The sequence below is a fragment of the Mycobacterium sp. IDUB_28 genome (genome assembly GCF_055419285.1).
Genome location: NZ_JBVAXK010000002.1, coordinates 593759 through 648593 on the forward strand (window position 1 = coordinate 593759; position 54835 = coordinate 648593).

Here is a 54835-nt window from a genome sequence, read left to right on the forward strand (position 1 = left end):
TGTTGGTCTCGTCCCAGTCGATGTCCAGGAAGATGACTAAAGCGAAAGGCGGCGTGGGTGTTTGACACTGTCGCCAGCCCAGCCCGAGGGTGTGCACCTTCCCGGACTGGATGTCGGCCTGGGCCGCATCGGCGAGGAAAAGACTGACCTTCATGCGGTGGCCGACATTCCGTACGACCCTGCGGTTGCCACCGCGATCACTGCCTGATCCACGTCATGTTCCCAATCCGTCTCGCGACTGCCCTGCCATGGCGTCCGGGCGCGCCCCCTCGACCAGAGTCCGGGCCGATGATACGCCGCCGCTGCGGCATCCATCCGACCCGAAGGCACTACGGCCCGCTATTTGCCCGGCGGCAGCTGACGTGGACCCTCGGGCGCGCGCAGCTCGCGTGGCCCTTGCCGTTGGGCCAGTTCGTACTGGCTGTCCTCGCCGGCCCGGGCGCCGACCGACAGGCCCGCCAGGTCGGGCCGGGGTGGGTGCGTCAGGGACGCGTACTGCGGGTCCGCGCCGACCTGGCGGTAGTCCGCGGCCCGATGCTGCCCGGCCGCGCTGCCCCGCGAGGATTCGATCCGGTGGGACCCGGCCGGGTCCTCGTGAGAACCTCCGGGGCCAGGATCCTGGTGCGCCGGACGGTGGCTGCCGCCGTCGGAACTCTGCGAATCGACCGTGACCTTACGGGTGCGCTTCAGCGAGAACGCGATCTCCTCGACTTCTTCGAACACCTGACGCGCGCTGCGTAACGGCTGGGTGGTGTTGTCGATGACCCGGGCGACGAACGGTGGCACCAGCGGGCGGATCCAACGGGCAGCAGCTCGGGTGGCGTCCGGAAGGGACGGAATCATCGGGGCTCCCCGTTCCTGTTCGGTCGGTTGCGGCTCTTCGTAGTGCTCGACGACGTGCTGGACGGGTTCGGGCACGGCCGGCAGCTGCTGCGGCGCGTCGACGTGGGCATCTGTTGGCGCAGCATCGCCGGCGGGCAGCTGCGCCACCGCCCGACTGGCCGCCTCCGCTTCGGCGGCGATCGGCAAGTACATGTCATCCTCCACTGGCTCGAAGGTACGTTCCGACGACGCGTGCACCGGGGCCTCGATCGCTTCGATGACTCGACGGCGTTGGTGCTCCCGGTCGATCTCGGCCTGGGCTTCGATGGCCAGCCGCGTCTGGGTGAGTTGGTGCTCGGCCCACATGATTTCGGCGGCACGGCGCACCTCGGCACGCTTGATCGCGATTGCGGTGTCCGCGTCCAGCTCGGCGCGTTCACGCTCCGCGCGCGCCGTCGTGTGGCGGTCGTGGGTTGTCTCGCCGCGCCACAGCCGCAGAATCAGCGGCAGCAGATACAGCAGGACGAAGAACGCGACCGCCAGTAACCGCAGCACCGGCGCACCGACGCCGGCCTCCGGTCCGAATGTCACCTCGTTCATGGCCACCCATCGCGCACTCAGCCCGCGGCCCGCGTCGGCCACCACACCGTGCCGCGCGGCCAAGACCGCCTGCTCATCGCGTGCCAGCCGAGCGTCCAGGTCGGGTGCTCGTCGGTCCCGAGTTGCCGTCGCGGTGTCCAGCGCACGTTGTGCATCCGCGAGCAGTTCGTTGGCGGTCCGCGTCTCCGGTCCCTGGCCGGGGTCGCCGGTGATGCGGGTCTGCGGGCAACCCGGGCTGGGATGGTATTCGCAACGAGCCACCACCAGAGCCCGGTCCAGATCGCCGCGCGCCTGTTCCACCGGCGCGTCCAGCGCCGACCGTGCCGCCCGGCTCTGCTGCCAGGCCGCGGTCGCTTGCGCGACGGCCGGCGTCGAGTCCGCGGTGCGCAGGGCACGTTCGTCCAGCCGGCGGTCGATCGCTGCCGAGAAAATCACCAGCGCGGCCAATTCGCCGACCAGCACGCCGAGGGCCACGGCGACCGCCGCGCGACCGGCAACACCGCTACGGCCGCGGGACGGGCCGCCGGCCACACCGCGGCTCACGGCGCCCACCAGCAGGCCGAAAGCGAGTGTGCCGGCGGCGATCGCCCACCAAGGGGCGGCCTGGATCGACGACCGCATGGCCAGGGCCGCAACCAGCCAGGCCAGGATCGCCCCCAGTGCCACCACCGCGCCCGCTACGGCGTGGGTTGATCGTTCGTGGCGTTCGGCGAGTTCTCGCCAGTGGCCGCCGCCGAGCCAGGTCAGCAGTCCTTCGATCCGGGTGACGGCGGGGCGCTGCTCAGATGATTCGTGCGCGCGCATGGGACTCAACACCTCCAATCACTCCAGGGTGGCAGGCCCGCAGTCGACACACCGAATCGAACAGCCCGCTTGTGGCGTTGTTCACAAATTCGATAGAAGTGGCCCAGATCACACAAATTGGGCGACGCGACCGGATCAACGTCTGTCCGGGCAGCTGACATGAGACGGTAGGAATCTATGCAAAACCACGACTTCCTCAGTTACGAAGAGTTCGGCCGCAGATTCTTCGAGGTCGCGGTCACGCCCGACCGGGTGGCCGCCGCCTTCGCCGAAATTGCAGGCAGTGAGTTCGCCATGGACCCGATCGCCCAGGGCCCCGGCGGTATTGCCAAGGTCAGTGCGAACGTCAAGATCCAGGAGCCACGGGTCACCCGCAAGCTCGGCGACCTGATCACGTTCGTCATCCACATCCCGCTGACCATCGACCTGCTGCTGGACTTGCGCCTGGACAAGCAGCGTTTCGTGGTCACCGGCGATATCGCGCTGCGGGCCACGGCGCGCGCGGCCGAACCGCTGCTGCTCATCGTCGACGTGTCCAAACCGCGGCCCTCCGACATCACCGTCAACGTGTCATCGAATTCATTCCGCGGCGAAGTGCTGCGCATTCTGGCCGGTGTGGACGGCGAGATCCGGCGCTTCATCGCCCAGTACGTCAAAGAAGAGATCGACAAGCCGGAGTCCCAGGCCGCCCAGATCATCGATGTCGCCACCCAGGTGGCCACCGCCTGGACCGGTATCTGACCAATCCCGTTGTCCGGCAAGCCCGTTCATGCCGACGAAGATGCCGGTGTTTTCTCCCTGCCGCGCTCGGGTATGTAACCGCGGGACTGTTCACAGCGGGAGGAGCACAACCAGGTGGCCAAGGTAGATGTCTCGACGACTTCGGACGTGGACCCCGAGGCAGCCTGGAAGCTCGCTTCCGATCTGCAGCGCTTCGACGAGTGGATGACGATTTTCGCCGGCTGGCGCGGCAAGGTGCCCGACAACATCGAGAAGGGCACCTGTGTCTCGTCGTGTGTCAAGGTCAAGGGCTTCCGCAATGTCATCCACTGGGAAGTCACCGAGTATGACGAGCCGAAATCCATTGAACTGCAAGGCCGCGGCCGCGGCGGGATCCGCATCACCGTCGCGATGAAGGTGACCCCGCAGGATCCGGGTTCGACCTTCGACCTCACCGCCGACCTCAGCGGCGGCGTACTCAGCGGGCCGGTCGGCAAAGTCGTGGCGCGAGTGCTGCGCTCCGATGTGCGCAAGTCGGTGCAGAACCTCGCCGACCTGCGTTAGCCCGCCCGCCGCGGCGCTTCGTCGAATCGCATCTCGCGTTCCGCGGCGCGTACCCGCCGCCGTTCCATACTGAGCCAGGACAACCCAGCGCTCAGGATCAGCATTCCGCTGCTGGCGGCGCCGATTCCGATACCGATCTTGCCCAGCGCGAACGCCGCCACCGACCCCACGAACGCCAGAACCGCGCCGGTCATCACCACCAGTCCGGGTGCGCGTTCCACGTTGTCTTCGAAGTCATCCAGCGCCCGCATCGAGTCGTGCGGTTGCCCGCCCACGGCGTAGCGTGCGGCGTCGTCCATGAGCATCTCCTCTGCAGCAACTTGCAGCGGTCGTCCCGATCGACCGAGTTGGAGCCCGTCGGGAATTTACCCGGAATGCCGCTGGCACAAACGGTTCGGCCTACCGTCGGGGCAGTAACCGGCGTACCGGGCGGGTCTCGATGGCGTTGATCGTCAGAGCTCGACTACTGATCCGCCAACCGGTGTCAGTGAGTTCGTATTCGTCGTCGTAGCGCAGATGCCATACGGCGTCGATCACCTCCTCAGCCCGCCGGCTCCAGTGGTGCGCCACGCACGCGATCCGGCCACGCGCGGCTCCGCTGCGTGGGCCCGGGTCGTAGACCTCACCGACGATGGCGTGCTCGGTGCGGGCCACGTGCGCAACGGCAGCCACCGCGTCCGCGATCGCGCTGTGGCCCCGATGCGAGCGGACCGGCCGCAGATTGCCCGGCGGGTCCGGCACCGTCAGTTCGGCATTCTCGGTGAAAAGCATTGTCACAGAATCGAATTCACGATCGTCGACATAGGCTGCATAGCGGTGCACCAGGTCGCTGAGGGCCGCGCGGTCGGTGGACACAGCACTCACGGCCCGATCTCGGCGCGCACCGCATCGAGCAGTGCCGCGGCGCGTTCGTCGGTGAAGACGTCCTCCAACAGCATCGGCCGGCCGTCCGGGCCGGTCAACGGAATCCGCCAGTTCGGGTACTCGTCGGTGGTGCCCGGCTGGTTCTGCGTACGCCGGTCACCGACCGCGTCGGTCAGGGCCACCCCGAGCAGCCGTGACGGAGTGCGGCACAGGTAGCGGTACAAGGCCAGGATCAACTGCTCGGGCCGATCCTCAGCGTCGGCGAGGACACCGACGCGGCGCAGTTCGGCCAGCCAGGCCGCCCGCTCCGTCGCCGCGTGCTCCAACTCGGCCGCCACCGGCCGGGTCAGCAATCCCAGGTCCTCCCGCAGCCGCACGTGGTCGCCGGCCAGGTAACCGGCGGTCGGCGGCAGGTCATGGGTGGTGACCGCGGACAGGCAGTATTCCCGCCAGCGTTCGGCGGGCAGCGGGCCGCCGGAAGCATTTCCCTGCTCGAAGTCCTGCTCGAACCACAGGATCGAGGTGCCCAGCAGGCCGCGCAGTAATAAGTAGTCGCGCACCCAGGGCTCGACGGTGCCCAGATCCTCGCCGACCACGACCGCGCCGGCCCGGACAGCTTCCAGCGCGACGATGCCGATCATCGCCTCGTGGTCGTATCGCACGTAGGTCCCGCCGGTGGGCAGCGCACCGTCGGGGATCCACCACAACCGGAACAGCCCGATGATGTGGTCGATCCGGACGCCACCGGCGTGCCGCAACACCGCTCGGATCAGCGCACGGAACGGCCGGTACTCAGCCTGCTCGAGCCGGTCGGGGCGCCACGGCGGCTGCGACCAGTCCTGGCCGAGTTGATTGAACTCATCCGGCGGCGCGCCCGCGGTGACGCCCAGCGCCAGCACATCCTGCAGAGCCCAGGCGTCGGCACCGGTGGGGTGCACGCCGACCGCCAGGTCATGCATGACGCCCAGCGCCATCCCCGCACGCACGGCCTGCGACTGGGCGGCCGCGAGTTGCTCGTCCAATTGCCACTGCAGCCACCGGTGGAAGTCGACCGCTCGCTGGTTCTTCCTGACGAACTTGGCAACACCGCCGGCGTCGGGATGCTGCAGCGACTTCGGCCACCGACGCCAGTCCCCGCCGTGCACCTCCGCCAGCGCACACCAGGTCGCGAAGTCGTCCAGGGCCTGGCCTTCCCGGGCGCGAAACGCCGCGTAGGACAACTCGCGGCCCGCCGACCTCGGCACCGCATGCAGCAGTCGCAGCACCTCACACTTGGCGGCCCACGCTGTGTCGCGGTCGATGCGGTCGAGCTGATCGGCGCGCTGCTGCACGCGGTCGCGCAATTGGCGCACCCGGCGGCGCTTGGGCAGGTCGACGAACTCCGGGACGGCTTCGAGGCGCAGATAGAGCGGGTTGACGAAGCGCCGCGACGTGGGCAGGTAGGGGGAGGGCTCCATGGGTTCGGCGGTGGATCGTGGCGGCGCCGCCGCGTGCATGGGGTTGACCAGCACGTAGTCGGCGCCGTGCACGGTAGCCGACCAGAGCGCCAGGTCGGCCAGGTCGGTGAGGTCGCCCACACCCCACGACCGTCCGGACCGCACGCTGTACAGCTGAACGGCCAGCCCCCAGGCCCGCCGGCCGCCGAGGGCGTCGGGCAGCCCCACCCAGTCCGGTGTCACGATCAGGGCGGTGTCGGCCGATTCGTCGCCGGAACGCAGCTGCAACCGGTGGTAGCCCAGCGGAATGTCGCCCGGCAGCAGGAAACTGGCCTCACCGACCCAGCGGCCGTCCAGCTCGAACGGCGGCGTGAAGTTGTCGATCTGCACGATGCCGCTGTCCGCACCGGTGCGTCGGGTGCCGTCCTCGAGCTCCAACCACACGTCGGCGGGCGCGCCATGGGTCACATGCGCCCAGAATCGCGTCTGCGCCCCGGCGCGGGACACCACCGTCGGCGGCAGCGGCCGTTGCCAGTACGCCCGACGTTCGGAGATGAGGGACTGGTTGCGCTGCTGCTCGGTCCCGGCCGCGACGCCGAGCGCGGCAAGAACGGACACCACTGTGGTCTCGGAGACCAGCACCTGCCGGCCGGTCCAATCCTGATAACTCGTGGCGATGCCGTACCGCCGGGCGAGTTCGACGAGAGACGGCGCAAGCTCGGTCATGCCGGCAATCTTGCTACCCGCAGCTCGGACCGGGGAATCCGGCGGTGTGTGACTTAGCGCGCCGACTGGGCCATTCGCGGCTACCATGCCCAGAGAAGACACGATGAAACCGTGGGGGATCCAGCGCGGCCGCCGACGGCTCCCGCCGCCTGGCGAGGTCTCTACGGGTGCCCTACGGTTATCGATGTACTTGACCGCAAGGGCTCATATCCAGGGATTTTGACAACCGGAAGGTGATCGAACGTGGCTGAACATAGCCGCGGACAGCGGGGATCGGGATACGGTCTCGGATTGTCGACGCGGACCCAGGTAACGGGCTACCAATTCCTGGCGCGCCGCACCGCCATGGCGTTGACCCGGTGGCGGGTGCGCATGGAGATCGAGCCCGGTCGGCGTCAGACCCTGGCCGTCGTCGCGTCGGTCTCCGCGGCACTGGTCATCTGCCTGGGCGCCCTGCTGTACTCCTTCATCAGCCCGGCGGGCCAGATCAACGATGCCCCGATCATCGCCGACCGGGACTCCGGGGCGCTGTACGTCAAAGTGGGGGACCGGCTCTACCCGGCGCTGAACCTGGCGTCGGCACGACTGATCACCGGGCGCCCGGACAACCCGCACCTGGTCCGCAGCAGCCAGATCGCCAGCATGCCGCACGGACCGCTGGTCGGTATTCCCGGCGCTCCCACCGAGTTCGCGCCGAAGAACCCTCCCGCGTCGTCGTGGTTGGTGTGCGACACCGTGGGCGGCACGTCGGGTGGGATGGCTTCGCCGGGCGGGGTGACCGTGACGGTGATCGACGGAACGCCGGACATGAGCGGCCACCGTCGCATCCTCAGCGGATCGGACGCGGTGGTGCTCAGTTATGGCGGCAGCACCTGGGTGATCCGGGAAGGCCGCCGGTCCAAGATCGACGCCACCGACCGGTCGGTGCTGCTGCCACTCGGACTGACCCCGGAACAGGTGACGCAGGCGCGGCCGATGAGCCACGCGCTCTACGACGCGCTGCCGGTCGGACCGGAACTGCTGGTCCCCGAGGTGCCCAACGCGGGCGCCCAGCCGACCTTCCCCGGAGCGCCCGGTCCGGTCGGAACGATCCTCGTCACCCCGCAAATCAGTGGGCCACAACAGTATTCGCTGGTGCTGACCGACGGGGTGCAAACCCTGCCGCCGCTGGTGGCCCAGATCCTGCAGAACGCCGAGCGGCCGGGCAACACCAAGCCGGTGACGGTCGAACCGTCCGCGCTGGCCAAGATGCCGGTGGTGAACCGGTTGGACCTGTCCTCCTACCCGAACGATCCGCTGAACGTGCAGGACATCCGGGAGAACCCGTCCACCTGCTGGTGGTGGGAACGAACCACCGGTGAGAACCGCGCGCGGGTCCAGGTGGTCTCGGGGCCGACGCTGCCGATCAAGCCCAGCGAGATGAACCGGGTGGTCAACCTGGTGAAGGCGGACATGACCGGACGCGTGGCCGACCAGGTCTATTTCGGACCCAACTACGCGAACTTCGTGGCGGTCACCGGCAACAATCCCGGCGCCCAGACCACCGAGTCGTTGTGGTGGCTGACCAACGCGGGTGCGCGCTTCGGGGTGGACGACACCAAGGAAGCGCGCGAAGCGCTGGGTCTGACCCTGCAGCCGAGCCTGGCGCCGTGGGTGGCGCTGCGGCTGATGCCGCAAGGCCCGACATTGTCGCGCGCGGATGCTCTGGTGGAGCACGACACGCTACCGATGGATATGACCCCTGCAGAGTTGGTGGTACCGAAGTGAAACGTGGTTTTGCCCGACCGACACCGGAGAGACCGCCGGTCATCAAGCCGGAGAACATTGTTCTACCGACCCCGCTGAGCATTCCGCCGCCCGAGGGCAAGCCCTGGTGGCTGATCGTGGTCGGCGTGGTGGTGATCGGTCTGCTCGGCGGCATGGTCGCCATGACTTTCGCCAGCGGCTCACACGTGTTCGGCGGTGTCGGCTCGATCTTCCCGATCTTCATGGTCGGTGGAATGATGATGATGATGTTCGGCGGCCGGTTCGGCGGCCAGCAGCAGATGAGCCGGCCGAAACTGGACGCGATGCGCGCCCAGTTCATGCTGATGCTGGACATGCTGCGGGAGACCGCGCAGGAGTCGGCGGACAGCATGGACGCCAACTACCGCTGGTTCCACCCGGCACCCAACACGTTGTCCGCCGCGGTGGGGACGTCGCGCATGTGGGAGCGCAAGCCGGACGGTAAAGACCTCAACTTCGGGGTGGTCCGCGTCGGCGTCGGTATGACGCGACCCGAGGTCACCTGGGGTGAGCCGCAGAACATGCCCACCGACATCGAGCTGGAGCCGGTGACCGGTAAGGCGCTGCAGGAGTTCGGGCGCTACCAGAGCGTGGTCTACAACCTGCCGAAGATGATCTCGGTGCTGGTGGAACCCTGGTATGCGTTGGTCGGGGACCGCGAGCAGGTGCTCGGGCTGATGCGCTCGATCATCTGTCAACTGACCTTCTCGCACGGCCCCGACCACATGCAGTTCATCGTGGTCAGCTCGGACCTCGAGGAGTGGGACTGGGTCAAGTGGCTGCCGCACTTCGGCGACTCCCGGCGCCACGACGCCGCCGGCAACGCCCGGATGGTGTACAGCTCGGTGCGCGAGTTCGCCGCCGAGCAGGCCGAATTGTTCGCCGGGCGTGGGTCTTTCACACCTCGGCACGCCAGTTCCTCGGCGCAGACGCCGACCCCGCACCACGTGATCATCGCCGACGTCGACGACCCGCAGTGGGAGTACGTGATCAGCGCCGAGGGTGTCGACGGCGTGACGTTCTTCGACCTGACCGGCTCGTCGATGTGGACCGGGGTTCCTGAGCGCAAGCTGCAGTTCGACGAAATCGGCGTGATCGAGGCGCTGCCCCGCGACCGTGACACCTGGATGGTGATCGACGACAAGCCGTGGTTCTTCGCGCTGACCGACCAGATCAGCACCGCCGAAGCCGAAGAGTTCAGTCAGAAGCTGGCCCAGTGGCGACTCGCCGAGGCCTACGAGGAGATCGGCCAGCGGGTCGCCCACATCGGCGCCCGGGACATCTTGTCCTACTACGGGATCAACGATCCTTCCGCGATCGACTTCGAGGATCTGTGGGGCAGCCGCACGGACACGATGGGCCGCTCCAGGTTGCGGGCGCCGTTCGGCAACCGCTCCGACAACGGCGAGCTGCTGTTCCTGGACATGAAGTCGCTGGACGAAGGCGGCGACGGCCCGCACGGCGTCATGTCGGGTACGACGGGTTCGGGTAAGTCGACGCTGGTGCGCACGGTGATCGAGTCGCTGATGCTCGGTCACCCGCCGGAGGAACTGCAGTTCGTGCTGGCCGACCTCAAGGGTGGATCGGCCGTGAAGCCGTTCGCCGGGGTGCCGCACGTGTCGCGCATCATCACCGACCTGGAAGAAGACCAGGCGCTGATGGAGCGCTTCCTGGACGCGCTGTGGGGCGAGATCGCGCGTCGCAAGGCGATCTGTGACAGCGCCGGAGTGGACGACGCCAAGGAATACAACTCCGTGCGGACCAGGATGCGGGCACGCGGCCAGGACATGGCGCCGCTGCCGATGCTGGTGGTCGTCATCGACGAGTTCTACGAGTGGTTCCGGATCATGCCGACCGCCGTCGACGTGCTCGACTCGATCGGCCGACAGGGCCGCGCCTACTGGATCCACCTGATGATGGCGTCCCAGACGATCGAGAGCCGCGCCGAGAAGCTGATGGAGAACATGGGCTACCGGCTGGTGCTGAAAGCCCGTACCGCCGGCGCCGCGCAGGCGGCAGGTGTGCCCAACGCGGTGAACCTGCCGGCGCAGGCCGGGCTGGGCTACTTCCGTAAGAGCCTGGAAGACATCATCCGGTTCCAGGCCGAGTTCCTGTGGCGCGACTACTTCCGCATCTCCAGCGTCGACGGCGAGGAAGCTCCGGTGCTGGTGCACAGCATCGACTACGTGCGCCCGCAACTGTTCACCAACTCGTTCACGCCGATGGAAGTCAGCGTCGGCGGTCCGACCGTCGAGCCTGACCTGCCCGCCCTGACCAACGGTGAGGTCGTCGAGGAGGAGGAAGAGGCGATCCGTACGCCGAAGGTCGGCACGGTGATCATCGATCAGCTGCGCAAGATCAAGTTCGAGCCGTACCGGTTGTGGCAGCCGCCGCTGACCCAGCCGATCGCCATCGACGAACTGGTCAACCGCTTCCTCGGGCACCCGTGGAACAAGGACTACGGCTCGGCCAGGAATTTGGTGTTCCCGATCGGGATCATCGACCGGCCGTTCAAGCACGACCAGCCGCCGTGGACGGTCGACACCTCCGGGCCGGGCTCCAACGTCCTGATCCTGGGCGCCGGCGGTTCCGGCAAGACCACCGCGTTGCAGACGTTGATCTGCTCGGCGGCGCTGACCCACACACCCGAGCAGGTGCAGTTCTACTGCCTGGCCTACAGCAGCACCGCGTTGACCACGGTGGCCCAGCTGCCGCACGTGGGCGAGGTCGCCGGTCCCACCGATCCCTACGGTGTCCGCCGTACGGTCGCTGAGCTGTTGGCGTTGGTGCGCGAACGCAAGCGCAGCTTCCTGGAGTACGGCATCGCGTCGATGGAGATGTTCCGGCGCCGCAAGTTCGGCGGGGAAGCCGGTCCGGTGCCCAACGACGGGTTCGGTGACGTCTACCTGGTCATCGACAACTACCGTGCCCTGGCCGAGGAAAACGAGGTGTTGATCGACCAGGTCAACGTGATCATCAACCAGGGTCCCTCGTTCGGTGTGCACGTGATCGTCACCGCCGACCGCGAATCGGAGCTGCGGCCCCCGGTGCGCAGTGGTTTCGGCTCGCGTGTCGAACTGCGGTTGGCCGCCGTCGAGGACGCCAAGCTGGTGCGTTCCCGGTTCGCCAAGGACGTCCCGGTCAAGCCGGGGCGCGGCATGGTTGCGGTCAACTACGTGCGACTCGACAGCGACCCGCAGGCCGGCCTGCACACCCTGGTGGCCCGCCCGTCGTTGTCCAGCACCGCCGACAATGTGTTCGAGAGCGACAGTGTGGTCGCCGCGGTCAGCCGGCTCACCACGGCGGTGGCACCCCCGGTACGGCGACTGCCGGCGCGGTTCGGTGTGGAACAGGTCCGCGAGCTTGCGGCGCGGGACACCCGTCAGGGCGTCGGTGCCGGCGGAATCGCCTGGGCCATTTCCGAATTGGACCTGCAGCCGGTCTACCTCAACTTCGCCGAGAACTCGCACCTCATGGTGACCGGTCGACGCGAATGTGGGCGGACCACGACGCTGGCCACCATCATGTCCGAAATCGGCCGGTTGTACGCGCCCGGTGCCACCAGCGCACCGCCCCCGCCGCCCGGACGCAAATCCGCGCAGGTGTGGTTGATCGACCCGCGCCGGCAACTGCTGACCACGCTGGGATCGGACTACGTGGAGAAATTCGCCTACAACCTCGACGGCGTGGTCGCGATGATGGGTGAGCTGTCGGCGGCATTGGCGGGGCGGGAACCACCGCCGGGTCTGTCCGCCGAGGAGCTGCTGTCGCGGTCATGGTGGAGCGGTCCGGAGATTTTCCTGATCGTCGACGACATCCAGCAGCTGCCCCCCGGCTTCGACTCGCCGCTGCACAAGGTGGTGCCGTTCGTGAACCGGGCCGCCGACGTCGGTCTGCACGTGATCGTCACCCGCACCTTCGGCGGTTGGTCGTCGGCAGGCAGCGACCCGATGCTCCGAGGTCTGCATCAGGCCAATGCGCCGCTGCTGGTGATGGACGCCGACCCGGACGAAGGCTTCATCCGGGGCAAGATGAAGGGTGGTCCGTTGCCCCGCGGTCGAGGCCTGCTGATGGCCGAGGACACCGGCACCTTCGTGCAGGTCGCAGCCACCGAGGTGCGCAAGTAACACGGGCCCTGCCGCTGCGGTGGCGCCGGTTGACGGCCGGCGCCACGCAGCGGCATTGTCCTTTCTGGCCCTGTCATCTGTTGAATGCGAAGAGCGACGAGCGCGCTGCACACAGCTCGTCGAGCACCGGGACGGTCACGGCTACTGCGAAACTGTGCAGCGAACGGCGAAGTGCCGCAGAGGTCTTCGCGAAAAGGTCACGCCACGTTGGGGACAACGTGGCGTGACGTCGACAACCAGGTTAACTAGCCGGCTGCCGGTGGTCTGGTCATGAATTTGAGTCGGTGTCCGTAGGCGGGGGTCTTACGGCCGTTGCCGGCGTTGACGAACTGGCCGACGGGGCCGGTCCCGGGCACGTTGCCGGCACTGCCTTCGGCCGCAGCGGGAATCGCGGTGGCCTTGCTGATCGCTGTCGCGCCGGCGGTGCTCGGTGCGGTTGCCGTGGTCCAGCCGGCCGGGGCCGATAACTTGCCGATCGGGACCGCTTTACCCAGACTCGCGGCCACGCCGCCGACGCCGCTGCGCGCGGCCGCTCCGGCGGCCTGGGTAGCTTTTGCGGCTTCCTTGGCGGCGTCGGCAGACAGCGTATTCGCAACAGTGGCGACCTTCGCGAAGCCCGCTGCGTCGTCTCCGAACCACAGCGTGCTCTGGTTCAACAATGCCCACGAATTGATGTAGGGCGACAGGTATTTCGTGTAGAGCGGGACGATGTCGTCGAGGGGAGTGTTGGCGGCGATCCAGCTGTCGATCGCGGCGCCCTGGCCGTTGAGTGGGGACGACAGTGTCTGCAGCACATCGCCGAGACGCGGCGCTATGTGCGATCCCAGGTTGTTGAGTTGGCTTTCCACCGCCTGGCCCGCGCTCTTGAGGGCCGCAACGGCCTGGTCGGCCAGTCCGGTGGGATCGGTGACCTCGGCGGGCTGGGGCAACTCGGTCAACTCGGTGGCGGCCGCGGAACTCCCCGCATAGCTGTACATCGCCCCGGCGTCCTGGGCCCAGAACTCCGCGTACGCCGCCTCGGTGGCCATGATGGCCGGAGTATTGATCCCCAGGAAGTTGGTGGCCACCAACGCCCCCAGCAACGCCCGGTTGGCCGCTATGACCGGCGGCGGGATCGTGGCGGTGAACGCCGCTTCGTAGGCCGCCGCAGCGGTGAATGCCTGACCGGCGGCCTGCTCGGCTTCCGCCGCGCCGCTGTCCAGCCAGGCGATGAACGGTGTCACCGCCGCGACCAGCGATTCCGCGGCCGGCCCGACCCACGGCCCACCGGTCAGTTCCACGATCACCGACCGGTGGCCGTGCGCGACGGAGGCCATCTCAGCTGCCAGGACGCTCCACGCTGCCGCGGCGGCCAGCATGGGCCCCGAACCGGCCCCGGTATACATCCGCCCGGAATTGATCTCGGGCGGCAACAAGCCGAAGTCGAACATCGGTGTCTGTTCCCCCTGATGCCCGATGACCGCTAGCCGGCGGCCGGGGGCTTGGCCATCACCGAGGGCTTGAACCCATATGTCGGCTGATTGCGCCCGTAGCCACCGTTGACGAACTGCCCGAACGGCGGAGCCATCGGGAAGCTGTTGGCGCCCTGAGCACCCGCCGGAACTGCCGAGGCCACCCCCGGATTCAGCGTGGCATGCCACGGCGTCCAACTCGCCGGCGCCGACAACCCGCCCAGCGGCACCGCCTTGCCCAGGCCCGCAGCCACCCCGCCCAGCTTGCCCGCAGCACCGGCCGCAGCCTGTCCAGCACCTGCCGCAGCCTGCCCCGCGCCGGTCGCAGCCTCGGCAGCCTTGCTAGCCGCGGAGGCGGCGTCCTTGCTGAGGGTGTTGCCGAAACTGAGGAGGCCCGAAAGACCACTGCTGTTCTGGCCGACGGATTGGACCACCTGAATCGAAGCCGCTACCGAGTTGATGTACGGCGACAGGTACTTCTGGTACAGCGGCACAATGTCATCCAGCGGCGTGTTGGCCATCAGCCAGGCATCGATGGCCGGGCCGTTACCGTTGAGCGGCGACGACAACGTCTTGAGCACATCGCCGACCCGGGGATTCACGTAAGCACCCACATTGTTGAGCTGGGTCTGGATGGCCGAACCCTGGGCCTTGACCGCGGCGATCGCCTGATCGACGGGCCCGGTCAGCGGATCAGTCACCTCTGCCGGCGCCACCGGTTCGGCGAGCTGGGTAGCCGCCGCGGTGCTGCCGGCATAGGTGTACATCGCCCCGGCGTCCTGGGCCCAGAACTCGCCGTACTGGGCCTCCAACTGCGCAATAGCGGCGCTGTTCTGCCCGAAAATGTTCGTCGCGGTCAACGCCTGCACCAACGCCCGGTTCGCCGCGATCATGGGTGGCGGCACCGACGCCGTCAATGCCGTCTCGTAGGCGTTAGCCGCCGCACCGGCCTGACCTGCCGTCTGTCCCGCCTGCTCGGCACTGTTGGTCAACCACATGATGAACGGCGAAACCGCCGCCGCCACCTGTGCTGAGGCTGGACCGGTCCACGGACCACTGGTCAACGTCTCGATCACCGATCGATGACCCGTCGCCGCCGCTGCCAAGTCCGCCGCCAAACCCTGCCACGCCGTCGCCGCGGCAATCAGCGAAGCCGGACCCGGACCTGCAAAAATTCGCGCCGAATTGATCTCCGGCGGCAACAATCCATAATCCACCACGATGCCCCTGCCCCTGGTCTCTGATACCCGTCTACAGCCCCGCTGCGACGTTGGCCGCCTCGGTGTCCGCGTACGACACCCCATTGGTGGCCAGCGTCGCCGCCAACTGCGCCTGAATCCGCGATGCCTGTGCACTCAACTCCGCAAACCGCTGACCGTGCGTGGCGAACTGCGCTGCCGTCAGCACCGACACCTCGTCGATTGCAGCGGGCAACACCGTCGTGATGGGCCCGGCAGCCGCCGCAGTCCCGGCGTTGAACGCCGCACCCAGCGACTGCAAATTGCTGGCTGCAGCGACCAGGTGCTCGGGATAGGTACGAACAAAAGACATCAGATTCCTCCGGCGTGGCTTGATTTTCGGATTGAGCGCAACACCCCGATGTGCTGCGACTGCCTCGGTCGGCGTCCCACCGCTTTAACAAAAGTCGCGAATTTTATCAGGTCATCTGAAGATCTGGTAGCTATCTCAGTTGACTCACATGAACCACATTAGATTGGCAGCTGCTCTGCAGGAACCGAAGACGCCGACTGTTCACTAGGTGCCGAGTTATGTTCAGCGTGCGTTCAACCCGTGGTTGCCCGTGCCGGTCTGTGAACTGGGCAAATACCATGCAGGGGCAGGCGCTGCCCGATGACCCGAGGATCGGTCCGCAATCTATGTATTCGCTATGTTTCAGGCTGCTCTCCAGTATTTCTATGAACGCTCATAGAAAGGAGCGTCGCTGGGGGAGACGCCGGATACCGGGATAACCACCCCGCTCAGTCCCACTGCAACGGCAGCGACATGAGCGCGAACGTCTTCGATGGAAATGCGATCTGCGGCGAATAATCAGCCGGTAGGCCGAAGTCCGGGATCCTCCTGAGCCACTCTGCGACGACGACCGTCAGTTCCATCCGCGCGAGGTGGGAGCCCAGACAGCGATGTGGTCCGCCGCCGAAACCCCAGTGCCGGTGCAGCTTGCCGTCCATGACCAGCTCGTCGGTGGACGTCACATCGCTGCCGTCGCGGTTGACCGCGGCCATACACAGCCGGACCTGCGCACCTGGTGGCAGGGTCATGCCACCGACGTGGACGAATGTGGTGGTGATCCGGGGCGCCACCGGTGCCGCAGGCTCGAGCCGGACGATCTCCTCGACGAAATGTCGGGTCTGCCGCGGATCGTCACGGATCTGGGCACGCAACAGCGGCCTGCGGGCGAGTTCGAGCAGAGCGAAACCAATGGCCGCCGTCACTGTGTCCAGACCGGCGAGGATCAGCAGGTGACTCATGCCCAGCAGTTCGAGGTCGGTGAGGCCGGCCGGGTCGGTCATGATGTGGGACAACATGTCGGAGCCAGGATGTTGCCGGCGCTGTTGAATCGCGTCGCTGAGATAGCCGAACAGGTTGATCTGCCCCTTTTCCATCTCGGCCAGGGACAGGTAGGCCTGGTCGCCGGTGATGGCGTCTTTCCAGTTGATCAGCCGGTCCCGGTCCTCGAGGGGCAGCCCATAGAGGTCGAGAAACACCTGGAATGGGTAGAGACGTGCCAGCTCGGCCATCGCGTCGCAGCCACCGCGGTCGGCGAGCGCGCCGATCATGTCGGCTGCATGGCGGGCCAGCACGGGTAAGGATTTGCCCAGCGCGTGCGGGCTGAAATAGGGCTGCAGGATCTTGCGGTAGTGGGTGTGTTGCGGCGGGTCGAACGCGAGCGGGAGTACCGGGAGGGGATTGGTCGGCGGCTGCAGCACCCGCGACGAAAAGACCTCGGGATTGCGTAGCGCGGCCAGCACATCCTCGCGTCGAGTCAGGTAATAGTGGCCGTTCATGAAGACCACCGGGCCCGCCCCCCGCAGGACCCGCCAGCCCACCCCGCGATCCGCGGCCAGTGGCAGTGACGAGTATTCGAGCCTGGGCAGGTGGAAATCACCGGCGTGGTAGGCGTCCGGGGGGCTCACGCCGGGAAACCTACCAACGTGGTCGCGTGCGGGGGCGTCCGGCGAGCCGATGGCTAGGCTGACTTCCGATGAGGATTCGTCTCGAACAGTCGAAATGTGCCGGGCACGCACAGTGCTACGCGGTGGACCCCGGGCTGTTCCCGATCGACGGGGCCGGCTACTCGATCCTGCAGGAGCACCAGGTCGCCGCACGAGACGAGCAAGTCGCCAGGGAAGGTGTCGACTCCTGCCCGGAAATGGCACTTGTGCTCGAGTCGGACTGAAACGCTCGCTACCCCTTTCGCCATTTTCCTGAACTGCGGTTTAACAACTAATTCGCGAAAATGAATATCTGGTGGACTGAACCGGGTGCCGCGGCGGTTGCCTCTATGTTTTCAGAGGGTTGCCGCAGCGTGGCCGCGACTGTGCAGAAACGACCCCCATTGTGTGCTGGCTAGGAGGGTGGTGTTCGACTTCGCGGCGTTGCCGCCTGAGATCAACTCGGGCCGGATCTACACCGGTCCAGGGTCAGGACCCCTGCTCGCCGCGGCCTCCGCGTGGGACAGTCTGGCCGTCGAATTGAGTTTGACTGCAACGGGTTACACATCTGTGGTGGCCGAACTGACCACCTCGCTGTGGATCGGACCGGCCGCGGAGTCGATGGTTGCGGCAGTGGGACCGTACGTGAGTTGGCTGAGTGCGTCAGCCGTCCGCGCCGAGGAAGCCGCCAACCATGCCCGCGCCGCCGCGGCCGCCTACGAAACCGCATTCTCGATGACGGTGCCGCCGCCGGTAATCGCGGCTAACCGGGTCCTATTGATGACGCTGGTCGCCACCAATGTATTCGGACAGAATTTCCCCGCCATCGCGGCCGCCGAAGCCGATTATCTGGAAATGTGGGCTCAGGACGCCACGGCAATGTACGGATATGCGGCCTCCGCAGCGCTTGCCACCGAATTGAGCCGGTTCGCCGCGCCTCCCCACACCACCGACGCGCACGACGGCGACACCGCCCCCGAGGCGGCGCACACGATTCCGCAGTTGCTGTCCCGCGCCGCAGTCCGGGATCTCGCGGTGGCACCGGCGGGCGCCTCTCCCTCGGACATCGTGCACATCGTCGACACACCGATCGGGTGGGCACCGATGCTGGGGTGGCTGCCCACGCCCGACAACAACTGGGCGGGGCTCTATCCCGGCATGTACAACGTGCTGCGGCAAACACTGCAGGCGTACTTCGGGGTGGGGTTGGGGAACTTCGGTTGGTCTATCGGGCAACAACTGTTCCCGGGCCTGGGCACCACCGCCGGAGCCGGGGGCGCCTGGTATCCGACACCGCAATTCGCCGCCCTGGGCGCCGGCGGGTGGCATTTTCACAGCGGCATAGGCGTCACGGCGGGCACCGCGTCCGCCGCGCACGTGGGCGGACTGTCGGTGCCGGCGAGCTGGGGCGCCGCGACCGGGAGTGCGCAGCAGACCGTGCCGAAGCTGACGAGCGCACACTTTGCCACCCCGGCGGCCCAGGTAAGCCCCGACAACGTGATGAACGCCGCGCTGCGCGGTGTTCCGCCGGGTGCGCGCAACGGCGAACGCGCAGGCCACCTCGGTGTCCGGTACGGGTTGCGGCACACCGTGTTGACCCGCCCACCCTCGGCCGGGTGACACCGGTCAACGCCACACGGACAAGTGAGGAGTCAGTACATGACAACGGATTTGGCTGCCCTGCCGCCCGAGATCACCTCGGCGATGATGTACTCCGGGCCGGGCGCGGCCTCCTGGTTGGCCGCCGCCTCGGCCTGGAACGCCCTGGCCGCCGAGTTGGCGTCGACGGCCCAGGGCTATGAGGCCGTGCTGGCCCTGCTTGCCGGCGAAGAGTGGCTGGGACCGGCCTCGGCGACCATGGTGCAAGCCGTACAACCCTTTGTGGATTGGACGACGGCTACCGCCGCCCGAGCCGAGCATGCCGCCGTCCAATCGCAGGCGGTGGCGGCAGCCTTCGAAGCCGCGTTCGCCGCGATCGTGCCACCGCCGCTGGTTGCGGCCAACCGCGCCGAGATTGCGCAGGCACTGCAGACCAACATCTTCGGCATCAACAGCGGCGTCATCGCACAGTTGGAGGCCGGCTACGCACAGATGTGGGCCCAGAACGCTTCGACCATGTACACCTACGCCGGATCCGCGGCGGCGGCCAGCGACCTGTCGCCGTTCGACACGGCTCCCGCCATCGCCGACCCGATCGGAACCAACTCTCAGGTGGCCGCGGTCGCCGCCGCACAGGCAACACCGGTGGCCTCGATCCAGGAGTCGCTGCAGAGCTTCTTCCATCAGATCACCAGCCGGTTGGGGTTGCTGTCCACGCCCAGTGGAGCGTCACAACTGGCCCAGGCGGCCGCGACCGACTATCCGATCCTCACCGAAATCTGGTTCCTGCTGACCGGGCAGACCACGCTGCCCAACAACCTGGGCACCTTCATGCAGGGTTATTCCAATTACGCGAGCTTCTTCTACAACACCGAGGGTCTGCCGTACTTCAGCGTGGGTATGGGCAACTTCGGCGTCCAGATCGCCAAATCAGCGGGTTGGCTGAACCCTCCCGCCGCGGCCGCGGCCGCACCAGCTGTCGCGGCGCCGCCGATCAGCGGGGCGTTGGGAACGGCCGGCGGCCAGGTGGCCGCCGGGTTGGGACAGGGCGCCCACATCGGGCACCTGGCGGTTCCGTCCTCGTGGCCCGGCGCATCGGCCGCCCCCACCGTGCGTCCGGCCGTACAGATGATCAGCGAGCCGATCATCGCGGGCGAAAGCGCGCAGAGCGGCAACGTGCTCAGCGGCATGCCCGTCGGCGGGGGCGGCAGCACGCGCGGGGCGGGCGCGGGGCCCCGTTACGGGTTCAAACCCACCGTGATGGCGCGCCCGATGCCCGCCGGATAGCCGCAGCCTTCGCGACGAGCTCGCGAGAATCGACCCCAGGATGCCGGAGCCGGCATGGTTCGCGGTCCGGCTCAACCACTTGATCTGCAGGAGCATCAGAATGTATCGGCGGCTTATCGCGGTGGCGCTGCTGGCGTTGCTCGGCGCGGGCGCGCCCGCACACGCTGACACCGTCGACGACAAATTCCTCGCCGAGTTGCGGTCCGAAGGCATCACCGACCACATTTCCAACTCACATGCGATCGAGGCCGCACACTTCGTCTGCGACAGGCTCGACAGCGGCATGTCGCCCAATGAGGTGGCCAGCGACGTGCTGAACAGCAGCAGCATGCCGGCTTTTCATGCCGGCTTCTTCGTCGGGGCGAGCATCGACGCATACTGCCCTCGGCACAAGGCCGAGTTGCCGGTGTCGTAGCCGTCGCGGCGGAGCAGCCCGGCACAACCCGGCGGTCCGAAGCTGGGAGGTTGCCATGGACTGGTGCGAGGTCAAGCCAAATCGGGTTAACCGCTGTTACTGTGTCGTTACACCAGGTGAATAAGGTTTACCGTCCAGTGAACAACTGCCAACGGGTAGCTTTTGAGGCGACCGGTGGCCGACGCAGTCATCTACTCTCTTGCAGAGAGCGGTTACTGAGAAGATTTGAGAGGAAAAAGCATGTCTTTCGTGACCACACAGCCGGAGGCGCTGACCTCCGCGGCCGGAAACCTGCAGGGTATCGGTACCGCGATGAGCGCGCAGAACGCGGCAGCGGCCGCCCCGACCACCGGGGTGGTTCCGGCGGCCGCCGACGAGGTATCGGCGTTGACCGCCGCCCAGTTCGCCGCGCACGCGCAGATGTACCAAGCCGTGAGCGCCCAGGCCGCAGCGATTCACGAGATGTTCGTGAACACTCTGGCCACCAGTTCGGGTTCGTATGCGGCCACCGAGGCCGCCAACGCAGCCGCCGCAGGCTGATCGAACTGGCAGACAGGCGGTGATTTCGGGGTTGAGCGGCTTGGTCGGAGGCCGTCACTTCGGATCACCTGCATTCGCCGTCGACTCGAACAGCGTGGTTCGGGTTCGACACCTTTCCGGCCGTGACGCAGCCCGGTGGCCGCCGGCTGACGGAAGAGGGGGTTCTCCGTAGTTTTTCCCGGTCGGCGGTTACGCCTGTAGCGCTGATCGGCCATCGCGTTGTAAATCCAGATCATTCACTAACAAGGAGACATCAAGTGGCAACTCGCTTCATGACCGACCCGCACGCAATGCGGGCCATGGCTGGCCGTTTCGAGACCCACGCCCAGACCGTCGAGGACGAGGCCCGTCGCATGTACGCGTCCTCGCAGAACATCGCGGGTGCGGGCTGGAGCGGTCTGGCCTCGGCCACCTCGCTGGACACCATGGGTCAGATGAACACCGCTTTCCGCAACATCGTGAACATGCTGCACGGGGTGCGCGACGGGTTGGTTCGCGACGCGAACAACTACGAGCAGCAAGAGCAGGCCTCCCAGCAGATCCTCAGCAGCTAGCCCGACCGACCCGACACAGAAGGAACACAGATATGACCATCAATTACCAGTTCGGCGACGTCGACGCCCACGGCGCGCTCATTCGCGCCCAGGCCGCCAACCTGGAGGCCGAGCACCAGGCCATCGTTCGCGATGTGTTGGCTGCCGGTGACTTCTGGGGCGGCGCCGGTTCGGTGGCTTGCCAGGAGTTCATCGCCCAGTTGGGCCGCAACTTCCAGGTGATCTACGAGCAGGCCAACACCCACGGCCAGAAGGTTCAGTCCGCCGGCAACAACATGGCGCAGACTGACAGCGCCGTCGGCTCCAGCTGGGCCTGATAACCAAAACTGCGGACGCGGCAGCACACCAGGTAAGTCGGTGTGCTGCCGTGTCCTGTAGTCATCACACAGAGTCAACGAGGTAGGGGATGGATCAACAGAGCACCCGCACGGACATCACTGTCAATGTCGACGGTTTCTGGATGCTGCAGGCACTGCTGGACATCCGGCACGTAGCACCGGAGTTGCGGTGCCGGCCGTATGTCTCCACCGACAACAACGATTGGCTCAACGAACATCCGGGCATGGCGGTCATGCGCGAGCAGGGCATCGTGGTGGGCGACACCGTCAACGAACAGGTGGCCGCGCGCATGAAGGTGCTTGCCGCGCCCGACCTCGAGGTCGTTGCGCTGCTGTCGCGGGGCAAGTTGCTCTACGGCGTCGTCGACGACGAGAATCAGCCCCCGGGCTCGCGTGAGATCCCCGACAACGAATTCCGGGTGGTACTGGCCCGCCGCGCCCAACACTGGGTGTCCGCGGTGCGGGTGGGCAACGACATCACCGTCGATGACGTCGTCGTCTCTGACAGCGCCTCGATTGCCGCGCTGGTGCTGGACGGGCTCGAATCCATCCACCACGCCGACCCGGCGGCGATCAATGCCGTCAACGTGCCCCTCGAGGAGATGCTCGAAGCCACCAAGTCGTGGCAGGAGTCGGGCTTCAACGTGTTCTCCGGCGGTGATTTGCGGCGCATGGGTATCAGCGCCTCCACCGTCGCCGCGCTAGGTCAGGCGCTGTCCGATCCCGCTGCTGAGGTCGCTGTGTATGCGCGCCAGTACCGGGACGACGCAAAAGGACCGAGCTCGTCGGTGCTGTCTTTGAAGGACGGTTCGGGCGGCCGCATCGCCCTCTACCAACAGGCCAGGACGGCCGGCTCCGGCGAGGCATGGCTGGCTATCTGCCCGGCCACCCCCCAGTTGGTGCAGGTGGGAGTCAAGACCGTGCTGGACACGCTGCCGTACGGCGAATGGAAATCGCACAGCAGGGTTTAACAACGCCGTTACGAAACACGCAGTCAGACAACATTTTTCAACATAAAATGCGAGCGGGATGTCAACACGGCATACTGCTCTGGACGGGTTGCACCAGGAAAAGCAGCACGTCACCACAACTATCAGCGCGAGGCGAGGCACATGAACTTGGAGTCAGTCCAGCCGCAGCTCCATGGGAGCAGCGGAGCCACCGGCGCCTCGGTGACCACACCGAGCAAGCCCACCACGCAGCAACAACCAGAAGCTAACTCATTCGCCACGGCGGGAGGTGCAGGACGATGACCGCAGTAGCTGACGCGCCACAGACTGACATCGAGGGTATTTCGTCGCCCAGGGCCGTCGTCGTCGGCATCATGGCCGGCGAGGGGGTGCAGATCGGGGTGTTGCTGGACGCCAACGCGCCGGTCTCGGTGATGACCGACCCGCTGCTCAAGGTGGTCAACAGCCGTCTGCGTGAACTCGGGGAGACCCCGCTGGAGGCGACCGGACGCGGCCGCTGGGCGCTGTGCCTGGTGGACGGCACGCCACTGCGCGCCACCCAGTCGCTGACCGAGCAGGACGTCTTCGACGGCGACCGGTTGTGGATCCGGTTCGTCGCGGACACCGAACACCGCTCGCAGGTCATCGAGCACATCTCCACCGCGGTCTCGTCCAACCTCAGCAAGCGCTTCGCCGCGATCGACCCGGTGATGGCCCTTCAGGTCGGCGCGTCCATGGTGGCCACCGGCGTGGTGCTGGCCTCCGGCGTGCTGGGCTGGTGGCGGTGGCACCACAACAGCTGGCTGACCACGATCTTCGCCGCAATCGTCGGCGTCCTGGTGCTGGTAGTGGCCGGCATGCTGCTGATGCGCGCCAAGACCGACGCCGACCGCCGCGTCGCGGACATCCTGCTGATGAGCGGACTTGTCCCGGTCACGGTGGCGGCTGCCGCGGCACCACCCGGACCGGTCGGTTCGCCGCACGCCGTGCTGGGCTTCGGCGTCCTCGCCGTCGGTGCGGCGCTGGCATTGCGGTTCACCGGTCGCCGGCTGGCGATCTACACCGCGATCGTGACCATCAGCGCGCTCGCCACCCTGGCCAGCCTGTCCCGGATGGTCGCCAACACCAGCGCGGTCACCCTGCTGGCCTGCCTGCTGCTGGCCAGCGTCCTGCTGTACCACGCCGCCCCGGCACTGTCCCGGCGACTGGCCGGCATCCGGCTGCCGGTGTTCCCGTCGGCGACCAGCCGGTGGGTGTTCGAGGCCCGGCCCGACCTGCCCACGACCGTGGTGCGCTCGGAGGGCGGCCCGCCCACCCTGGAAGGACCGGCCTCGGTACGCGATGTGTTGCTGCAGGCCGAGCGGGCTCGGTCGTTCCTGAGCGGTCTGCTGATCGGGCTGGGCGTCCTGGTAGTCGTCACTCTCTCCGCGCTGTGCAACCCGCACACCCACGAGCGGTGGCTGCCGCTGATCCTCGCGGGATTCACCGCCGGGTTCCTGGTGCTGCGTGGCCGCTCGTACGTCGACCGCTGGCAGGCCATTACGCTGGCCGCCACCGGTGTGCTGATCATCGCCGTGGTGGCGGTGCGCTACGCCCTGGTGCTCTCGTCGCCGCTGTCGGTGTCGATCGCGGCCGCGGTGCTGGTGGCCCTGCCGACCGCGGGCCTCACCGCTGCCGCGGTGGTGCCCAACACCGTCTACAGTCCGCTGTTCCGCAAGTTCGTGGAATGGATCGAATACCTCTGCCTGATGCCGATCTTCCCGCTGGCATTGTGGTTGATGAACGTCTATGCAGCGATCCGCTACCGGTAGCACGTGGTCGTGGCGGGGTCGTGCGAGCAGCGCGACCCTGGCCGCGATGCTGCTCACCGGTGGTGCGCTGGCCGGCATGCCGCCCGCGTACGCAATCACTCCGCCGCAGATCGACCCGGGTGCGCTGCCACCGGACAGCCCGCCCGGGCCGATCGCCGCGACGAAGCAGAATTCCTACTGCACCGAGGTAGGGGTGCTGCCCGGCACCGACTTCAAGGTGCAGCCGAAGTACATGGACATGCTGAATCTCACCGAGGCGTGGCGTTTCGGGCGTGGTGAAGGCATCAAGGTCGCCGTCATCGACACCGGCGTGACCCCGCATCCCCGGTTGCCGCGGCTGATTCCGGGTGGCGACTACGTGATGGCCGGCGGTGACGGCTTATCGGACTGTGACGCCCACGGCACCCTGGTGGCCTCGATGATCGGCGGCGCCCCCGCCAACGGCGCCTCGCCACCACCGGCCTCGCCACGGCGGCCCATCACCATTCCCACCCAGGAAAAACCGCCGCCACCGCAGACCGTGACCTTGTCGCCGCTGCCGGCGCCGACCATCACCATGATCCCCGCTCCAGCGCCCCCGCCGTCCGAAGGGGCGCCACCGGGGGCACCGCCGGGACCGGGCCAGGCGCCGTCAGCCAACCGGGGCGGCGGCACGGTGACCATCCCGGGGTACGGCGGCGGTGCAAAGATCCGTCCCGTCGATCACCCGCGGCCGCTGGCACCGACGACGACCTCGCCGTCGCCGTCGACGTCGACGTCGCCCACTACTACCTCGTCTACCTCGTCGTCGTCGTCCGCTTCCACCTCGACGGCACCGCCGACCTCCGCGCCGGGGTCACCCACGCCGACGGCCGCTCCACCGCCCCCGTCGCCGACCGGACCTCCGCCGGACGCGTTCAGTGGAATCGCGCCGGAGGTCGAGATCATCTCGATCCGCCAGTCCAGCCAGGCGTTCGGTCTCAAGGACGCCTATACCGGCGACGAGGACCCGCAGACCGCGGCGAAGATCGACAACGTTCAGACGATGGCCCGCGCGATCGTCCATGCTGCGAACATGGGTGCTCAGATCATCAACATCTCTGATGTGACCTGCATGAGCGCCCGCAACGTCATCGACCAGCGGGCGCTGGGGGCCGCGGTGCATTACGCCGCGGTCGACAAGAACGCGCTGATCATCGCCGCGGCCGGAGACAGCAGCAAGAAGGACTGTAAGCAGAACACCATCTTCGACCCGTTGTCGCCCAACGACCCGCGTGCCTGGAACTCCGTCACCACGGTCGTGACGCCGTCCTGGTTCAGCGACTTCGTCCTCACCGTCGGCGCGGTCGACACGAGTGGTCAGCCGTTGTCGCAGATGAGCATCGCCGGACCGTGGGTGTCGATCTCCGCGCCGGGTACCGACGTGATGGGGCTTTCGCCCCGCGACGACGGTCTGATCAACGCGATCGACGGTCCGGACAACACTTTGCTGACGCCGGCGGGCACCAGCTTCGCGACCGCGATCGTGTCGGGGGTGGCCGCCCTGGTGCGCGCCAAATACCCGGAGTTGTCGGCTTACCAGGTGATGCAACGCCTGATCCACACGGCCCGTCCGCCCGCCCGGGGGGTGGACAACCAGGTCGGCTACGGTGTCGTCGACCCGGTCGCGGCATTGACATGGGATGTTCCTCAAGGACCGCCGCAGGCACCCAAACAACTTTCGGCGCCGCTATCGCTGCCGAAAGCCCCCCCGCCGCGCAACATGGCGCCGGTATGGGTGGCCAGCGGAGGCTTGGCTGCGGCACTACTGATAGGCGGAGCAGTGTTCGGTACAGCGACATTGATGCGACGATCGCGGAAACAACGATGAAGGCGCAGCGCAAATTCGGGCTGTCGTTGACCTGGCCGCGGTTGACGGCGGTGTTCCTGGCCGTCGTGCTCATCCTGGTGCTCGCCAGTCACGCGCCGCAGTCGTGGCAGGGCGACAACCGGGTGGCGTGGTGGGTGGGCGTCGGCCTCGCGGTGATCGTGACGCTGCTGTCGATCGTCACCTACCACGGCATCACCGTGACCTCGGGTGTGGCGAACTGGCTGTGGGACTGGTCCGCCGACCCCGGCGCCGCCCTGGGGGCGGGCTGCACCCCGGCGACCGATTTCAAGCGCCGCTTCGGCCGTGACACGGTGGGCGTGCGCGAGTACCGGGGCCAGTTGGTCAGTGTGCTCGAGATCGATGCCGACGGCGGCAATCACCCGGGCCTTCATCATCACCGCGCGACGGCGGGCTCGCCCGTCCTGCCGGTGGCAGCGGTCGCAAATGGCTTGCGCCAGTTCGATATTCATCTGGACGGCATCGACATCGTCTCGGTGGAGGTGCGGGGCGGCGCCGAAGCTGCCCGCGCGTCGGCCTCCCTGGAGGAGTGGGGCCCGGACGGGTGGGGCTCGAACGAGGCGGGGACCGAGCGGCGCGGCGCCGACCGACGGCGCACCTGGCTGGTGTTGCGGATGAACCCGCAGCGCAACGTGGCTGCCGTGGTATGCCGCGATTCCCTGGCGGCAACCCTGGTCGCGGCCACCGAGCGACTGGTGCAGGACCTGGACGGACAGAGTTGCGCAGCGCGCCCGCTGACCGCCGATGAACTGGCCGAAGTGGACAGCGCGGTCTTGGCCGACCTGGAACCCACCTGGAGCCGGCCGGGATGGCGGCACCTCAAACACTTCAACGGCTTTGTGACCAGTTTCTGGGTGACGCCGTCCGACATCGACACTGAGACGCTGGACGCACTCTGGCTGTCGGCGGCGCCGGAAGTAGGCGCTACGGTGGTTACTGTGCGACTGACTACCCGGGGCGGCCGGCCCCATCTCGCGGCATGGGTGCGCTATCACAGTGAAGCCCGGTTGCCGAGGGATCTGACCACAGGACTCAACCGGCTCACCGGTCGGCAGTTGGCGGCGGTGCGGGCCAGCCTGCCGGCGCCGTCGACGCGGGCACAGCTGGTGGTCCCGAGCCGCGAACTCAGAGACCACGACGAACTGGAATTGCCAATGGGTCACGACGCGGAGCACGTGACCAGCTCAGCAGCACAATGACGCGAGCGCAGTCTGCCGCTGAAGATGCCCGCAATGCCATGGTCGCGGGGTTGCTGGCGTCGGGCATCTCGGTCAACGGACTGCAGCCCAGCCACAACCCGACGGTGGCAGCGCAGATGTTCACCACCGCCACCCAACTCGACGCCGGCATGTGTGATGCCTGGTTGGCGCGCATCCTGGCCGGTGACCAGAGCATCGAGGTGCTGGCCGGCGCCTGGGCGGCGGTAAGGACATTCGGCTGGGAGACCCGTCGCCTCGGTGTCACCGACCTGCAGTTCCGGCCCGAGGTTTCCGACGGGCTGTTCCTGCGGCTTGCCGTCACCAGCGTCGATTCCCTGGCCTGCGCCTACGCCGCCGTACTGGCCGAGAACAAGCGGTACAAGGAAGCGGCTGCCCTGCTCGACGCCACCGAACCCCGCCATCCCTTCGATAGCGAACTGGTCAGCTATGTGCGGGGGGTGCTCTATTTCCGCACCAAACGGTGGCCTGAGGTGCTGGTGCAGTTCCCCGAGGCCACCCAGTGGCGGCACCCGGAGCTGAAGGCGGCCGGCGCTGCGATGGCGACCACGGCGCTGGCGTCGCTCGGCGTCTTCGAGGAGGCCTTCCGACGCGGGCAGGAAGCCATCGAGGGGGACCGGGTACCGGGGGCCGCGAACATCGCCCTCTACACCCAGGGCATGTGTCTGCGGCACGTCGGTCGCGAAGATGAGGCCGTCGAACTGCTGCGCCGCGTGTATTCCCGCGACGCGAAATTCACCCCGGCCCGAGAGGCTCTGGACAACCCCAACTTCCGGCTGGTGCTGACCGATCCGGAGACCATCGAGGCCCGCACCGACCCGTGGGATCCGGACAGCGCGCCGTCGCGTGCGCAGGCCGAAGCCGCCCGGCACGCCGAGGAGGCCGCCCGGTACCTGGCCGAAGGCGACGCCGAGCTGAACGCGATGCTCGGCATGGAGCAGGCCAAGAAGGAAATCAAGCTCATCAAGTCGACCACCAAGGTGAATCTGGCGCGCGCCAAGATGGGGCTGCCGGTTCCGGTGACCTCGCGTCACACCCTGCTGCTCGGGCCGCCCGGCACCGGCAAGACATCGGTGGCGCGGGCCTTCAGCAAGCAGCTGTGCGGGTTGACGGTGTTGCGCAAGCCGGTGGTGGTGGAGACCAGCCGGACCAAACTGCTGGGTCGTTACATGGCCGACGCGGAGAAGAACTGCGAGGAGATGCTCGAAGGGGCACTCGGCGGCGCCGTGTTCTTCGACGAGATGCACACCCTGCATGAAAAGGGTTACTCGCAGGGCGACCCTTACGGCAACGCCATCATCAACACCCTGCTGCTCTACATGGAGAATCACCGCGACGAGCTGGTGGTGTTCGGGGCCGGCTACGCCAAGGCGATGGAGAAGATGCTCGAGGTGAACCAGGGCCTCCGGCGGCGCTTTTCGACGGTGATCGAGTTCTTCAGCTACACCCCGGACGAGCTGGTGGCGTTGACCGTCCTGATGGGCCGGGAGAACGAGGACGTCATCACCGAGGAGGAGGCTTCGATTCTGTTGCCCTCCTACACCAAGTTCTACCTCGACGAGACCTACTCCGAGGACGGCGACCTGATCCGGGGCATCGACATGCTCGGCAACGCCGGATTTGTGCGCAACGTGGTCGAGAAGGCCCGTGACCACCGCAGTTTCCGGCTCGACGACGAGGATCTGGACGCGGTGCTCAACAGTGACCTGACCGATTTCAGCGAAGCGCAGCTGCGACGGTTCCGCGAATTGACGCGCGACGACCTCGCCGAAGGTCTCAGCGCGGCCGTCGCGGAAGAGAAGCGCAACAAGTGACCGGCGACATCTGCAGCTAACCTCTGGGCGCAGACGCCAGGGACAGCTACCGCGCTGACTCGGCGCCGGCCCGGATCGGACCCGGTGCCCGCCGCAGCGCGGCCCGGACCCGCTCGATTCGCCGAAACCGCCCGCTATCGGTGGGGCACGGCGCGCCGGAATATGGATTGTGCGCAACTGCCCGCCGCGGCCGCCACAGCCCGCTACGCTGTGTGAAATTTCGCGCTGGGACGGAAGGATTCGGCACGCCCGGCAAACTCGGACGGCGGCGTCATCCCGGCCTGGGCCACCACAGCGGTGCTTTGCTGCCGCGACAGTGACGGGAGGTGGGGCCGCACTGATCTGTCGAATGCTGATTCCCCGTCGATGACCATTCCCCGATCCGGTCGCGGCGTCCGCAGTCTCCCGTTGGCGCGAGTACCCGACACACGGTGCGCAGCGAGTCGCACGCGCTATCGATCATCACCCGAAGCGGCCGGCGTCCGTAGCTGGGTCGGACCATTCTCACCAAGGAGAAAGTCCGATGCCCCATCCTGTGCCGCGAATGATGCCGAAAGTTGGTTGTGCAGCAACGCCTTTCGCTAATGTTCAGCAAGTCCGAGGGTGGTGACGGCAATGGATTACGGAGCGTTGCCACCCGAGATCAATTCCCTGCGCATGTACACCGGACCGGGTTCGGCACCGATGCTGGCCGCCGCCGCGGCCTGGGATCGGCTGGCAGCTGAACTTCGTGCCACCGCGGCCGGCTGCGAGACGGCGATCTCGGTGCTGACCGGCGACGGCTGGCGGGGTCCGGCGGCGGCAGCCATGCAGGACGCGGTCATCCCGTACCTGACCTGGATGAGCCTCACCGGGCTGCAGGCCGAGCAGGCCGGTGCTCAGGCGGCGGCGGCCGCGGGCGCGTTCGAATCGGCATTTGCCGCAACCGTGCCGCCCGCGGTCGTCACGGCCAATCGCCAGCAGTTGGCGGTGCTGGTCGCGACCAATCTGCTCGGTCAGAACACGCCCGCGATCGCCGCTGTCGAGGCCGCGTACGGCGAGATGTGGGCCCAGGACGCGGCGGCCATGTACGGCTACGCCGTCGGGTCCGCGCTGGCGGCCACGCTGAGCTCGTTCACCCACCCGGCGCCCACCACCAACCCGGCCGGGCAGGCCCGGCAGGGCGAGGCCGTCACCCAGGCCGCCGCCAGTGCCGGAGCCAACCTCACGCAGACCGAGCTGCCGCAACTGATGTCGTCGGTGCCGTCGACGCTGCAAGGCCTCGCTGCACCGACGGCAGCGGCAACGGCCGAAGCCTTCCCCGGTGAGGATCTGCTGGTCAACCTGTTGAACTTCCTGGACGGAGCCGATGGGAACCCGTACGGCACCTTCCTGAACTCCAGCCTGGCGAACGGATTCATCTCAGCCGGGTATGTCAGCCCCGCGATCGTGGCCCCCGCGGCGTTTGCCGGCCTGGCCGACATCAACGCGGTGGTGCTGGGTGCAACGGAGTCCGACGTGCCAGGCATGGGCTCCGGTGAGGGCAACGCGTCCCCGATTCCGTCGCGGTCGCCGGCCAACCCCGCCAACCTGCCCCCGCTGCAGGACGCCGCCGACGTCTCGTTTGCCCGGGGCGGCGTGACGGCTGGCACGAACCAGTCGGCGTTGGTCGGACGTTTGTCGGTGCCCCAGACCTGGACAGCGGCGAGCGCGGTGGCCAATTACGCCGGTACCGCGGCGCCGGGCGGGGGTTGGACCAGCAACGCAGTGGTCCCAGCGGCGGCGGCCGGTCTGCCCGGCGCACCGGGGATGCCGCTACTCGGCATGTCCGGCAACAACTTCGGCAGTCCGCCGCGCTACGGATTCCGGCCGACGATCATGGGACGCCCACCGGCCGCTGGATGACAGGGGGGAGACAACCGCGATATCGCTGATCGGTTCCGCAACACCGGCGGTTACCGACGGACGGTCGGTTTGAAGGAGGTGCTGGCATTGGATTTTGGAGCCCTCCCCCCTGAAGTCAATTCGCTGCGCATGCACACCGGGCCGGGCTCGGCGCCCATGCTGGCCGCCATGACGGCCTGGGATGCGGTGGCCGACGAGCTGCGGTTGACCGCGACGGCGTACGAATCGGTGTTGTCCACATTGGTCGACGACGGCTGGCTGGGTCCGGCATCGACCGCCATGATGACCGCGGTCGCTCCGTTCCTGGACTGGCTGCGCGGCACCGGCGCGCAGGCCGAAGAGACGGCCAGTCACGCCGCAGCAGCTGCGGCGGCCTTCGAGGCCGCGTACTCGATGACGGTTCCCCCCGCCGTGGTCGCCGCGAACCGGGCACGACTGCTCGCGCTGGTGGCCACCAACTTTCTGGGTATCAACACCGCCGCGATTGCGGCCACCGAAGCCGAGTACGCCGAGATGTGGGTTCAGGACGCGACGGCGATGTACACCTACGCCGCCAGCGCGGCTGAGGCTGCCGCGCTGACACAGTTCGGCGAGCCGGCGCAGACCGCCGACCCGTCCGGTCCGGCCCACCAAGCCGCCGCGGTCGCGCGGGCGATGGCATCGGTACCGGCCACCCTGCAGGATCTCGCCGCGCCGGCGGCGGCCTCTCCGTTTGACGCACTTCCGCAGACAGGTCTGCTCGTCGATGTCCTGAACTTCCTGGATGGCAACGACGGCAACGCCGTCGGGGTCTTCTTGAACTCTTCCCTGTTCAACGGCGTCGTCTCCGCCGGATATACGGCGCCGGCACTGATCGTGCCCACGGTGACCGATGCCGTCGCCGACGTCAACGGGGTGGTCGAAGGGGCGGAGCCAGAGATCGCCGGCGCCGGTTCGGCCGAGGCCGCCGCGATGACGGCAACGACCGCGCCGTCCGGCGTGGGGGGAGTCGCCGCCGGCAGCACTCAGGCGTCCCTGGTGGGCCGCCTGTCTGTTCCGCCGAGCTGGGCGGCCGCCGTCGATGTAGCGAAGCCGTTCGGCGCAGTACCCGGCGCGGGCAGCACGGCGGCCGTTCCGGCATCCGCCGCGGGCGCACCCGGGATGCCCGCACTGCCTGCCGCCAACGCGTGCGCACGGAGTTGGGGCAACGGCCCCCGCTACGGTTCCCGATTGACAATCATGCCGCGACCGGTGGCTGCGGGATAACGCCGCCCAAAGAAAGTCCCGGCAATTCCCGCCTTTCGAATATCGGAATTCGAATTCGACGGGACGTCTGAGTTGACTCTGGTCGTCGCGAGTGCCATTATTGCCACTGCATGCACCTCGCTAGGTGAGGCGTCTGCACGGACACAGGCCACTGACCTCGAACGTCGAAAGACGCCCAGGGTCAGGACAGCTCTTCCCGGCTTAAGGGTTGAGCCCAAGTGGCTTCCAGCATTACTGCTGGATACGCCGTGTGGTGCCGAAGCTCTGTCGAGAGGGGTGCTGTGATCTGGTGGGCCGTCGTGCCCGCTGGACTCTCATCCCATGCGTCGTGCACCCGGCATCCCCGCATGCCACGGCCCTGAGGAGGTGAGAGCGGAATGAGTCCCGACGATAGTCCGTATTCGAAATCGACGACCATTTCGTTTCGATCCGACCCGGGCACCGGCATCGCCGCCTGAATCGCATTTCTGATAGCCGCAAACGGCGCTCGCTGATATCGCGAAGCGCGTATTAATTGCGCGCGGAAAAAGGCGTGGAATTGCGTTCTTGGCGACCCGGGTTTCGTGCCCCAGCAGGGGTGAACTCAAGGGGGACCACCGATGACCGCCGCACTGGACTTTGCCGCTCTGCCACCCGAAGTCAACTCCGCGCGCATGTACGCCGGCGCCGGTGCCGCGCCGATGCTGGCTGCAGCTTCGGCATGGAACGGGTTGGCCGCCGAGCTGCGCGCCACCGCGCTGACCTACGAAGCTGTGCTGTCCGCGCTGGCCGGTGACGAATGGTTCGGGCCCGCGGCGGCCTCGATGGCTGCCGCCGCCACGCCGTACGTGGTGTGGCTCAACGCCACCGCCGTGCAGGCCGAGCAGACCGGGGCGCAGGCCGAGGCCGCGGTGACCGCCTACGCGACGGCATTCGCCGCGACAGTGCCACCGCCACTCGTCGCGGCCAACCGCACCCAGTTGGCCGCACTGGTTGCGACGAACATCCTGGGCCAGAACACCCCGGCGATCGCGGCGACCGAAGCCGCGTACCTGGAGATGTGGGCCCAGGATGCCGCCGCGATGTACGGCTACGCCGGCGCCTCGGCGGCAGCCACCGACCTGGACCAGTTCGTCGCGCCGCAGCAGATCACCAGCCCCAGCGGTCTCACGGCCCAGGCGGCCGCGGTCAGTCAGGCGGCCGACACGTCCGCTCTCGGCCAGCACAGCGCTCTGTCGCAGCTGATGTCCGCCGTGCCGAGCGCACTGCAGGGGCTTTCCGGTGCCGACGGCGGCAGCGGCCTGGCCGACCTCGCGACCACCGCGCTCACCGGTTCCGGGACGTCGAGCTGGTCGGAGTTCATGGCCGCATGGGGCCCCAACGCGAACGTGTGGAACACGATCACCTCCACCGGTTTGTTCACCCCGGGCGCCACGATAGGAACCCTCTCCAGCTTGTTCGGCAGCGCAGCGATGACCGACGTGGCCGACGCCGCGCAGGTGCTGGTACCGAGCGCGGGCGGGGGCGCCGTGCCGCTGGAAACGCGCGGTCTCACCGCCCTCGGGTCGGGCAGTTCCGGCGTGGTCGGCAAACTGTCCGTGCCCCCGGCCTGGGCTGCGGCCACCCCACCGCCCGGCGCCCTGCACTCCGCGCTCGGTGGCACCCCGATGGTCGCGCCGCCGCCGTCCGGCACGCCCGGTATGCCGGGGGTGCCGCTGGGCAACCTCGCGGGTCAACCCTTCGGCCGGGCTGTCCCGCAATACGGGTTCCGCCCCACGGTCGTGGCCCGCTCGCCCGCGGCCGGATAGCACGCACAGCCACCTAACCAGGCAAAACAGCGCTCTCAGCGAACCGTCAGGTACGAGACAGCCGGGTAGCAGGCATCAGGACGTACCGTGTGCCCTCGTGATGCGTACGTTTTTCCTCGAGTCAGAGAGAGCCTGCCGGGCGGTGTCCCCGGGTCGGACCGGCGGTGCCGCCGGGCCCCACCGCCGAAGACGGTCGAGCTTCGTCGACTCGACCTGACCCACTGCTTTCGCGGGCGGCGCACATGCTGCTGCTTCGCGCATTCATTTCATTGAATTGCAAAGTTCGCCGACGGTATTCACAATGCCAGGCGCCATTGTTTTGAAATATTCAGATGATAACTTGTCAACCTATTGTGCATGGCTACGCCGTTGACCTTGGAGTTTGCTGTTAGTATTTCGGCAATTCGCTGTATCACAGCAGTCACGACGGTAGTGCGATAAGTTATTTACATTGCGCTTACCTACCGGGAACGTTGCGAAAATATGCCGCAACGAACATTCATCATATCGAGCGGGGGCTGGAGAAATGCGATTCGATTCTGGTAGAGCACATGGTCGGCAACTCAACAAAACCACGCGAAGGATCACTACTGGCGGATAAGGGGCGTATACGCGCATGGATTATGGGGCACTTCCGCCAGAGGTCAACTCTGGGCGCATGTATACCGGTCCCGGCGCGGGGCCGATGTTGGCAGCGGCGGCGGCATGGGACGCCTTGGGGGCCGAATTGTATTCGGCCGCAGTCGCTTACGCGTCCGCGATCGAGGGACTGGTAGCGGGCTCGTGGCAGGGACCGACCGCAATGACGATGGCCACCGCGGCCGGTCCGTACGTGTCCTGGATCTCAGCCACCGCAGCTCGCGCCGATGAGGCGGCCGCACTGGCCAAGGCGGCGGCGATCGCTTACGAAACCGCTTTTGTGGCAACGGTTCCGCCGCCGGTGATCGCTGCGAATCGGGCGCAGCTGCTGGCGCTGATCGCCACCAACATCCTGGGCCAGAACACACCGGCTATCGCCGCCACGGAAGCCCAGTACCTGGAGATGTGGGCTCAGGATGCCGTGGCGATGTATGCCTACGCCGGCTCCTCGGCGGCCGCGACACAGCTCACCCCGTTCACCGAACCACCGCCGACCACGACCGCCTCGGGCGCAGCCGCGCCGGCGGCCGCCCAGCTGCTCGCATCTGTCCCGAATGCGTTGCAGGGCATGACATCAACTCTTGCGGCTGCACCGACGACAGGCTCGACCTCGTTGTTGCCCGGACTCGCCTTACCGCAACTGGCATCCGTGTCGTTGCCGTCGGGCCTGGCGACCGAGGTGGCGAACTGGAACACCACCCTGGCAGCCCTGACCGGACCGTTCTCGTTGCAGGGCTGGTCGTCGATCCCGGGCGGCCCGTTCCTGTCGTTCGGGCAGGTTTATGCCTACGCCCAGAACGGGCAGGGGCTGCAGGCATTCGCCACCCCCGCACCACCGGTGACCGGCGCACTGGCCCCGATCGCCGAGTCGCTCACCCCTCATCTGACTTCATCCGGGGGAGCGGCGACGGCGACTATGGGCCGCGCTGCACTGGTGGGCACCCTATCGGTGCCCCAGGGCTGGACGGTGGCGGCTCCGGCCGTCCGGACAGTTGCCGCGACACTGTCCACCAATGTGGCCGCCGTACCGGCTGCCACGTCCGCCGGGGAGGCCGGTGTTTTCGGCCAGATGGCGCTGTCCAGCCTGGCCGGGCGGGCCCTCGGTGCCACCGCCACGGGTGCCGGTGGCGGCAGCAGTTCGCTGGGCGGTGTCGTCACCGCGGCCGACCCGGCCGCAGCGATGATCTTCGTGCTTCCACCGCTCGAGGGTGCCTAGTCCAGGTAGGGGGAGAAAGAGTGTTCTACGCAGCGTTTCCGCCGGAGGTCAACTCGGGCCGGATGTACAGCGGGGCGGGATCGGGGCCGCTGCTGGCCGCCGCCGCGGCCTGGAACGGGCTGGCCAGCGAGCTACAAGCCACCGCCGCGTCCTATGCCGCACTGATCGCCGGCCTGACCAGCGCACCCTGGGTAGGACCCTCGGCCCAGGCGATGACCGCGGCAGCGACACCGTACGTGGCCTGGATGAGCGAGACCGCTGCCCAGGCCGCCCAGGCCGCCAGCCAGGCCAACGCCGCGGTCGCCGCCTACGAGACGGCGTTCGCCGGGCACGTACCACCGGCGCAGATCGCGGCCAACCGCAGCCAGTTGGCGTCGCTGGTGGCCACGAACATCGTTGGGCAGAACTCCGCCGCAATCGCGGCTCTGGAAGCCCAGTACGGCGAAATGTGGACACAAGACGCCGTCGCGATGGACAGTTACGCCGCCTCATCGGCAGCCGCAAGCGAGGTGACGCCGTTCACCGAACCTCCCCAGGTGGTCAACGCGCTCACCCAGACGATTCTGTCGGCGGCGCAACCGCTCTCGCAGCCGCTGCAGACCCTGGTGAACTTGAGCACCGACTACACCGCCACCGTGACCGGACTGCTCAACGGACTGTTCGGGTCCAGCGGCGCATCGACATTCACCGCCCTGTATTCCGCAATCAAGGTCCCCCTCGGTTTCACCACCCAGTTCAACGACATCGGCCTGTTGATCAACCTCCCCGCATCGCAGTTCCTCAAGTTCGCCGCGAAGCCGACGTCCGCGCTTGGCGGGCTGCCCAAGGACGCATTGGGCGGGGGACTCACCCCGCACTGGGGTCACGGCTGGCTGACCAGCGCGGTGTCGCCAACTCCCACAGCGCATTTGGGTCGAGGCACGCTGGTCGGTGCGCTCACCGTGCCACCGAGTTGGACCGCCAACACCCCGGCCATCCGGACTGTCGCCGCAGCGTTGTCGGCAGCCGGCAACGAAGCGGTGCCCGCGGCCGAACTCGGGCAGGGCGGCCTGTTGAGTTCGATGTCATCAGCGGGCATGGCCGGCAGCGCACTCGGTGCCGGTGCCCCCGGCTCGGTGACCGGTGCGCGAAGCCGCCTCACCCCGGTCAAAGACCTGAAGGATCTCAGGTCACCGGAGCTGCTCAAGCGGATGGTTGCGCAGATATCGGACCGGCCCGACAGCGTGCAGCACCACACCGTCGACCAGCAGGGCCTGGACAGCCTGCTCGAACAGTTGGCGAAGAAACCCGGCATCCATGCCGTGCACCTCACCAATGGCGACAAACCCCAGGTTGTTCCGGCGGATGCCCATTTGGGCTGAGGGAGAGGAAATTCTGCATGTTCAGATGGCTGCTGACGCTGACCTGCGCGGGTGTCATGATCGGTTGCGCCGCACCGGCGAACGGCGATCCGGGCAATGGGCCGGATGCCGCCGACGCAGGTTTTCTGGCCGCGTTGCGCACCGCTGACATCGGTTACAGCAACTCCGATCAGGCCATCGGGTCAGCCCGGGCCGTGTGTACCTGTCTGGACAACGGCGAATCTGGTTTCGAGTTGGTGAACGACATCAAAAAGCGCAATGCGGGATTTACGTTGGACGCCGCCGCCGAATTCGCGGTCATTTCAGCGAAATTCTATTGTCCGCAGCAATTGGACAAGAGCTGACAGCTACCGACGCTGCAAATGTATTAGCTGCCGATTGTATCCGGTCGCTCTTTCATTCACGCCGTACGACATCGATCGTCGTACGATTTCCTGATCTGTGTGAACTTTCCCGAATATATTCGGCACCCGGTTGCTCGGGTAAAACCCGAGGTCACCCGAGGAGCCACGCACATCGGGATTTCTAGTGAGTTCTGTATGAGTCCGGCAGGACTCGCCGACGGGACCCTGGTGGCGTGACTACCATGGCGGCGACAGAGGGACCGGAGGGGAAGAGATGGACTTCGGGGCGCTGCCACCAGAATTCAACTCTGGACGAATGTACACGGGGGCGGGATCCGGGCCGATGCTGGCCGCTGCGGCGGCCTGGGACGCATTGGCCGCAGAGTTGCATTACACCGCGGCGTCGTACCGATCGACGATCGACGGTTTGGCCGTCGGCTCCTGGCACGGTCCGGCGGCGATGTCGATGTCGGCAGCGGCGACACCGTATATGGCCTGGATGGCCGCCACCGCGACACAGGCGGAACAGGCGGGCACCCAGGCGAAGCTTGCCGCCGCGGCCTACGAGACAGCGTTCGCGGCGACGGTGCCGCCACCGGTGATCGAGGCCAACCGCGCATTGCTGATGACCCTGGTGGCTACCAACATTCTCGGACAGAACACAGCCGCCATCGCAGCCACCGAAGCGCAGTATATGGAGATGTGGGCGCAGGACGCCGCCGCCATGTACGCCTATGCGGCGTCCTCAGCGGCCGCGACCGTGCTGACTCCGTTCGAGCCGCCGCCCGAGACCACCAACGTGGCGGGGACGGCCGATCAAGCGGCGGCAGTCACGCAAGCCGCGGGCACCGCAGCCGCCACGGACATTCAGTCGCAGCTGTCGCAGCTGTTGAATCTCTTCCCGAACATGCTGCAGGGTTTGGCCACCACCACGGCCGCCGCCCCGGCGGCGACGACACCGGTCGGCAACGTCATCGAAGCCCTCTACCCGTACGCCGCAGCTATCCGCCCCTTCTTTGCTGCCGTCACCGGCGCATACAGCCCGATCATTCCTTTCGTCCTCGGTGGCGGCTGGTGGTTGTTCGGCCTGCAGATCCTCGGTCTGTCGCAGAACGCACCCGGGGTGGCGTCCCTGTTGAACAGCGGCGGCAAGCCGCTGGCCGGTCTGTCGCCGCTACGAGCCGGGTACGTGGCGTCCGCTGCGCCGGCGGGCGGGGTGGCCGGCGCGATGGGGAACTCCACGCTGGTCGGGTCGTTGTCGGTGCCGCAAGGCTGGGTGACCGAGGCGCCGGTGCTCCGGGCTATGACGTCCGTGCTGCCGGGGGCGACTCCGGAAGCACTCGCCGCGGTCCCGGCGGCGGCCGAAGGCGGCCTGTTCGGCGAGATGGCGATGGCCAGCCTGGCCGGACGCGCCCTGGCCGGGGCCACCGTGCGCACCGTCGGCAGCGGCACCGCGGGCGCCACCGGCGGCGTGGCCGCGGCCGAAGACGTCGCGACCACGGCGACCATCATCGTGATACCGGCGGACTGAGAGAGGCGGGACTGATGAGTTTCGCGGTACGACCACCGGAGATCATCTCCGCGATGATGTATGCCGGACCGGGCGCGGGTCCGATGATCGCCGCAGCCACGGCCTGGGACACCTTGGCCACCGAACTGCAGGCCACGGCATCCTCCTACGGTCTGGTCGTCGACGGCCTGGCCAACGAAACCTGGACCGGGCCCTCGGCGGCCGCGATGGCCGCAGCGGCCGCACCCTACGTGAGCTGGATGTCGGCCACCGCCGCGCAGGCCAAGGAGGCGGGCGACCAGGCCAAGGCGGCAGTGAGCGCGTATGAGACGGCCTTCGCTGCGGTGGTACCGCCGGCGGAGATCGCGCTCAACCGCAGCCAGCTGGCGCTGCTGCTGGCCACCAACATATTCGGGCAGAACACCGCGGCGATCGCTGCCCTCGAAGCCCAGTATGCGGAAATGTGGGCGCAGGACATCGCGGCGATGTTCGGCTACGCCACGGCGTCCGCGGCCGCCGCCAGGCTGACGCCCTACACCGAACCACCGCAGGTCACCAACGTGGCCGGGCTGGGCACTCAACAGAGCGCCGTCGGGCAGGCCGGCGCTTTGGCCGCGGGCACCAGGGCAGCCACCGCGGCAGCGACTGCCGCACCGACGGCGGCACCGGTCTTCCCGTTCGACGTCGTGCTACAGGCGTTGCAGGCCCTCGGCGGGGCCAGCACCTCCTACATGCAGGCCATGGGTGAGGTGCTCAACGCGCTGGGCGGTACCCCGCTGGCCGGCCCGACCTGGGAGCTGACTTTCGGGATCTTCGCCGACATCGGCCGGTTCAGCACCGTGGCCAACGACATCATGAGCGTGCCCAACCTGGGCATGACGGAGTTCAAACTGTTCTGGAAGCCGCCGCTCGAGGAGATCCCGAAGTCCGCGCTGGGAGCCGGGTTGGGGATGTCGCCGACGGCAGGTCTGACCAACGCGGTGTCGGCGGGTACCGGTGAAGCCAACGTGGTGGGCAAATTGTCGGTGCCACCGAGTTGGGCGTCGGCTACCCCTGCGATCCGGATGGTCTCCAATGCATTGCCGGCCACCAGCATGGCCGCGGCTCCGGCGGCAGCGATCCCCGCCGACCTGATCAACCAAATGGCCTTGGGAAGTCTCACCGGCGGGGCAGCCGGCACCGTCGGCGCCCAAGTGTTGAGCGGCAGCGGTGCCCGCGCCCGCGCCAACGGCGGGAAAGGCCCGGTCGAGCCGGTGAAGCTGGACAGTGTGATCGCGAAACTGCAGCAGGAACCGGAAGCGGTCCAACACTGGAACGTCGACAAGGCCGGGCTGGACGGCCTGCTCGAGAAACTGTCGAAGAAACCCGGCATCCACGCGGTGCACGTGTCCAGCGGCGACAAGCCGAAAATCATGCTGCCCGATGCGCAGTAGGGTTCGGCGATGATCCGCCTGCGAGTACTGGCAGCCGCGGTGGGTGCGGTCGCGATGCTCGGTCTCGCGGTCCCCGCGCACGGCGACCCCGGCGGTGATGACGCCGCGTTTCTGTCCGCGCTGGCCAACGCCGGCATCACGGTCCCCAACCCAGGTCAGGCGATTGCCTCCGCGCAGGCCGTATGCGGGTTGATGCGCAACGGCGAAACAGGTCTGCAGGTGCTGACCGACGTGAAGAACCAAAATCCCGCATTGACCCTGGACGGGGCGGCATTGTTCACCGCGATCGCGTCGAACACGTACTGCCCCGAGCACCTGGGGCAACCCGAGGGTGGTTATTTCTGATCTGACCGCCCGGCGAGGGCCCGTTAGCCTGTCCTCCACCTGGTGTTAACCCGAATCTGATTGGCTGCCGTAGCCCGTTGGTCCAGGGAGAGGGGGTGGCGCGGTGCAGACGCTGAGCACTGCCGAGTTCGCACTGCGCCTCTGCGTCGGAGTCGGATGCGGCGCGCTCATCGGCCTGGAACGCCAGTGGCGGGCCCGGATGGCGGGCCTGCGCACCAACGCGCTGGTCGCGACCGGTGCCACCTTGTTCGTGCTGTACGCCGCCGCCACCGAGGACAGCAGCCCCACCCGGGTGGCGTCCTATGTGGTGTCCGGTATCGGCTTCCTCGGCGGCGGAGTCATCCTGCGCGAGGGCTTCAACGTCCGCGGGCTCAACACCGCAGCCACCCTGTGGTGTTCTGCGGCGGTCGGGGTCCTGGCGGCGTCCGGACACCTGGCGTTCGCGCTGATCGCCACCGGCACCGTCGTTGGCATCCACCTGCTGGGGCGGCCGCTGGGCCGGATCATCGATCACGACAATTCCGGTGAAGAGGACGAGAGCCTGGAGCCCTACCAGGTTCAGGTGATCTGCCGGCCCAAGTCCGCGAAGTACGCCCGCGCCCAGATCGTGCAGCACACCAGCGGCAACGACATCATCCTGCGCGGCATCCACACCGGACAAGCCGGCTTCGACCACGGCAACGACAACATCGCGCTCACCGCGCATGTACTGGTCGACGGTCACTCGCCGGCCAAGCTGGAGCGACTGGTCGGCGAGTTGTCCCTGCAACCTGGCGTCTACGCCGTGCACTGGTACGCCGGCGAGCCGAGCAGTCCGATCCTGCCCGACCCGCAGTCCGACTGATCAGGGCCGGGCCTGCAGTTCAGGTGCGGCGGCGGCCAGCAGATCGGCGCGGTCGGCGGACAGCGGCGGATAGATGCGTCGGCCGTTGATCGTTTGCTTGGTCGCTTTGGCCGCCGCGCCTTGAGCCACCACCATGCGGTCCCAGCCTTCGGTGTACACCGCGCCGGCAGGTCCCAGGTCGAGCACAGTGACATACCACGGGATCCGCAGCGTCAGCAGCGGCGCACCGAACAAGTCGCTGATCACGTTGTAGCCGGCATAACGGCCCATCGGGCGGCCGTGCTGACACGACATGACCGACAGATGCTCGTCGTCCAGCCGCGCGGCCGCCACGTCGCCGGCGGCGAATATCGACGGCACGCCGATCACCCGCAGGTGGTCATCCACCGGCACCCGGCCCAGCCGGTAGCGGGCCACCGGTAGCTGTTCGGTCAGCGGGCTGGCGCGCATGCCCGCACACCACACCAGGGCGACGGCGTCGATCCGCTCGCCCGACGACAACGTCACCCCGTCCGGATCGACCCCGGCGACGCTGACCGCGGTCCTCACCTCAACCCCGTTGTCCGACAGCGCTGCCAGGATCACCGGTCGCGCTGACGCACCCATGTCCGAGCCGACCTCCGTGTGGTCGATCAGCACCACCCGCGGTGTCAACCCCAGCGCACGCAACCGTTCGGGTAACTCACAGGCGGTCTCGATACCGGTCAGTCCCGCCCCGACCACGACCACCGTCGCCGACCCAGCGGCCGGCAGCCGATCGGCGACCTCGCGCAACCGCCGTTCCAATCGCAACGCGGCGTCGTAGGTGTCGATGTCGAAGCCGAATCGGCGCAGCCCGGGCAGGTCGGGTCTACTGAGCCGACTACCCGCGGCCAGCACCAGACGGTCGTAGGGATAGGTCGTGCCGGCCGCGGTGGTCACGGTGCGGGCGTCGGCGTCGATCCCGCTCACCTCGGCGGTGACGTGTCCGACACCGACCGGATCGAGCAAGTCGGCAAGCGGCAGCCGACAGGCGCTCAGGTCCGCCTCGTAGTTACGCACCCTGATGTCGTGAAACGGCTTGGCGCTCAACACCGTGACGTCCACGGTTCCCGGCGCGACGCCGAGTTCGTCGAGCCGACGCGCGGCGCCCAGTGCGGCCCACAGCCCCGCGAACCCGGAGCCGATCACCACGACGCGGCTCAACCGGACAACACCGTACGAATCTGGCCGAGCGTCGCTTTCGCCTTGGGTCCCGGCAGCAACATCCAGGTATGCATGCCTCCCTCGAGCTCGTACCAGCCGATGTCGAGGCCTTCGCTGCTCGCCCGCCGGCGAAACGCACGCGCGTCCGGGTTGAGCACGTCATGAGTGCCGGTGAACACCGTCAGGCGCGGCAGCCCGTCCAGGGGTCCGATGCTCGGGCTGAGCAAGGGGTGGTCCAGCGGGTCCCCGCCCGCATAGCGGATACCGGCGGCCCGCAGGTCGTCGAGGTTGAGAAACGGATCGATCTTGGCGACCTTGAGCACCTCGGGGTCCGGTAGTCCGAGGTGCATCCAGGGGGAGAGCAGCAGCGCGTCGGTGGGCTGGGGGAGTCCGGCGTCGCGCACCGCGTGACACAACGCGAAGGCCATCCCACCGCCGGCTGAATCGCCCATGAAAGCAATCGATTTCGGATCGTGCGTGTCCAGTACCTGCCGGTAGACCTGCAGCAGGAACGGAAAGACCTGGCGGTAACTGTGTTCGGGGGCGATCGGGTAGATCGGCACCACCAGGGTGCGGCGCAGCACGTGCGCCAGCCGGGCGATGGCGGGCCAGTGGAAGTGTGGCAGCAGATCCAGCACGTAGGCGCCACCGTGCAGGTAGAGCACGTGGCCGGTCAGTTCGCCGGCGTCGACGTGGCGCGGGGTGACTTGATACACCGGGCGGCCGTTGAGGTCGGTACGGACCACGTCGATCTTCTTCAGTACCAGCGACGAGGGCCGGCCGCAGTAGGGCGGGCGCGGATGCGCGGCCCAGTGTTCGAGTTTGGCCGGCGGAAACATCCGGTTGCGCACGCCGGACGCGCGCAGCAGCCGCTGGGTGACGTGCGGTTTACGGATCGGGCGGATCATCTCGTCTTCGGTTCGTCAATCGGCACGGGTTCAGTAATCTGTCCAGTGTGAATGGTGTCACGGACTTTTTCGCCGGCCTTCCCGCCGAGCTACGGGATCCGGTGCTGTTCGCCATTCCGTTTTTCCTGCTGCTGCTGACGCTGGAGTGGACGGCGGCGCGCAAACTCGAGAAATTTGACGCGGCGGCCGGCACCGGGGACCCGGGGCATGCCAGGCCGGCGTCAGGTGCCTACCTCGCTCGCGATTCGATGGCCAGCATCTCGATGGGCCTGGTGTCGATCGCGACCACGGCGGCCTGGAAAGCGTTGGCGCTGTTCGGATACGCCGCGTTGTATGCCTATGTCGCACCATGGCACCTCCCTGCGACCAAGTGGTACACGTGGGTCGTCGCGTTCCTGGGTGTCGACCTGCTCTACTACGCCTATCACCGCGCCGCCCACCGTATTCGGCTGATCTGGGCTACCCACCAGGCTCATCACTCAAGCGAATTCTTCAACTTCGCCACCGCGCTGCGCCAGAAGTGGAACAACAGCGGCGAGATTCTGATGTGGGTGCCGCTGCCGCTGCTGGGCGTGCCGCCGTGGCTGATCTTCTTCAGCTGGTCGCTGAACCTGATCTACCAATTCTGGGTGCACACCGAGCGCATCGACAAACTGCCCCGGTGGTTCGAGTTCATCTTCAACACGCCGTCGCACCACCGGGTGCATCACGGCATGGACCAGCCGTACCTGGACAAGAATTACGGCGGCATCTTCATCGTCTGGGACCGGCTATTCGGCAGCTTCCAGCAGGAACTGTTCCGGCCCCACTACGGGCTGACCAAGCCGGTCGGCACCTTCAACATCTGGAAACTGCAGACCCGCGAATACGTGGCGATCGCTCGGGACCTGCGCTCGGCGCGGGGGCTGCGCGCCCGCCTGGGATATGTTTTCGGCCCGCCCGGTTGGACGCCGCGCGAGAGGCGGCAGACCGCGGACGCCACCCCGCTGGCCAGCGCTCGGTAACGCTGCAGCCCGTCCGCGCGAAAGCCTTAATGTTGACGTTATAGCGCCGTGACCTGATGGACGGCGTGTCGATCACGACGGATGGGAGGCCTTCGTGGGCCGCACACTAACGCGGGCAGTCCTCGCGTCGATGATGTCCGCGGCAGCGGCCTTCGGGCTGTCGCCGGCCACCGCCAGCGCCGACCCGCCGCTGGTGTTCCCGGGAATGGAAATCCATCAGGACAATCGCGTCTGCACGCTGGGGTTCGTCGACATCGCCCGGCGCATGGCGTTCAGCGCCGGGCACTGCCGCGGCGGCGGGTCGGTTTACGACGGCAACAACAACCTGATCGGTCACGTGGTGGCGTCGCGGGACAACACCCCGACCGGGTCGACGGTGGCCACCGATCAGCCCATCGACGACTACGAGGCGATCGCGCTGGCCAACGGCGTCACCATGAGCAACATTCTGCCCGGCGGCCGCGGCCTGGTGTCCACCGGCGCGGCACCGGCCCCGGGACAGGCCGTCTGCCACTTCGGAGTGACCACCGGCGAAACCTGCGGCACCGTGGAAAGCGTCAACAACGGCTGGTTCACCATGTCGCACGGTGTGCAGACCCAACAGGGCGATTCCGGCGGGCCGGTGTACCTGACCAACGGCTCCGCCGGTCAGATCATCGGGATCTTCAACAGCATCTGGGGCGATCTGCCGGCCGCGGTGTCCTGGCAGAGCGCCTCCGAGCAGGCCCGCCACGACCTGGGGGCCGGCGCGAGCTAGCGGCACGAGCTCGGCCCGAACGCGGGCGCAGGGCGATCGTGTCAGACTTGACCGTGGGCACACGCCAGGACTCGCCGGAGGACATCGAGGCCGCGGTCATCGATGCCTATGCCGACCTCGCCGACCAGGTGGACCGGGCACGAGACGGGGCCGGCGGCGAATCGTGGAGCCACGAGGTGATCGCGATGGCTCACGCCATGCGCGAGTGGGCGGTGGCGCACCCCGCCCGGTGGGGACTGCTCTACGGCAGTCCAGAGCCCGGCTTTCCCGCGCCCGAAGATCGTGCCCGACCGATCGGCACCCGCATCGTGGCGTCGTTCCTCGATGCCGTCGCCGCCGGGATCACGACCGGTGACATCGTGCTGGTCGACAGCCACGCGCCGCAACCGACATCCTCCGACTTCCGGCGGCTGCGCGACGTGTACGCCTTCCCCGGTGACGACCACGTCGTCGGCAAGTGCTTCCTGCTGTTCGCCGGCGTGGTGGGAGCGATCAGCCTCGAGGTGTTCGGAAAGTACGGCACCGACACCCTCGGCGATGCTGCGACGGTTTTCGACACCCAGGTGCGCCTGCTGGTCGAGGTTCTGGCCCGACACTGAGCATCAACTAGAACACGTTCACCGCCGTGTCCGCGCCCGCGGCGCGGCGGACACGGCAAAGTGCTCACCAGCAGCCCTGGCCGGCGCGCGACTGGGATATTCTGCGAGACGATGAACCTCCTCGTTCAGTCGCCCATTCAAATCGCCTGGGTGGCGGCGGATCTCGGCACCACCGAAACCGCTCTCACCGGCCTGTTAGGCGTTCGCAAGTGGGTGCGGATCCCAGAGGTGCACTTCGGTCCCGAGACGTGCACGTACCGCGGCGAGCCGGCGGATTTCGTCGCGAATATCGCCCTGAGCTACCTCGGAGACATGCAGCTGGAGCTGATCGAGCCGGTCCGCGGGGAGAATATCTATAGTGACTTTCTGCGGGACCACGGCCCCGGTCTGCACCACATCTGCGTGGCGGCCGAAACTCTCGCGAAGTTCGACGCTGCCCTCGCCGATGCCGCGACCCGGGGTGCGACGGTCGTGCAACAGGGCGTGATGCCCGGCGGAATGCATTTCGCCTATGTGTCGGCGCCGCAGGCGGGCGTGCCGTTCGTGGAGATCGCCTACCTGTCCGACGAGATCAAAGCGTTCTACGACTACCTGAAACGGGAGCAGTGATGAGCCGCTCCGACGACGTGCGCAACAACCAGGAGGGGCCCCGATGAGTACCGACATCCCAGCAACGGTCCGGGTGGACACGGTCGGGTCCTGGTCGGACGAGGTCGACGTGCTGGTGCTCGGTTTCGGTATCGCCGGCGGGTGTGCTGCGGTCAGCGCAGCCGCCGAAGGCGCCCGGGTGCTGGTGCTGGAACGCGCGGCCGCGGCCGGTGGCACCACCTCGATGGCCGGCGGGCACTTCTATCTGGGTGGGGGCACCGCGGTCCAGGAGGCCACCGGGCACTCCGACTCTGCGGAGGAGATGTACAAGTACCTGGTCGCGGTGTCGCGCGAGCCCGAACTGGACAAGATTCGCGCCTACTGCGACGGCAGCGTGGAGCACTTCGACTGGTTGGAGGGGCTGGGGTTCCAGTTCGAGCGCAGCTATTACCCGGGCAAGGTGGTCGTACCCCCGGGCACCGAAGGTCTCAGCTACACCGGCAACGAGAAGGTATGGCCGTTCTGCGAGCAGGCCGTCCCGGCGCCGCGCGGGCACTCCGTGCCGGTGCCCGGCGAGTTGGGTGGTGCGGCGATGGTGATCGACCTGCTGCTCAAGCGCGCCGACGAGCTCGGCGTAGCCATCCGCTACGAGACCGGGGCCACCAATCTGATCGTGGACGACGGCGGTGCTGTCGTCGGGGTGAGCTGGAAGCATTTCGCCGACACCGGGGCCGTCCGGGCCAAGGCGGTGGTGATCGCCGCCGGCGGTTTCGCGATGAACCCGGACATGGTCGCCACTCACACGCCCGCCCTGGGCCAGCAACGGCGCACCAAACACCACGGGATGGTCGCGCCCTACATCCTGGGCAACCCCAACGACGACGGCCTGGGTATCCGATTGGGTGTCTCGGCAGGCGGCGCGACCAAGTACATGGACGAGTTGTTCATCACCGCGGCGGCCTATCCGCCGGAGATCCTGCTGACCGGGGTGATCGTCAACAAGGAGGGCAAGCGGTTCGTCGCCGAGGACTCCTATCACTCGCGTACCTCGGCGTTCGTCCTCGAACAGCCCGAGCAGACCGCGTACCTGGTGGTCGACGAAGCACACATGCAGATGCCCGAGATGCCGCTGATCAAGTTCCTGGACGGCTACGAGACGATCGCCGAAATGGAGGAAGCGCTGGGCATCCCCGCCGGCAACCTCGCCGCGACGCTGCAGCGCTACAACGAATTCGCCGCCAAGGGCGACGACCCGGATTTCCACAAGCAGCCGGAATACCTTGCGGCACAAGATAAGAGTCCGTGGGCGGTGTTCGACCTGTCGCTCGGGCGGGCGATGTACTCCGGCTTCACCATCGGTGGCCTGGCGGTGACCCTGGACGGGCAGGTGCAGCGCGCCGACGGCAGCGTCATCCCGGGTCTGTATGCCGCCGGCGCCGGCGCCTCCAACATCGCCCAGGACGGCAAGGGATACGCCAGCGGGACGCAGTTGGGTGAGGGATCCTTCTTCGGGCGCCGCGCCGGAGCGCACGCGGCCGCGGCGGCGACGACCTAGACCTGCGCGGGCTCCTGATCCACCGGGCCCAGCCGCCACCGGCCGCCGCCCAGCAACTCCAGCCGGCGTTCGTGCAGCAACTCGACGGCCCGGTGGTGGCTCACACTGACCACCACACAATCCGGCAGTTCGCTACGCAGCAGCTGGTAGAGCGCGAATTCCAGCCCTTCGTCGAGAGCCGACGTGCTCTCGTCGAGGAATACCGCCTTCGGCTTCGTGAGCAGGATGCGGGCGAACGCGACGCGCTGCTGCTCACCGGGGGAGAGCACCTTGGCCCAGTCGCGCTCTTCGTCCAGCCGATCGCACAGGGGCGCCAACGCGACCTTGATCAGCGTCTCGCGCAGCGTGTCGTCGGCGACATCGTCGGGTGCATTCGGGTAGCTCACCACGGTGCGTAGGGTGCCCAGCGGCACGTAGGGCAACTGGGACAGGAACATCGTCTCGTTCTCACCGGCCGGGCAGCGCAACGTGCCCGAAGCGTAGGGCCACAGTTCGGCGAGGCTACGCAGCAGCGTCGTCTTCCCCGACCCGGATTGGCCCACGATCACCAGCGACGAACCCCGATCGAGCTGCACGTCGACCGGGTCGATCAGGCGGTCCCCGGCGGGACTGCGCACCTCGATGTCGGCGAGTTCGACGACTGCGTCCCGGCTCGGCTGCACCAGCACCGACGGCAGCGCGCGACCCTTCTGGTTCGCGTCCACCAGTCCGTGCAGCCGGATGATCGCGGCGCGGTAGGGCGCGAACCTGTCGTAGCTGTAGCGGAAGAACGATAGGCCGCCCTCGATGTGGGTGAACGCGCTCGCCGTCTGCCCGACGTCGCCCAAGGTGATCTGCCGGGAGAACAACCGCGGTGCCTGCACCACCCAGGGCAGCGGGACGATCGACTGACCCATCGTCCAGTTCCAGCCGTCGAAGATGATGGTCCGCCGGACGTACCGACGGTAGTTGTCGATGATCGGCGTGAAGCGCCGCCACAGCTGCGCACGTTCGACCCGCTCGCCGCGGTAGAAGCCCACCGCCTCGGCCGCGTCGCGCAATCGCACCAGGGCATAACGGAATGCGGCGTTGAGCTTCTCGTTGGAGAAGCTCAGCCAGATCATCGGCCGGCCGAGCCGGAAGGCCACCACGGTCGCCACCACCACATAGACCAGCACGATCCAGAACATCGCGCGGGGCAGCCCGACACCGAAAATTTCCAGCCGTCCGGACAGGTTCCACAGAATCGAGGCGAACGAGATCACCGCGGCGATCGCATGCACCGCACCGAACAGCAACATCCCCTGCGCCTGGTTGCCGGGTGCGTTCGCGGTGCCGCCGACGCCGGCGGTGAAGACGTCGACGTCCTGCTGGATGCGCTGGTCGGGGTTGTCGATGGGCTCCTCGATGAACAGGTCCCGGTAGTAGGCCCGGCCGTCCAGCCAGTCGTCGGTGAGCCGGGCGGTCAGCCAGATGCGCCATCTGATGACGAACCGCTGGGTCAGATAGATGTCGAGGAGGATCCGCCCGATGAAGATGGCGGCCAACACGCTGAAGTGCAGCAATGACATATAGAAGCCGTGCCTGCCGGAACGGGTGACTGCGGCATTTCCCGCGCCCATGCCTTCGAACGCGGCTTGCAGCGAGTCGTACAGATCCTTGCCCTGGTAACTGAACAACACGTCCAGCCGCACCGAGAACAGCACCATCATCAGCAGCACGCCCAGCATCAGCCACACGCGGACGGCGTGCGGGCCCGTGAAGTAGTCGCCGGTGATCCGCCAGAACTGCCGGCCCCACACGGTCGCATATCGCAGCACGACCACCACGGTCACGATGCAGGCCGCACTGATCAGCCACGCAAGTGCGAGCCATTCAATGGAGTCCAGGGGTGCCGCAGACCAGTCGATGGACGGCTGGAACGGCTTCTTGTCCAACTTCGACGCCTCCTAGCAGGCTGGCACGCGACGCGTACTTCCCCGCGAAGGTACCCGAGCGCGGCGGTTAGGCTGCCGGGATGAGCACCGCAGCTCCACCCACCGTCCACGCCGGCCGGCTCATCGCCCGCCGGCTCAAGGCCAGCGGCATCGACACGATGTTCACTCTGTCCGGCGGGCATCTGTTCTCGATCTACGACGGCTGCCGCGACGAAGGGGTGCGGCTGATCGACACCCGCCACGAGCAGACCGCGACGTTCGCCGCGGAGGGCTGGTCGAAGGTGACCCGGGTGCCGGGTGTGGCCGCGTTGACGGCGGGGCCGGGTATCACCAACGGCATGAGCGCCATGGCGGCCGCGCAGCAGAATCAGTCCCCGCTGGTGGTGCTGGGCGGCCGGGCACCGGCGTTGCGCTGGGGAATGGGTTCGCTGCAGGAGATCGACCATGTGCCGTTCGTGGCGCCGCTGACCCGTTTCGCTGCCACCGCCCAGTCAGCCGAGGACGCGGGCCGGCTCGTCGACCAGGCACTGCGGGCCGCGGTGGGCGCACCGTCGGGGGTGGGATTCGTCGACTTCCCGATGGATCACGTGTTCTCCATGGCCGACGACGACGGGCGCGTCGGTGCCCTGTTCGACCTGCCGGAACCGTCGAGCGCCGACACCGACGCGCTGGACCGGGCAGCCGACCTGCTGTCCAAGGCCCAGCGGCCGGTCATCATGGCCGGCACGAATGTCTGGTGGGGACGCGGGGAGATCGCACTGCTGCGCCTCGCCGAGCAGCTGGGCATTCCGGTGCTGATGAACGGGATGGCCCGCGGCGCGGTGGCCGCCGACCATCCGCTGGCGTTCTCCCGGGCTCGTTCGAAAGCGTTGGGCGGCGCCGACGTGGCGCTGATCGTCGGCGTCCCGATGGACTTCCGGCTGGGCTTCGGCAAGGTGTTCGGCGAGCAGACCCAGCTGGTGGTGGCCGACCGGGCCCGCCCGGAGCGTGGCCATCCGCGCCCGGTGGCCGCCGAGCTGTACGGCGACCTCGACGCGATCCTGTCGACGCTGGCCGGATGCGGCGCGACCGGGCACCAGAGTTGGATCGACGAGCTGCGGCTGGCCGAATCCGCCGCGCGCGACCTGGAACAGGCCGAACTCGCCGAAGACCGCATCCCGCTGCACCCGATGCGCGTCTACGCCGAGCTGGCCCCGCTGCTGGATCGCGACGCGATCGTGGTCATCGACGCCGGAGATTTCGGCTCCTACGCCGGCCGGGTGATCGACAGCTACCAGCCGGGCTGCTGGTTGGACAGCGGCCCGTTCGGCTGCCTGGGCTCGGGTCCCGGATACGCGTTGGCGGCCAAGCTCGCTCACCCGGACCGGCAGGTGGTGCTGCTGCAGGGCGACGGCGCGTTCGGGTTCAGCGGGATGGAATGGGACACCCTGGTCCGGCACAACGTGCCGGTGGTGTCGGTGGTGGGCAACAACGGCATCTGGGGTTTGGAGAAACACCCGATGGAGGCGCTGTACGGCTACTCGGTAGTGGCTGAACTGCGTCCGGGCACCCGGTACGACGAGGTGACCCGTGCCCTGGGCGCGCACGGCGAACTGGTCTCGGCACCGGCCGAGCTTCGCCCTGCGCTGGACCGCGCCTTCGCCAGCGGGCTGCCTTCGGTCGTCAACGTCCTGACCGATCCCAGCGTCGCCTACCCGCGCCGCTCCAACCTGGCGTAAATGCCGCCGCGTACCGTTGGGCTGTGCCTAAGACCACCCGTTCCCAACCCGGCCGTCTGAGCGGCCGCTTCTGGCGTCTGCTGGGCGCCAGCACCGAAAAGGACCGCAGCCGCTCGATGGAGGTCGTGACGGCTTCCGAGGACTACGACAAGGAAGCCGCCGACCTCAGCGACGAAAAGTTGCGCAAGGCCTCCAAACTGCTCAACCTCGACGATCTCGCCGATTCCGACGACATCCCCCAGTTCCTGGCGATCGCCCGGGAGGCCGGTGAGCGGACAACCGGGTTGCGCCCGTTCGACGTCCAGCTGCTGGGTGCGCTGCGCATGCTCGCCGGGGACGTCATCGAGATGGCCACCGGTGAGGGCAAGACGCTGGCCGGTGCGATCGCGGCGGCCGGGTACGCGCTGGCCGGCCGACACGTGCACGTGGTGACCATCAATGACTATCTGGCCCGCCGGGACGCCGAATGGATGGGTCCGCTGATCGAGGCGATGGGCCTGACGGTCGGCTGGATCACCGCGGAGTCCAGTAGTGCGGACCGCCGCGCGGCCTACGACTGCGACGTCACCTACGCCTCGGTCAACGAGATCGGGTTCGACGTGCTGCGCGACCAGTTGGTGACCGACGTCGAGGACCTGGTCTCCCCGAATCCGGACGTCGCCCTGATCGACGAGGCCGACTCGGTACTGGTCGACGAGGCGCTGGTACCGCTAGTCCTGGCCGGCACAAGCCACCGCGAGACCCCGCGGGTGGAAATCATCAACCTGGTCGGCCGGTTGAACCCGGAGACCGATTACGACACCGATTCCGACAGCCGCAACGTCCATCTCACCGAATCGGGTGCCCGCAAGGTCGAGAAGGCGCTCGGCGGAATCGACCTGTACTCCGAGGAACACGTCGGCACCACGCTGACCGAAATCAACGTCGCCCTGCATGCGCACGTCTTGTTGCAGCGCGACGTGCACTACATCGTGCGCGACGACGCGGTGCACCTGATCAACTCCTCGCGCGGGCGCATCGCGCAGCTGCAGCGCTGGCCCGACGGTCTGCAGGCCGCCGTCGAGGCCAAAGAAGGCATCGAGACCACCGAGACCGGTGAGGTGCTCGACACCATCACCGTGCAGGCGCTGATCAACCGGTACACCACAGTGTGTGGCATGACCGGCACCGCGCTGGCCGCCGGTGAGCAGTTGCGTCAGTTCTACAAGCTGGGTGTGTCGCCGATTCCGCCGAACACACCCAATATCCGCGAGGACGAATCCGATCGGGTCTACATCACCGCGGCCGCCAAGAACGACGCGATCGTCGAGCACATCGCCGAGGTGCACAAGACCGGGCAGCCGGTGTTGGTAGGCACCCGCGACGTCGCCGAATCCGAGGACCTGCACGAGCGGCTGTTGCGTCGCGACGTTCCCGCGGTGCTGCTGAATGCGAAGAACGACGCGGAAGAGGCGCAGGTGATCGCCGAGGCCGGCAAGCACGGCGTGGTCACCGTGTCGACGCAGATGGCCGGCCGGGGCACCGACATCCGGCTGGGCGGATCCGACGAATCCGACCACGACCGCGTCGCGGAACTGGGCGGCCTGCACGTGGTGGGCACCGGCCGGCACCACACCCAGCGGCTGGACAACCAACTCCGGGGCCGCGCGGGACGCCAGGGTGACCCGGGCTCGTCGGTATTCTTCTCCAGCTGGGAGGACGACGTGGTGTCGGCCAACCTCGACCACAACAAGCTGCCGATGCAGACCGACGAAGACGGCCGCATCGTCAGTCCGAAGGCGGCCGGACTGCTCGATCACGCGCAGCGGGTCGCCGAGGGCCGGATGCTCGACGTGCACGCCAACACCTGGCGCTACAACCAGCTGATCGCCCAGCAGCGGGCGATCATCGTCGATCGCCGGAACACGCTGCTGCGCGACGCGACCGCGCGCGAGGAACTCGAGGAGCTGGCCCCCAAGCGATACAAGGAGCTGGCCGAGGATCTCTCCGAGGAGCGACTGGAGAAGATCTGCCGGTTGATCATGCTCTATCACCTCGACCGCGGCTGGGCTGATCACCTCGCGTATCTGGCCGATATCCGGGAGAGCATCCACCTGCGGGCACTGGGTCGGCAGAATCCGCTCGACGAGTTCCACCGGATGGCAGTGGATGCGTTCGCCTCGCTGGCCGCCGATGCGATCGAGGCGGCGCAGCAGACGTTCGAGACAGCGAACATCCTCGAAGACGAGCAGGGGCTGGACCTGTCCAAGCTCGCCCGGCCGACGTCGACGTGGACCTACATGGTCAACGACAACCCGCTGTCCGACGACACCCTGTCCACGCTGAGCCTGCCCGGCGTCTTCCGCTGAGCTCCGGCTAGACACGCCCTCCGCGTGCGGACGGCATCGTCGGCGGCCCCGGCTGCATCGCCCACCTCCTCAACCCTCCGCGTGCGGACGGCATCGTCGGCGGACCCGGCTGCATCGCCCACCTCCTCAACCCTCCGCGTGCGGACGGCATCGTCGGCGGGCCCGGCTGCATCGCCCACCTCCTC

Annotated in this window: 45 protein-coding genes and 1 riboswitch (1 of these 46 only partly in view); of the genes, 33 read left to right on the plus strand and 12 right to left on the minus strand. The window is 67.5% G+C overall.

The genetic code is table 11. The features are described from left to right. Together ACZYZ9_RS06550 and ACZYZ9_RS06555 are read right to left on the minus strand one after the other, a co-directional pair. On the minus strand, positions 1-154 hold the 5' end (the start) of the coding sequence (locus ACZYZ9_RS06550) for a DUF6941 family protein (RefSeq protein WP_463825389.1). Its footprint begins 290 nt before the window's first position; only the first 154 of its 444 coding nucleotides appear in the window; the start codon lies at positions 152-154; the stop codon falls past the left edge of the window. A 185-nt stretch (positions 155-339) separates the two neighbouring features. Continuing rightward, complete coding sequence (locus ACZYZ9_RS06555) at positions 340-2226, minus strand: DUF4407 domain-containing protein (RefSeq protein ID WP_463825390.1); 1887 nt, start codon at positions 2224-2226, stop codon at positions 340-342. Between the two features lie 177 nt (positions 2227-2403). Here ACZYZ9_RS06555 and ACZYZ9_RS06560 point away from each other — a divergent pair, with 177 nt between their 5' ends. Beyond that, positions 2404-2967 (plus strand): hypothetical protein, encoded by a 564-nt coding sequence (locus tag ACZYZ9_RS06560; RefSeq protein WP_463825391.1) that lies wholly within the window; start codon positions 2404-2406, stop codon positions 2965-2967. 114 nt (positions 2968-3081) lie between these two features. After that, positions 3082-3510 carry a type II toxin-antitoxin system Rv0910 family toxin gene (locus ACZYZ9_RS06565; RefSeq protein WP_463825392.1) on the plus strand — a complete coding sequence of 143 codons (429 nt, stop codon included), beginning with the start codon at positions 3082-3084 and terminating at the stop codon, positions 3508-3510. Here the strand turns inward: ACZYZ9_RS06565 and ACZYZ9_RS06570 are convergent. The 3 genes from ACZYZ9_RS06570 to malQ form a co-directional block, all read right to left on the minus strand. After that, positions 3507-3809 (minus strand): hypothetical protein, encoded by a 303-nt coding sequence (locus ACZYZ9_RS06570; protein WP_463825393.1) that lies wholly within the window; start codon positions 3807-3809, stop codon positions 3507-3509. The genes ACZYZ9_RS06565 and ACZYZ9_RS06570 overlap by 4 nt on opposite strands. Before the next feature lie 100 nt (positions 3810-3909). Further along, positions 3910-4374 (minus strand): nuclear transport factor 2 family protein, encoded by a 465-nt coding sequence (locus tag ACZYZ9_RS06575; protein WP_463825394.1) that lies wholly within the window; start codon positions 4372-4374, stop codon positions 3910-3912. Beyond that, positions 4371-6536, minus strand: coding sequence for a 4-alpha-glucanotransferase (malQ, locus tag ACZYZ9_RS06580; protein WP_463825395.1), 2166 nt, complete (start codon positions 6534-6536; stop codon positions 4371-4373). Before malQ ends, ACZYZ9_RS06575 begins: the two co-directional genes overlap by 4 nt. 243 nt (positions 6537-6779) lie before the next feature. On the opposite strand from malQ, the gene eccB reads away from it, so the two are divergent. Further along, positions 6780-8303 (plus strand): type VII secretion protein EccB, encoded by a 1524-nt coding sequence (gene eccB, locus ACZYZ9_RS06585; protein ID WP_463825396.1) that lies wholly within the window; start codon positions 6780-6782, stop codon positions 8301-8303. Then, complete coding sequence (eccCa, locus tag ACZYZ9_RS06590) at positions 8300-12448, plus strand: type VII secretion protein EccCa (protein WP_463825397.1); 4149 nt, start codon at positions 8300-8302, stop codon at positions 12446-12448. The genes eccB and eccCa overlap by 4 nt, the downstream gene beginning before the upstream one ends. Before the next feature lie 245 nt (positions 12449-12693). Here the strand turns inward: eccCa and ACZYZ9_RS06595 are convergent, their stop codons facing one another. The 4 genes from ACZYZ9_RS06595 to ACZYZ9_RS06610 all read right to left on the minus strand — a co-directional run bounded on the left by ACZYZ9_RS06595 (position 12694) and on the right by ACZYZ9_RS06610 (position 17054). After that, positions 12694-13878, minus strand: a complete 1185-nt coding sequence (locus ACZYZ9_RS06595; RefSeq protein ID WP_463825398.1) for a PPE family protein — start codon at positions 13876-13878, stop codon at positions 12694-12696. A 32-nt stretch (positions 13879-13910) separates the two neighbouring features. Then, on the minus strand, positions 13911-15116 hold the full coding sequence (locus tag ACZYZ9_RS06600; RefSeq protein ID WP_463825399.1) for a PPE family protein: 1206 nt from the start codon (positions 15114-15116) through the stop codon (positions 13911-13913). A gap of 34 nt (positions 15117-15150) precedes the next feature. Next, on the minus strand, positions 15151-15450 hold the full coding sequence (locus ACZYZ9_RS06605) for a PE family protein (RefSeq protein ID WP_463825400.1): 300 nt from the start codon (positions 15448-15450) through the stop codon (positions 15151-15153). A gap of 428 nt (positions 15451-15878) precedes the next feature. Beyond that, positions 15879-17054, minus strand: a complete 1176-nt coding sequence (locus tag ACZYZ9_RS06610; protein ID WP_463825401.1) for a cytochrome P450 — start codon at positions 17052-17054, stop codon at positions 15879-15881. A 68-nt stretch (positions 17055-17122) separates the two neighbouring features. Between ACZYZ9_RS06610 and ACZYZ9_RS06615 the strand changes: the two genes are divergently transcribed. The 22 genes from ACZYZ9_RS06615 (at position 17123) to ACZYZ9_RS06720 (ending at position 42072) form a co-directional block, all read left to right on the plus strand. Then, a complete protein-coding gene (locus ACZYZ9_RS06615; protein WP_463825402.1) occupies positions 17123-17317 on the plus strand; it encodes a ferredoxin in 195 nt (64 codons plus the stop codon). Between the two features lie 181 nt (positions 17318-17498). Continuing rightward, positions 17499-18692, plus strand: coding sequence for a PPE family protein (locus ACZYZ9_RS06620; protein ID WP_463825403.1), 1194 nt, complete (start codon positions 17499-17501; stop codon positions 18690-18692). 39 nt (positions 18693-18731) lie between these two features. Next, on the plus strand, positions 18732-19958 hold the full coding sequence (locus ACZYZ9_RS06625) for a PPE family protein, SVP subgroup (protein ID WP_463825404.1): 1227 nt from the start codon (positions 18732-18734) through the stop codon (positions 19956-19958). Between the two features lie 100 nt (positions 19959-20058). After that, a complete protein-coding gene (locus tag ACZYZ9_RS06630) occupies positions 20059-20373 on the plus strand; it encodes a DUF732 domain-containing protein (RefSeq protein WP_463825406.1) in 315 nt (104 codons plus the stop codon). Positions 20374-20613: 240 nt separating this feature from the next. Beyond that, positions 20614-20913, plus strand: a complete 300-nt coding sequence (locus ACZYZ9_RS06635) for a PE family protein (RefSeq protein ID WP_463825407.1) — start codon at positions 20614-20616, stop codon at positions 20911-20913. A 257-nt stretch (positions 20914-21170) separates the two neighbouring features. Next, positions 21171-21467 (plus strand): WXG100 family type VII secretion target, encoded by a 297-nt coding sequence (locus ACZYZ9_RS06640; protein ID WP_463824769.1) that lies wholly within the window; start codon positions 21171-21173, stop codon positions 21465-21467. 32 nt (positions 21468-21499) lie between these two features. After that, entirely contained in the window at positions 21500-21784 is a 285-nt protein-coding gene (locus ACZYZ9_RS06645; RefSeq protein ID WP_463824768.1) for a WXG100 family type VII secretion target, read from the plus strand. 89 nt (positions 21785-21873) lie between these two features. Continuing rightward, positions 21874-22776: an ESX secretion-associated protein EspG gene (locus ACZYZ9_RS06650; RefSeq protein WP_463825408.1), complete on the plus strand. Its 903-nt coding sequence runs from the start codon at positions 21874-21876 to the stop codon at positions 22774-22776. A gap of 278 nt (positions 22777-23054) precedes the next feature. Beyond that, complete coding sequence (gene eccD / locus ACZYZ9_RS06655; protein WP_463825409.1) at positions 23055-24566, plus strand: type VII secretion integral membrane protein EccD; 1512 nt, start codon at positions 23055-23057, stop codon at positions 24564-24566. Then, a complete protein-coding gene (gene mycP, locus ACZYZ9_RS06660) occupies positions 24544-26415 on the plus strand; it encodes a type VII secretion-associated serine protease mycosin (protein WP_463825410.1) in 1872 nt (623 codons plus the stop codon). The genes eccD and mycP overlap by 23 nt, the downstream gene beginning before the upstream one ends. Beyond that, entirely contained in the window at positions 26412-27632 is a 1221-nt protein-coding gene (eccE, locus tag ACZYZ9_RS06665; RefSeq protein ID WP_463825411.1) for a type VII secretion protein EccE, read from the plus strand. Before mycP ends, eccE begins: the two co-directional genes overlap by 4 nt. Beyond that, the gene (gene eccA, locus ACZYZ9_RS06670; RefSeq protein ID WP_463825412.1) at positions 27629-29464 is read left to right on the plus strand and encodes a type VII secretion AAA-ATPase EccA; all 1836 of its coding nucleotides are present in this window, start codon (positions 27629-27631) and stop codon (positions 29462-29464) included. The genes eccE and eccA overlap by 4 nt, the downstream gene beginning before the upstream one ends. Positions 29465-30079: 615 nt before the next feature. Next, positions 30080-31348 carry a PPE family protein gene (locus ACZYZ9_RS06675; RefSeq protein ID WP_463825413.1) on the plus strand — a complete coding sequence of 423 codons (1269 nt, stop codon included), beginning with the start codon at positions 30080-30082 and terminating at the stop codon, positions 31346-31348. A gap of 78 nt (positions 31349-31426) precedes the next feature. Then, positions 31427-32593, plus strand: coding sequence for a PPE family protein (locus tag ACZYZ9_RS06680; RefSeq protein ID WP_463825473.1), 1167 nt, complete (start codon positions 31427-31429; stop codon positions 32591-32593). A 109-nt stretch (positions 32594-32702) separates the two neighbouring features. Next, positions 32703-32876: riboswitch (M-box (ykoK) riboswitch) on the plus strand. Between the two features lie 316 nt (positions 32877-33192). Beyond that, complete coding sequence (locus ACZYZ9_RS06685; protein WP_463825414.1) at positions 33193-34380, plus strand: PPE family protein; 1188 nt, start codon at positions 33193-33195, stop codon at positions 34378-34380. 616 nt (positions 34381-34996) lie between these two features. Next, entirely contained in the window at positions 34997-36235 is a 1239-nt protein-coding gene (locus ACZYZ9_RS06690; RefSeq protein WP_463825415.1) for a PPE family protein, read from the plus strand. A gap of 20 nt (positions 36236-36255) precedes the next feature. Continuing rightward, positions 36256-37596, plus strand: coding sequence for a PPE family protein (locus ACZYZ9_RS06695; RefSeq protein WP_463825416.1), 1341 nt, complete (start codon positions 36256-36258; stop codon positions 37594-37596). 17 nt (positions 37597-37613) lie between these two features. Further along, positions 37614-37940, plus strand: a complete 327-nt coding sequence (locus ACZYZ9_RS06700) for a DUF732 domain-containing protein (protein WP_463825417.1) — start codon at positions 37614-37616, stop codon at positions 37938-37940. 274 nt (positions 37941-38214) lie between these two features. Beyond that, entirely contained in the window at positions 38215-39471 is a 1257-nt protein-coding gene (locus tag ACZYZ9_RS06705) for a PPE family protein (protein WP_463825418.1), read from the plus strand. 14 nt (positions 39472-39485) lie between these two features. Then, on the plus strand, positions 39486-40883 hold the full coding sequence (locus tag ACZYZ9_RS06710; protein ID WP_463825419.1) for a PPE family protein: 1398 nt from the start codon (positions 39486-39488) through the stop codon (positions 40881-40883). Positions 40884-40892: 9 nt separating this feature from the next. Continuing rightward, positions 40893-41228: a DUF732 domain-containing protein gene (locus ACZYZ9_RS06715; protein ID WP_463825420.1), complete on the plus strand. Its 336-nt coding sequence runs from the start codon at positions 40893-40895 to the stop codon at positions 41226-41228. A 103-nt stretch (positions 41229-41331) separates the two neighbouring features. Next, on the plus strand, positions 41332-42072 hold the full coding sequence (locus tag ACZYZ9_RS06720; protein ID WP_463825421.1) for an MgtC/SapB family protein: 741 nt from the start codon (positions 41332-41334) through the stop codon (positions 42070-42072). On the opposite strand, the gene ACZYZ9_RS06725 is transcribed toward ACZYZ9_RS06720, so the two are convergent. Next, entirely contained in the window at positions 42073-43257 is a 1185-nt protein-coding gene (locus tag ACZYZ9_RS06725) for an NAD(P)/FAD-dependent oxidoreductase (protein WP_463825422.1), read from the minus strand. Continuing rightward, complete coding sequence (locus ACZYZ9_RS06730) at positions 43254-44165, minus strand: alpha/beta hydrolase fold domain-containing protein (RefSeq protein ID WP_463825423.1); 912 nt, start codon at positions 44163-44165, stop codon at positions 43254-43256. Before ACZYZ9_RS06730 ends, ACZYZ9_RS06725 begins: the two co-directional genes overlap by 4 nt. A gap of 47 nt (positions 44166-44212) precedes the next feature. On the opposite strand from ACZYZ9_RS06730, the gene ACZYZ9_RS06735 reads away from it, so the two are divergent. The 5 genes from ACZYZ9_RS06735 to ACZYZ9_RS06755 all read left to right on the plus strand — a co-directional run bounded on the left by ACZYZ9_RS06735 (position 44213) and on the right by ACZYZ9_RS06755 (position 48668). After that, positions 44213-45169, plus strand: coding sequence for a sterol desaturase family protein (locus ACZYZ9_RS06735; protein WP_463825424.1), 957 nt, complete (start codon positions 44213-44215; stop codon positions 45167-45169). Positions 45170-45263: 94 nt separating this feature from the next. Further along, the gene (locus tag ACZYZ9_RS06740; RefSeq protein ID WP_463825425.1) at positions 45264-45926 is read left to right on the plus strand and encodes an Rv1815 family serine proteinase; all 663 of its coding nucleotides are present in this window, start codon (positions 45264-45266) and stop codon (positions 45924-45926) included. Next, entirely contained in the window at positions 45872-46525 is a 654-nt protein-coding gene (locus ACZYZ9_RS06745) for a TetR-like C-terminal domain-containing protein (protein ID WP_463825474.1), read from the plus strand. Before ACZYZ9_RS06740 ends, ACZYZ9_RS06745 begins: the two co-directional genes overlap by 55 nt. 111 nt (positions 46526-46636) lie before the next feature. Further along, positions 46637-47134, plus strand: a complete 498-nt coding sequence (locus ACZYZ9_RS06750) for a VOC family protein (protein WP_463825426.1) — start codon at positions 46637-46639, stop codon at positions 47132-47134. Between the two features lie 43 nt (positions 47135-47177). Next, positions 47178-48668, plus strand: a complete 1491-nt coding sequence (locus tag ACZYZ9_RS06755; RefSeq protein WP_463825427.1) for an FAD-binding protein — start codon at positions 47178-47180, stop codon at positions 48666-48668. Here the strand turns inward: ACZYZ9_RS06755 and ACZYZ9_RS06760 are convergent. Then, complete coding sequence (locus tag ACZYZ9_RS06760) at positions 48665-50584, minus strand: ABC transporter ATP-binding protein/permease (RefSeq protein ID WP_463825428.1); 1920 nt, start codon at positions 50582-50584, stop codon at positions 48665-48667. The genes ACZYZ9_RS06755 and ACZYZ9_RS06760 overlap by 4 nt on opposite strands. A gap of 80 nt (positions 50585-50664) precedes the next feature. Here ACZYZ9_RS06760 and ACZYZ9_RS06765 point away from each other — a divergent pair, with 80 nt between their 5' ends. Beyond that, the gene (locus ACZYZ9_RS06765; RefSeq protein ID WP_463825429.1) at positions 50665-52302 is read left to right on the plus strand and encodes an acetolactate synthase; all 1638 of its coding nucleotides are present in this window, start codon (positions 50665-50667) and stop codon (positions 52300-52302) included. A 23-nt stretch (positions 52303-52325) separates the two neighbouring features. Continuing rightward, complete coding sequence (secA2, locus tag ACZYZ9_RS06770) at positions 52326-54650, plus strand: accessory Sec system translocase SecA2 (protein WP_463825430.1); 2325 nt, start codon at positions 52326-52328, stop codon at positions 54648-54650. The last annotated feature ends 185 nt before the right edge of the window (positions 54651-54835 follow it).

Excerpts from the sequence above, each read along its gene's own strand:
- ACZYZ9_RS06555 (WP_463825390.1), bottom strand. The coding sequence starts at position 2,226 with ATGCGCGCGCACGAATCATCTGAGCAGCGCCCCGCCGTCACCCGGATC.
- ACZYZ9_RS06560 (WP_463825391.1), top strand. The coding sequence starts at position 2,404 with ATGCAAAACCACGACTTCCTCAGTTACGAAGAGTTCGGCCGCAGATTC.
- ACZYZ9_RS06570 (WP_463825393.1), bottom strand. The coding sequence starts at position 3,809 with ATGGACGACGCCGCACGCTACGCCGTGGGCGGGCAACCGCACGACTCG.
- malQ (WP_463825395.1), bottom strand. The coding sequence starts at position 6,536 with ATGACCGAGCTTGCGCCGTCTCTCGTCGAACTCGCCCGGCGGTACGGC.
- ACZYZ9_RS06595 (WP_463825398.1), bottom strand. The coding sequence starts at position 13,878 with ATGTTCGACTTCGGCTTGTTGCCGCCCGAGATCAATTCCGGGCGGATG.
- ACZYZ9_RS06605 (WP_463825400.1), bottom strand. The coding sequence starts at position 15,450 with ATGTCTTTTGTTCGTACCTATCCCGAGCACCTGGTCGCTGCAGCCAGC.
- ACZYZ9_RS06615 (WP_463825402.1), top strand. The coding sequence starts at position 17,123 with ATGAGGATTCGTCTCGAACAGTCGAAATGTGCCGGGCACGCACAGTGC.
- ACZYZ9_RS06625 (WP_463825404.1), top strand. The coding sequence starts at position 18,732 with ATGACAACGGATTTGGCTGCCCTGCCGCCCGAGATCACCTCGGCGATG.
- ACZYZ9_RS06630 (WP_463825406.1), top strand. The coding sequence starts at position 20,059 with ATGTATCGGCGGCTTATCGCGGTGGCGCTGCTGGCGTTGCTCGGCGCG.
- ACZYZ9_RS06635 (WP_463825407.1), top strand. The coding sequence starts at position 20,614 with ATGTCTTTCGTGACCACACAGCCGGAGGCGCTGACCTCCGCGGCCGGA.
- ACZYZ9_RS06645 (WP_463824768.1), top strand. The coding sequence starts at position 21,500 with ATGACCATCAATTACCAGTTCGGCGACGTCGACGCCCACGGCGCGCTC.
- ACZYZ9_RS06650 (WP_463825408.1), top strand. The coding sequence starts at position 21,874 with ATGGATCAACAGAGCACCCGCACGGACATCACTGTCAATGTCGACGGT.
- eccD (WP_463825409.1), top strand. The coding sequence starts at position 23,055 with ATGACCGCAGTAGCTGACGCGCCACAGACTGACATCGAGGGTATTTCG.
- mycP (WP_463825410.1), top strand. The coding sequence starts at position 24,544 with ATGCAGCGATCCGCTACCGGTAGCACGTGGTCGTGGCGGGGTCGTGCG.
- eccE (WP_463825411.1), top strand. The coding sequence starts at position 26,412 with ATGAAGGCGCAGCGCAAATTCGGGCTGTCGTTGACCTGGCCGCGGTTG.
- eccA (WP_463825412.1), top strand. The coding sequence starts at position 27,629 with ATGACGCGAGCGCAGTCTGCCGCTGAAGATGCCCGCAATGCCATGGTC.
- ACZYZ9_RS06675 (WP_463825413.1), top strand. The coding sequence starts at position 30,080 with ATGGATTACGGAGCGTTGCCACCCGAGATCAATTCCCTGCGCATGTAC.
- ACZYZ9_RS06685 (WP_463825414.1), top strand. The coding sequence starts at position 33,193 with ATGACCGCCGCACTGGACTTTGCCGCTCTGCCACCCGAAGTCAACTCC.
- ACZYZ9_RS06690 (WP_463825415.1), top strand. The coding sequence starts at position 34,997 with ATGGATTATGGGGCACTTCCGCCAGAGGTCAACTCTGGGCGCATGTAT.
- ACZYZ9_RS06700 (WP_463825417.1), top strand. The coding sequence starts at position 37,614 with ATGTTCAGATGGCTGCTGACGCTGACCTGCGCGGGTGTCATGATCGGT.
- ACZYZ9_RS06705 (WP_463825418.1), top strand. The coding sequence starts at position 38,215 with ATGGACTTCGGGGCGCTGCCACCAGAATTCAACTCTGGACGAATGTAC.
- ACZYZ9_RS06710 (WP_463825419.1), top strand. The coding sequence starts at position 39,486 with ATGAGTTTCGCGGTACGACCACCGGAGATCATCTCCGCGATGATGTAT.
- ACZYZ9_RS06715 (WP_463825420.1), top strand. The coding sequence starts at position 40,893 with ATGATCCGCCTGCGAGTACTGGCAGCCGCGGTGGGTGCGGTCGCGATG.
- ACZYZ9_RS06730 (WP_463825423.1), bottom strand. The coding sequence starts at position 44,165 with ATGATCCGCCCGATCCGTAAACCGCACGTCACCCAGCGGCTGCTGCGC.
- ACZYZ9_RS06750 (WP_463825426.1), top strand. The coding sequence starts at position 46,637 with ATGAACCTCCTCGTTCAGTCGCCCATTCAAATCGCCTGGGTGGCGGCG.
- ACZYZ9_RS06755 (WP_463825427.1), top strand. The coding sequence starts at position 47,178 with ATGAGTACCGACATCCCAGCAACGGTCCGGGTGGACACGGTCGGGTCC.
- ACZYZ9_RS06765 (WP_463825429.1), top strand. The coding sequence starts at position 50,665 with ATGAGCACCGCAGCTCCACCCACCGTCCACGCCGGCCGGCTCATCGCC.